Origin of the sequence: Marmoricola sp. RAF53 (genome assembly GCF_052114005.1) — a bacterium.
Taxonomy (GTDB): domain Bacteria; phylum Actinomycetota; class Actinomycetes; order Propionibacteriales; family Nocardioidaceae; genus Marmoricola.
Window position 1 is genome coordinate 228,410 of sequence record NZ_JBFRDX010000002.1, and the last position, 55,963, is coordinate 284,372.

The 55,963-nt window shown below is 72.4% G+C and carries 53 protein-coding genes and 1 riboswitch (2 of these 54 cut by a window edge); of the genes, 25 read left to right on the top strand and 28 right to left on the bottom strand.

Annotated features, from left to right (window positions below):
- The 5 genes in view from AB4Y76_RS02745 to AB4Y76_RS02765 are tightly spaced (at most 11 nt apart) and all read right to left on the bottom strand, a layout consistent with a single transcriptional unit that may run on beyond the window.
- Positions 1-1,012 carry the 5' portion of a hypothetical protein gene (locus AB4Y76_RS02745; protein WP_441921966.1) on the bottom strand. Its footprint begins 581 nt before the window's first position, so only the first 1,012 of its 1,593 coding nucleotides appear in the window; its start codon is at positions 1,010-1,012; its stop codon lies off the left edge, out of view.
- Between the two features lie 11 nt (positions 1,013-1,023).
- Positions 1,024-1,731: an ABC transporter ATP-binding protein gene (locus AB4Y76_RS02750; protein ID WP_441921967.1), complete on the bottom strand. Its 708-nt coding sequence runs from the start codon at positions 1,729-1,731 to the stop codon at positions 1,024-1,026.
- Positions 1,728-2,483, bottom strand: a complete 756-nt coding sequence (locus tag AB4Y76_RS02755) for an ABC transporter ATP-binding protein (protein WP_441921968.1) — start codon at positions 2,481-2,483, stop codon at positions 1,728-1,730. Before AB4Y76_RS02755 ends, AB4Y76_RS02750 begins: the two co-directional genes overlap by 4 nt.
- The gene (locus AB4Y76_RS02760) at positions 2,464-4,473 is read right to left on the bottom strand and encodes an ABC transporter permease (protein WP_441921969.1); all 2,010 of its coding nucleotides are present in this window, start codon (positions 4,471-4,473) and stop codon (positions 2,464-2,466) included. The genes AB4Y76_RS02755 and AB4Y76_RS02760 overlap by 20 nt, the downstream gene beginning before the upstream one ends.
- Before the next feature lie 6 nt (positions 4,474-4,479).
- Positions 4,480-5,955 carry an ABC transporter substrate-binding protein gene (locus AB4Y76_RS02765; protein ID WP_441921970.1) on the bottom strand — a complete coding sequence of 492 codons (1,476 nt, stop codon included), beginning with the start codon at positions 5,953-5,955 and terminating at the stop codon, positions 4,480-4,482.
- 272 nt (positions 5,956-6,227) lie between these two features.
- Here AB4Y76_RS02765 and AB4Y76_RS02770 point away from each other — a divergent pair, with 272 nt between their 5' ends.
- Complete coding sequence (locus tag AB4Y76_RS02770; RefSeq protein ID WP_441921971.1) at positions 6,228-6,947, top strand: hypothetical protein; 720 nt, start codon at positions 6,228-6,230, stop codon at positions 6,945-6,947.
- A gap of 106 nt (positions 6,948-7,053) precedes the next feature.
- Positions 7,054-8,517: a PepSY-associated TM helix domain-containing protein gene (locus tag AB4Y76_RS02775; RefSeq protein WP_441921972.1), complete on the top strand. Its 1,464-nt coding sequence runs from the start codon at positions 7,054-7,056 to the stop codon at positions 8,515-8,517.
- Between the two features lie 129 nt (positions 8,518-8,646).
- On the opposite strand, the gene AB4Y76_RS02780 is transcribed toward AB4Y76_RS02775, so the two are convergent.
- Both AB4Y76_RS02780 and AB4Y76_RS02785 read right to left on the bottom strand, forming a co-directional pair.
- Positions 8,647-9,462, bottom strand: a complete 816-nt coding sequence (locus AB4Y76_RS02780) for an SDR family oxidoreductase (protein WP_441921973.1) — start codon at positions 9,460-9,462, stop codon at positions 8,647-8,649.
- A complete protein-coding gene (locus tag AB4Y76_RS02785; RefSeq protein ID WP_441921974.1) occupies positions 9,459-10,193 on the bottom strand; it encodes an SDR family NAD(P)-dependent oxidoreductase in 735 nt (244 codons plus the stop codon). The genes AB4Y76_RS02780 and AB4Y76_RS02785 overlap by 4 nt, the downstream gene beginning before the upstream one ends.
- A gap of 91 nt (positions 10,194-10,284) precedes the next feature.
- Here AB4Y76_RS02785 and AB4Y76_RS02790 point away from each other — a divergent pair, with 91 nt between their 5' ends.
- The 6 genes from AB4Y76_RS02790 to AB4Y76_RS02815 are packed head-to-tail and all read left to right on the top strand — an operon-like array spanning position 10,285 to position 16,893.
- Positions 10,285-11,649: a flavin-containing monooxygenase gene (locus tag AB4Y76_RS02790; RefSeq protein WP_441921975.1), complete on the top strand. Its 1,365-nt coding sequence runs from the start codon at positions 10,285-10,287 to the stop codon at positions 11,647-11,649.
- Positions 11,646-12,281: a TetR/AcrR family transcriptional regulator gene (locus AB4Y76_RS02795; RefSeq protein WP_441921976.1), complete on the top strand. Its 636-nt coding sequence runs from the start codon at positions 11,646-11,648 to the stop codon at positions 12,279-12,281. The genes AB4Y76_RS02790 and AB4Y76_RS02795 overlap by 4 nt, the downstream gene beginning before the upstream one ends.
- Positions 12,278-13,270, top strand: coding sequence for an alpha/beta hydrolase (locus AB4Y76_RS02800; protein ID WP_441921977.1), 993 nt, complete (start codon positions 12,278-12,280; stop codon positions 13,268-13,270). The genes AB4Y76_RS02795 and AB4Y76_RS02800 overlap by 4 nt, the downstream gene beginning before the upstream one ends.
- Positions 13,263-14,867: a fatty-acid--CoA ligase FadD1 gene (gene fadD1, locus AB4Y76_RS02805; protein WP_441921978.1), complete on the top strand. Its 1,605-nt coding sequence runs from the start codon at positions 13,263-13,265 to the stop codon at positions 14,865-14,867. Before AB4Y76_RS02800 ends, fadD1 begins: the two co-directional genes overlap by 8 nt.
- The gene (locus AB4Y76_RS02810; RefSeq protein WP_441921979.1) at positions 14,864-15,868 is read left to right on the top strand and encodes an NAD-dependent epimerase/dehydratase family protein; all 1,005 of its coding nucleotides are present in this window, start codon (positions 14,864-14,866) and stop codon (positions 15,866-15,868) included. Before fadD1 ends, AB4Y76_RS02810 begins: the two co-directional genes overlap by 4 nt.
- Positions 15,868-16,893 carry a TIGR03617 family F420-dependent LLM class oxidoreductase gene (locus tag AB4Y76_RS02815; protein WP_441921980.1) on the top strand — a complete coding sequence of 342 codons (1,026 nt, stop codon included), beginning with the start codon at positions 15,868-15,870 and terminating at the stop codon, positions 16,891-16,893. Before AB4Y76_RS02810 ends, AB4Y76_RS02815 begins: the two co-directional genes overlap by 1 nt.
- Positions 16,894-16,911: 18 nt before the next feature.
- Here the strand turns inward: AB4Y76_RS02815 and AB4Y76_RS02820 are convergent, their stop codons facing one another.
- From AB4Y76_RS02820 to AB4Y76_RS02835, 4 genes are all read right to left on the bottom strand, one after another.
- On the bottom strand, positions 16,912-19,512 hold the full coding sequence (locus tag AB4Y76_RS02820) for a DUF4153 domain-containing protein (protein ID WP_441921981.1): 2,601 nt from the start codon (positions 19,510-19,512) through the stop codon (positions 16,912-16,914).
- Entirely contained in the window at positions 19,509-20,207 is a 699-nt protein-coding gene (locus AB4Y76_RS02825) for a response regulator (RefSeq protein ID WP_441921982.1), read from the bottom strand. Before AB4Y76_RS02825 ends, AB4Y76_RS02820 begins: the two co-directional genes overlap by 4 nt.
- A 77-nt stretch (positions 20,208-20,284) precedes the next feature.
- Entirely contained in the window at positions 20,285-20,854 is a 570-nt protein-coding gene (locus tag AB4Y76_RS02830; RefSeq protein WP_441921983.1) for a suppressor of fused domain protein, read from the bottom strand.
- Between the two features lie 98 nt (positions 20,855-20,952).
- Positions 20,953-22,191 carry a DUF222 domain-containing protein gene (locus AB4Y76_RS02835; RefSeq protein ID WP_441921984.1) on the bottom strand — a complete coding sequence of 413 codons (1,239 nt, stop codon included), beginning with the start codon at positions 22,189-22,191 and terminating at the stop codon, positions 20,953-20,955.
- 257 nt (positions 22,192-22,448) lie between these two features.
- On the opposite strand from AB4Y76_RS02835, the gene AB4Y76_RS02840 reads away from it, so the two are divergent.
- Positions 22,449-22,613, top strand: coding sequence for a hypothetical protein (locus AB4Y76_RS02840; protein ID WP_441921985.1), 165 nt, complete (start codon positions 22,449-22,451; stop codon positions 22,611-22,613).
- A gap of 9 nt (positions 22,614-22,622) precedes the next feature.
- On the opposite strand, the gene AB4Y76_RS02845 is transcribed toward AB4Y76_RS02840, so the two are convergent.
- The 3 genes from AB4Y76_RS02845 to AB4Y76_RS02855 are packed head-to-tail and all read right to left on the bottom strand — an operon-like array spanning position 22,623 to position 26,359.
- Positions 22,623-24,134, bottom strand: a complete 1,512-nt coding sequence (locus AB4Y76_RS02845) for an adenylate/guanylate cyclase domain-containing protein (protein ID WP_441921986.1) — start codon at positions 24,132-24,134, stop codon at positions 22,623-22,625.
- A 41-nt stretch (positions 24,135-24,175) separates the two neighbouring features.
- Positions 24,176-24,673: an NUDIX hydrolase gene (locus tag AB4Y76_RS02850; RefSeq protein ID WP_441921987.1), complete on the bottom strand. Its 498-nt coding sequence runs from the start codon at positions 24,671-24,673 to the stop codon at positions 24,176-24,178.
- A 3-nt stretch (positions 24,674-24,676) separates the two neighbouring features.
- Entirely contained in the window at positions 24,677-26,359 is a 1,683-nt protein-coding gene (locus AB4Y76_RS02855; RefSeq protein ID WP_441921988.1) for an acyl-CoA dehydrogenase family protein, read from the bottom strand.
- Positions 26,360-26,413: 54 nt separating this feature from the next.
- Here AB4Y76_RS02855 and AB4Y76_RS02860 point away from each other — a divergent pair, with 54 nt between their 5' ends.
- Positions 26,414-27,187 (top strand): PaaX domain-containing protein, C- domain protein, encoded by a 774-nt coding sequence (locus tag AB4Y76_RS02860; RefSeq protein ID WP_441921989.1) that lies wholly within the window; start codon positions 26,414-26,416, stop codon positions 27,185-27,187.
- Between the two features lie 65 nt (positions 27,188-27,252).
- Here AB4Y76_RS02860 and AB4Y76_RS02865 read toward each other — a convergent pair whose 3' ends face one another.
- Genes AB4Y76_RS02865 through AB4Y76_RS02880 form a run of 4 tightly spaced genes read right to left on the bottom strand, consistent with a single transcriptional unit; the run spans position 27,253 to position 30,719 of the window.
- The gene (locus tag AB4Y76_RS02865; protein WP_441921990.1) at positions 27,253-29,436 is read right to left on the bottom strand and encodes a heavy metal translocating P-type ATPase; all 2,184 of its coding nucleotides are present in this window, start codon (positions 29,434-29,436) and stop codon (positions 27,253-27,255) included.
- Positions 29,423-30,220 carry a hypothetical protein gene (locus tag AB4Y76_RS02870; protein ID WP_441921991.1) on the bottom strand — a complete coding sequence of 266 codons (798 nt, stop codon included), beginning with the start codon at positions 30,218-30,220 and terminating at the stop codon, positions 29,423-29,425. The genes AB4Y76_RS02865 and AB4Y76_RS02870 overlap by 14 nt, the downstream gene beginning before the upstream one ends.
- Positions 30,217-30,423 carry a heavy-metal-associated domain-containing protein gene (locus AB4Y76_RS02875; RefSeq protein WP_441921992.1) on the bottom strand — a complete coding sequence of 69 codons (207 nt, stop codon included), beginning with the start codon at positions 30,421-30,423 and terminating at the stop codon, positions 30,217-30,219. Before AB4Y76_RS02875 ends, AB4Y76_RS02870 begins: the two co-directional genes overlap by 4 nt.
- Positions 30,420-30,719, bottom strand: a complete 300-nt coding sequence (locus AB4Y76_RS02880; protein ID WP_441921993.1) for a metal-sensitive transcriptional regulator — start codon at positions 30,717-30,719, stop codon at positions 30,420-30,422. The genes AB4Y76_RS02875 and AB4Y76_RS02880 overlap by 4 nt, the downstream gene beginning before the upstream one ends.
- Before the next feature lie 118 nt (positions 30,720-30,837).
- Positions 30,838-30,950, top strand: a riboswitch (guanidine-I (ykkC/yxkD leader).
- A 52-nt stretch (positions 30,951-31,002) separates the two neighbouring features.
- Between AB4Y76_RS02880 and AB4Y76_RS02885 the strand changes: the two genes are divergently transcribed.
- From AB4Y76_RS02885 to atzF, 5 genes are read left to right on the top strand one after another with little or no spacing between them, the layout of a single operon-like run.
- Positions 31,003-32,580 (top strand): amino acid permease, encoded by a 1,578-nt coding sequence (locus AB4Y76_RS02885; RefSeq protein ID WP_441921994.1) that lies wholly within the window; start codon positions 31,003-31,005, stop codon positions 32,578-32,580.
- Positions 32,577-33,329, top strand: a complete 753-nt coding sequence (locus AB4Y76_RS02890) for a DUF1989 domain-containing protein (protein WP_441921995.1) — start codon at positions 32,577-32,579, stop codon at positions 33,327-33,329. Before AB4Y76_RS02885 ends, AB4Y76_RS02890 begins: the two co-directional genes overlap by 4 nt.
- Positions 33,326-33,952, top strand: coding sequence for an urea amidolyase associated protein UAAP2 (locus AB4Y76_RS02895; protein ID WP_441921996.1), 627 nt, complete (start codon positions 33,326-33,328; stop codon positions 33,950-33,952). The genes AB4Y76_RS02890 and AB4Y76_RS02895 overlap by 4 nt, the downstream gene beginning before the upstream one ends.
- Positions 33,949-36,006 carry a 5-oxoprolinase/urea amidolyase family protein gene (locus tag AB4Y76_RS02900; protein ID WP_441921997.1) on the top strand — a complete coding sequence of 686 codons (2,058 nt, stop codon included), beginning with the start codon at positions 33,949-33,951 and terminating at the stop codon, positions 36,004-36,006. Before AB4Y76_RS02895 ends, AB4Y76_RS02900 begins: the two co-directional genes overlap by 4 nt.
- Before the next feature lie 52 nt (positions 36,007-36,058).
- On the top strand, positions 36,059-37,678 hold the full coding sequence (gene atzF, locus AB4Y76_RS02905) for an allophanate hydrolase (protein ID WP_441921998.1): 1,620 nt from the start codon (positions 36,059-36,061) through the stop codon (positions 37,676-37,678).
- A 4-nt stretch (positions 37,679-37,682) separates the two neighbouring features.
- Here atzF and AB4Y76_RS02910 read toward each other — a convergent pair whose 3' ends face one another.
- Both AB4Y76_RS02910 and AB4Y76_RS02915 read right to left on the bottom strand, forming a co-directional pair.
- Positions 37,683-38,528: a phosphatase PAP2 family protein gene (locus AB4Y76_RS02910; RefSeq protein ID WP_441921999.1), complete on the bottom strand. Its 846-nt coding sequence runs from the start codon at positions 38,526-38,528 to the stop codon at positions 37,683-37,685.
- Between the two features lies 1 nt (position 38,529).
- Positions 38,530-40,158: an MDR family MFS transporter gene (locus tag AB4Y76_RS02915; RefSeq protein ID WP_441922000.1), complete on the bottom strand. Its 1,629-nt coding sequence runs from the start codon at positions 40,156-40,158 to the stop codon at positions 38,530-38,532.
- Positions 40,159-40,248: 90 nt separating this feature from the next.
- On the opposite strand from AB4Y76_RS02915, the gene AB4Y76_RS02920 reads away from it, so the two are divergent.
- Positions 40,249-40,848, top strand: coding sequence for a TetR/AcrR family transcriptional regulator (locus AB4Y76_RS02920; protein WP_441922001.1), 600 nt, complete (start codon positions 40,249-40,251; stop codon positions 40,846-40,848).
- Positions 40,849-41,053: 205 nt separating this feature from the next.
- Here AB4Y76_RS02920 and AB4Y76_RS02925 read toward each other — a convergent pair whose 3' ends face one another.
- Positions 41,054-41,827, bottom strand: a complete 774-nt coding sequence (locus AB4Y76_RS02925) for an enoyl-CoA hydratase/isomerase family protein (RefSeq protein WP_441922002.1) — start codon at positions 41,825-41,827, stop codon at positions 41,054-41,056.
- Between the two features lie 43 nt (positions 41,828-41,870).
- On the opposite strand from AB4Y76_RS02925, the gene AB4Y76_RS02930 reads away from it, so the two are divergent.
- Positions 41,871-42,656, top strand: a complete 786-nt coding sequence (locus AB4Y76_RS02930; protein WP_441922003.1) for an acyl-CoA thioesterase — start codon at positions 41,871-41,873, stop codon at positions 42,654-42,656.
- Positions 42,657-42,686: 30 nt separating this feature from the next.
- Here the strand turns inward: AB4Y76_RS02930 and AB4Y76_RS02935 are convergent, their stop codons facing one another.
- Positions 42,687-43,937: an acyl-CoA dehydrogenase family protein gene (locus tag AB4Y76_RS02935; protein ID WP_441922004.1), complete on the bottom strand. Its 1,251-nt coding sequence runs from the start codon at positions 43,935-43,937 to the stop codon at positions 42,687-42,689.
- A gap of 10 nt (positions 43,938-43,947) precedes the next feature.
- Positions 43,948-44,631: an NADPH-dependent F420 reductase gene (gene npdG / locus AB4Y76_RS02940; protein ID WP_441922005.1), complete on the bottom strand. Its 684-nt coding sequence runs from the start codon at positions 44,629-44,631 to the stop codon at positions 43,948-43,950.
- Between the two features lie 160 nt (positions 44,632-44,791).
- On the opposite strand from npdG, the gene AB4Y76_RS02945 reads away from it, so the two are divergent.
- Genes AB4Y76_RS02945 through AB4Y76_RS02965 form a run of 5 tightly spaced genes read left to right on the top strand, consistent with a single transcriptional unit; the run spans position 44,792 to position 51,037 of the window.
- Entirely contained in the window at positions 44,792-45,640 is an 849-nt protein-coding gene (locus tag AB4Y76_RS02945) for a nitrilase-related carbon-nitrogen hydrolase (RefSeq protein WP_441922006.1), read from the top strand.
- Between the two features lie 24 nt (positions 45,641-45,664).
- A complete protein-coding gene (gene hydA / locus AB4Y76_RS02950; protein ID WP_441922007.1) occupies positions 45,665-47,101 on the top strand; it encodes a dihydropyrimidinase in 1,437 nt (478 codons plus the stop codon).
- Between the two features lie 8 nt (positions 47,102-47,109).
- Entirely contained in the window at positions 47,110-48,141 is a 1,032-nt protein-coding gene (locus AB4Y76_RS02955; RefSeq protein ID WP_441922008.1) for a TIGR03842 family LLM class F420-dependent oxidoreductase, read from the top strand.
- The gene (locus AB4Y76_RS02960; RefSeq protein ID WP_441922009.1) at positions 48,138-49,496 is read left to right on the top strand and encodes an aspartate aminotransferase family protein; all 1,359 of its coding nucleotides are present in this window, start codon (positions 48,138-48,140) and stop codon (positions 49,494-49,496) included. Before AB4Y76_RS02955 ends, AB4Y76_RS02960 begins: the two co-directional genes overlap by 4 nt.
- A gap of 32 nt (positions 49,497-49,528) precedes the next feature.
- Complete coding sequence (locus AB4Y76_RS02965; protein ID WP_441922010.1) at positions 49,529-51,037, top strand: CoA-acylating methylmalonate-semialdehyde dehydrogenase; 1,509 nt, start codon at positions 49,529-49,531, stop codon at positions 51,035-51,037.
- A gap of 102 nt (positions 51,038-51,139) precedes the next feature.
- Here AB4Y76_RS02965 and AB4Y76_RS02970 read toward each other — a convergent pair whose 3' ends face one another.
- Positions 51,140-51,808, bottom strand: coding sequence for a PaaI family thioesterase (locus tag AB4Y76_RS02970; protein WP_441922011.1), 669 nt, complete (start codon positions 51,806-51,808; stop codon positions 51,140-51,142).
- A 71-nt stretch (positions 51,809-51,879) separates the two neighbouring features.
- On the opposite strand from AB4Y76_RS02970, the gene AB4Y76_RS02975 reads away from it, so the two are divergent.
- A complete protein-coding gene (locus AB4Y76_RS02975; protein ID WP_441922012.1) occupies positions 51,880-53,046 on the top strand; it encodes an acyl-CoA dehydrogenase family protein in 1,167 nt (388 codons plus the stop codon).
- On the opposite strand, the gene AB4Y76_RS02980 is transcribed toward AB4Y76_RS02975, so the two are convergent.
- Positions 53,036-53,944, bottom strand: a complete 909-nt coding sequence (locus tag AB4Y76_RS02980; protein WP_441922013.1) for a haloalkane dehalogenase — start codon at positions 53,942-53,944, stop codon at positions 53,036-53,038. The two genes, AB4Y76_RS02975 and AB4Y76_RS02980, sit on opposite strands and share 11 nt — an antisense overlap.
- Before the next feature lie 142 nt (positions 53,945-54,086).
- Between AB4Y76_RS02980 and AB4Y76_RS02985 the strand changes: the two genes are divergently transcribed.
- Entirely contained in the window at positions 54,087-54,377 is a 291-nt protein-coding gene (locus AB4Y76_RS02985) for a hypothetical protein (protein WP_441922014.1), read from the top strand.
- Positions 54,378-54,379: 2 nt separating this feature from the next.
- On the opposite strand, the gene AB4Y76_RS02990 is transcribed toward AB4Y76_RS02985, so the two are convergent.
- Positions 54,380-54,556: a hypothetical protein gene (locus tag AB4Y76_RS02990; RefSeq protein WP_441922015.1), complete on the bottom strand. Its 177-nt coding sequence runs from the start codon at positions 54,554-54,556 to the stop codon at positions 54,380-54,382.
- A gap of 132 nt (positions 54,557-54,688) precedes the next feature.
- Here AB4Y76_RS02990 and AB4Y76_RS02995 point away from each other — a divergent pair, with 132 nt between their 5' ends.
- Complete coding sequence (locus tag AB4Y76_RS02995; protein WP_441922016.1) at positions 54,689-55,093, top strand: cyclic nucleotide-binding domain-containing protein; 405 nt, start codon at positions 54,689-54,691, stop codon at positions 55,091-55,093.
- A 14-nt stretch (positions 55,094-55,107) separates the two neighbouring features.
- Here the strand turns inward: AB4Y76_RS02995 and pgeF are convergent, their stop codons facing one another.
- Positions 55,108-55,902 (bottom strand): peptidoglycan editing factor PgeF, encoded by a 795-nt coding sequence (gene pgeF, locus AB4Y76_RS03000; RefSeq protein ID WP_441922017.1) that lies wholly within the window; start codon positions 55,900-55,902, stop codon positions 55,108-55,110.
- Positions 55,903-55,905: 3 nt separating this feature from the next.
- Positions 55,906-55,963 carry the end of a UDP-N-acetylmuramoyl-L-alanine--D-glutamate ligase gene (murD, locus tag AB4Y76_RS03005; protein WP_441922018.1) on the bottom strand. The gene runs 1,223 nt beyond the window's last position, so 58 of the gene's 1,281 nt are visible here — the last part of the coding sequence; its start codon lies beyond the right edge, outside the window; its stop codon occupies positions 55,906-55,908.

The window sequence follows — 55,963 nt, forward strand, 5'->3', positions numbered from 1 at the left end:
TCGAGCCGGTGAGCCCGTCCTTCTTCACCACCGGGTCCGGCGTCTCGATGGTGATGCCGAGCTTGGTGAGCAGGCCACCGACGGTGCTGCCGAGGTTCGGGATCGGGGTCGTCGAGCCGGCCGCGGTGAACCCGGAAGGCCCGTAGGAGAACTTCTGGCCGGCGATCGTCATACCGCCGATGTCCACGGTCTGGGAGGTCTTCGCGCCGCCCTCGAGGGTCGCCGAGGTCTTCGTGACCACGTTGACGCCGGTGAGCTTGACCAGGCCGAGGAGCAGCCGCAGCTCGCCGATCCGGCTGGTCGAGGTCGCGACCACGTTCTGGCCGTCGTAGTCGGAGGAGGAGACGCTGGTCATGCCGTCGAAGTCGACCAGGGTCGCCAGCGGGCCGAGCATCGCGGTGCCGCCCAGCGGGGTGTCGGCGTTGCCGGACTTCGTACCGCCCAGCACCCCGGTCAGCGCGCCGAGGTCGCCGCTGAGCAGCCCGGTGAGCGGGTTGGTGGAGGTGGTCTTGGTGTCGCCGGCGTCGCCGTCGCCGATGTCCGAACCGGTGTAGCCGACCCGGGAGACGGTCCGCTTGGCGCCGGCGTCGGTGCGCCCGACCATGCCCGGGAAGAACTCCTGGGCCTGCTGGGTGGTGTCCCCGGGGTAGCCGGCGTTGGCCTGGACCGGGTAGCCGTTGCCGGTCAGGAAGGCGGGCAGGCCGAGCTGCTCGCCGAAGGTCTTCAGGCCCTCGCCCACGCCCGGTCCCGGCCACAGCGCCGAGGCACGGGCGGTGGTGGTCGGACCCGAGTCGGCCAGCACCCGGGTGTAGGAGAAGTCGAACTCGGCCTGCGGGTCCGTCGGGATCGGGATCGCCGGCTCGAAGATCTCCAGCTTCAGCGGCGAGGCCGTCGCCATCGTCGAGAAGCCGCCGTAGTCGGAGGCAGAGACCTCGGCGTGCGCGGGCGCCAGCGGCAGCGCCGCCACCGCCAGGCCCAGACCCAGCGCCGCGATCGGCAGTCGTCGGTTCATGCTCGTCCCCCTCATGCGGCACCACCCAGGATCACGTCGGCCATGATCGTGTTGATCTCCTCCGGCTCGCCGGTGGCCACGATCCGGCCGCCGGTCATCACCGCCGCGTAGTCGCTGATCTTCAGCGCCGTCCGCGCGAACTGCTCCACGACCAGGATCGAGACGCCGCTGGCCGCGATCCGGCCGACGGTCTCGTAGAGCTCCTCGACGATCAGCGGCGCCAGGCCCATCGAGAGCTCGTCGAGCAGCAGCAGCGCCGGGTCCGAGGTCAGCGCCCGGGCCATCGCCAGCATCTGCTGCTCGCCGCCCGACATCGTGCCGGCCAGCTGGTAGCGGCGCTCGTGCAGCCGCGGGAAGTAGGAGTAGGCGGTGTCGAAGACCTGGTTGGCCGCGACGCCGGCGTACGACATCAGCAGCAGGTTCTCCTCGACCGTGAGGTTCGGGAACACGCTGCGGCCCTCGGGCACGGTGATCAGGCCGACCCGGGCCAGGTCGTCCGGCTTCGCGCCGGTGACGTGCACCCCGCCGAGGTGGATGTCGCCGGAGGTCTGGGTCATCTGGCCCGAGATCACCTTGAGCAGCGTGGACTTGCCGGCGCCGTTCGGGCCGAGCAGCGCGACCACGGCGCCCTTGGGCACCGACAGGTTCACCCCGCGCAGCACCTCGATGCGCCCGTACGCCGCGCGCAGGTCGACGATCTCCAGGATCGGGACACTCATGCGACACCTTCTTCGTCGTCGGCGTAGCCGAGGTAGGCCTTCTGGACCACCGGGTCGACCCGGATCTCCGCCGGGGTGCCGCGGGCGATGATCGACCCGAAGTCGAGGACGTGGATGTCCTGGCAGACGTTCATCACCAGGTCCATGTCGTGCTCGACCATGAGGATCGTGCGGCCCTCGGCGGCCAGCTCCTGGAGCAGCTCGCCGAACGCCACGGTCTCGGACTCGTCCAGTCCCGAGGACGGCTCGTCGAGGAGCAGCAGCCGCGGGTCGCAGGCCAGCGCGCGGGCCAGCTCCAGCAGCCGCGCGGTGCCGGTCGGGATCGAGTCGGCGCGCTCCTTGGCGTGCTCGGCGATCCCCACCCGCTCCAGCAGCGCCGCGATCTCCAGGTCGGCCGACCCGTCGACCACGCGGAGGAACCCCTTCACGCCGTCGTGGATGTCCAGCGCGGTGCGGACGTTGTCCTCGACGGTCAGCGAGCCGAACGCCTCCAGCCGCTGGAAGGTGCGGCCGATCCCGGCCCGCGCCCGGCGGTGCACCGGCATCCGGCTGATGTCCTTGCCGTCGAGCAGCACCCGGCCCGAGGTCGGCGTCTGCAGGCCGGTGACGACGTTGAAGGTGGTGGTCTTGCCGGCTCCGTTCGGGCCGATCAGCCCGGTGATGGTGCCGGCCTCGACCTCGAAGTTGGCGTGGTTGACGGCGGTCACGCCGCCGAACTGGACGACGACGTCGTCAACGTGCAGCAAGGACATCGTCCGCCTCCTCGGTCAGCGCGGGCAGCTCGTCGGCGGTCGCGGCCCCGGACGGTCCAGCCGCCCCGACCGGCTCCTCTTCCTCGGGCTCCTCGCGGAGCAGCAGCGCCATGCCCGGGAAACGCTCGGCCAGCCACGGGTAGAGCCAGTTCATGATCCAGCCGGGGATCTGGAACAGCTTGTTGGCCAGGCCGTTCGGGTCCCGGGCCAGCAGCACCGCGCCGACGCCGAGGACGACGAAGAGCAGGCCGGCGACGTCCGGGTGGTCGGACTGGGCGACCGGGAGGTACATCATGAACACGCCGCCGAGCAGCGCGCCGGTCACCGAGGTGACGCCCCAGACGACCGCCATCAGCAGGACCAGCAGGCTCTGGAAGTAGAGGAAGTCGTTGGCCACGATGGTGCCGCGCAGGCCGGCGAAGAGCGCCCCGGCGAGCCCGGCGATGGCCGCGGACCCGGCGAAGACGCCGACCCGCACCCAGCGGTGGTCCAGGCCCAGCGTGCCGACGGCGGCCTGGCTGTCGCGCATCGCGACCAGGACCCGGCCGAGCCGACCGCGGCGGACCGCGAGCACGACGAACGCGACGATCACGAACATGACCGTCATCAGCACCGTGTAGGTGCCGGTCCCCTCGGCCTTCCAGCCCAGGATCGAGAGCCGGTCGGCGTTCAGGGCGTTGCCGATCTCGAAGGCCAGCGAGGACGAGAAGACCAGCTTGTCCATCAGCTGGGCGAACGCCAGCGTCGCCAGCGCGAGGTAGAGGCCGGTCAGCCGGAGCACCGGGATCGCCACGAGCGCGCCGACCGCGGCCGCGATCATCGTCGCGGCCAGCAGGCCGAACAGGTTCGGCTCGTCGAGCTTGGCGTAGGCGACCGCGCCGACACCGGCGAAGGTCACCTGGGCCAGCGAGACGAAACCGCCGAAGCCGGTGAGCACGACCAGGGAGAGCATCACGATCGCGTAGGTCATCGCGGTGCCTGCCAGCAGCAGGTTCTTCTCGCTCAGCGAGACCGAGAGCAGCACCATGAAGACGATCAGCGCGCCGCCCCAGCCGGCCGCCTTGCCCCAGCTCGGCACCGGCGCGGACACGATGCCCTTGACCTGGCCGATCCGCAGCGGGGCCTGCGGGAGCAGGACCAGGATGATGAAGAGGAAGACCGTCGGGATGACCGCCGGGAGGCCGGTGACCTTGTCCGCGAACGGGATGTTCGGCAGGTAGCCGACGACGTAGGCCTGGGCCAGCCCGAGCGACATCGCGCCCAGGTAGGTCATCGGCAGGCTGGTGAGCTTGCCGAGCATCGCGGCGGCGTACGCGGAGATGACCAGCAGGGTCAGGTCGTAGTACTGCAGCCCGATCTCCGCGGCCAGCAGGATGCCCGCGAGCGCGGCCAGCAGGCAGCCGATCGCCCAGGACAGACCGGCGACCAGGTCGGGGCGGCCGCCGTACAGGCGGAGCAGCAGCGGGTTGTCGACCGAGGCCCGCATCGCGGTGCCGATCCGGGTCCGGGTCAGCAGCGCCGCCAGCAGGAGCGCCACGATCGCGGAGACGATGATCGTGATCACCTGGTGCCACGGCATCTGGTTGTCGCCGAGGTGCAGGAAGTGGCCGTCGAAGAACTTCGGGATCACCCGGGCGTCGGTCGGCCAGACCTGCGTGGCGACACCGATCAGCGCCACCAGGAGACCGACGGTCACCACGAGGGACACGCCGATCGGGGCGTTGCCGAGGTCGCGGACGACGACGCGCTGGAGGAAGAACCCGAACGCCGGCGCGAGCAGCAGCAGCACCACGATCATCGCCAGCCAGGCCGGCATTCCCTGCTTCTGGGACAGGTCCCAGTAGACGAACGCGAACACCATCCCGATCGCACCGTGCGCGATGTTGAAGACCCGGGTGGTGCTGTAGGTCAGGACCAGTCCGCTGGCCATGATCGCGTACGCCGCGCCGGTGAACAGCCCGGTCAGCGTGTAGGAGAAGAAGGCACTCATCGTCCGCTACGGCTTCGTCTGGCCGGCGCAGAGGTAGGACGTGCCGCCGAACGGCACGAACTTGCCACCCTGGACCTGCATGTAGCGGATGCAGGAGGGCGCGTGCTTCGTGCCGACCTCCATCGGGCCGTGCGCCCCGCCGCCGGTCCAGTTGCTGATCGGCCGGATCGCCGCGATCAGCGAGGCCCGGTTGAGCTTGCCGCCGAGCGCGATCGACTTCTCCACGAAGAGCTTCATCGCGGACCAGGCGAACAGGCCGAAGAAGGTCGGCTGGGCGCCGGGCGAGACCTGCTGGAGCCACTTGCGGTACAGGTTCATCTCCGGCTGGTTGGAGTCCAGCGGCAGGAAGTTGATGAACATGTAGGCGCCCTCGACGGCCGAGCCGCCGGACTTCAGGAAGCCCGGGTCGTAGACCGACGGGTCGTACATCAGGACCTTGGGCTTGAAGCCGGCCGACTGCATCGCCTGGGCCATCCGGACCGACTGCTGGTACGCGCCGAGGAACTGGACGAACTCCACGCCCTTGCTCTTCATCTGCTGCACGTAGGGGCCGTAGTTGAACTCGGCCACGTCGATCGGGGAGGTGTAGATCCAGTTCATGCCGCGCTTCTTGCCGACCGCGATCTGGGACTTGCCGTTCTCGGCCGCCGCGCCGGCGTTCAGGTAGAGGAACGCGGCCTTCTGGGTCGCCGCCTTCTCGCGCTTGACCCAGAAGTCGTAGACACCGTTGCTGTACTCGCCGTCGCGGCCGGTGGCCTGGACGCCGAAGCAGGTGCTGCAGTCGTTGCGGGCGCCGGTGACGGCCGCGGCGCGGATGTCCGGCAGGCCGCAGGCCTGAGCGGTCCGGGCGCCGCCGGAGTCGAAGGCCGACATCGAGCCGACGGTGGCGAAGACCTTGTCGCACATCTTCGTGTACGCGGCCTGGTCGGCGCCGGCGTCGGTGCGCGAGTCGTCGGTGACCAGGGCCAGCTTGCGACCGCAGATGCTCGAGGTGCTGTTGAAGTAGTTCATGTACGCCCGGGTCGCCTGCTGGGCGCCGGTGAACAGACCGGGGACGGGACCGCTCAGGTCCGAGGAGTTGCCGATGGTGATCGTCGAGTCGGTGATGCCGGTGCCGTTCTTGAATCCGGTACACGAACCCGCCTTGACACCGGTGCCGGCCGGGGCGGTGCTGCCACCTCCGGTGCTGCCGCCGCCGGTGCTGCCGCCTCCGGTGCTGCCACCGCCGGTGCTGCCGCCTCCGGTGCTGCCACCGCCGGTGCTGCCGCCTCCGGTGCTGCCGCCGCCGGTGCTGGCGCCCGGGTCGTTCACGGTGCCGGCGCCCGGGTCGGTGACGGTGCTGCCGTCACCGGTCGGGGTGGTCGAGCCACCGCCGCCGGAGCTGTTCGCGATGCCGGCCGCCTGGTTGTTCGCGCTGACGACCTGGTCGGGCTTCAGCGTGGATCCGCCGCAGGCGGCAGGGACGACCAGCGCCACGGCCACGAGGACCGCTCCTGCCGTTCGTCGTGCCCGGACAGAGCTCCGAACGGAACTCGCAACGCTTCGCACAGCGGGTACTCCTGACGCCAGTTCTTCCGGTGAGGACGAACAGAAAGTAGATGTGCATCACATAACTGAGCAAGAGCCCGAAGGTTACTTTCTGAAACAAGTTCTACTTGAATTTCTGTGACGGCGCCCACAAAACCGGACATCTCGGATATGCCCGGCGTTCACCGCCCGGATGCCACCCCCGGGCGGCAGGCATACTTCCGCCCATGTCGGTGCGCGCCTCCCTGTCGCTGCGCTGGGCGCGCGCCGCGACGCTCGGCGTCGTCGCCCTCGGCACCGGCACCGTCGCCCACCTCGGCGCCGACGGGCTCCTGCCCGGACCCACCGGCCTGGTCGTGCTCGCCGCCCTCTGCACCGCACTCGCGGCCGCGTTCCTCGGCAGGGAAGCGTCGGCGGCCCGGCTGGTCGTCCTCGTCGTCGGCGGCCAGACCCTGGTGCACACCGGCCTGGCCGCGATGGCCGGCCACCGCGGCGACCCGGTCACCACCGCGGCGGCCACGCCACGAGTGGCGCCGGCCCCGCTGCCCGGCCCGCGCACCGGCTCCTACTACGAGCAGTGGGCCCAGTCCCGCCCCGGGGCAGGCGAGGTCGAGCCCGTCGTCCCGGCCTGGCTGCTGCACGCGTTCGCGGACCTCGCCGGGCACCCGGCGATGGCGCTCGCGCACGTCCTCGCCGCCGTCGCCGTCGGCCTCTGGCTCGCGGTCGGCGAGCGCGCGCTCTGGGCCGTGCTGGTGCTGACCGCGGCCCTCGCCGTCGCCCTGGTACGCCGGCTGCACGACGCCCTGACCGGCGAGCCGGTGGCCGTGCCCGTGCCCGGGGCGGCCGCGCGCCGGGCGGCGTACGCGCGCCTGCTGGTCCCCCGCCGTCCCGCCTGGTCGCACCCCCTCACCCGCCGCGGCCCGCCCGCACTCCTTACCGCAGCCTGAGCCGCTGACGCCACCGGCGTCGGCCCCTCGAGAGACCCCTGCTGCGAGCACCCACCGCGCCGGCACCTGCCCGCGCGGACCTTCCACGTGCACGAGGAGTACCCGCATGTCCGCACCCGTTCTCGACCCACCGCGCAAGCCGCGCCAGGCCCCGGCCGGCCTGTTCCGCGCCTTCTGGCGGTGGCACTTCTACGCCAGCTTCGTCGTCGTCCCCGTCTTCGCACTGCTGGCGGTGACCGGCCTGGTCTACCTGTTCCGCTTCCAGCTCGAACCGCTGCTCCACGCCGACCAGATGCGCGCCGACCGTCCCGCCGGCCAGACCTACCAGCAGCCGCTCTCGGCCCAGCTCGCCGCGGTCGAGCAGGCCCATCCCGACGCCGAGATCGCCCTGGCCCGCGAGGGGCGCGGCCTCGAGGACAGCACGGCGTTCTCGATCACCCGGCCCGACGGGAGCACCACCGACGTCTTCGTCGACCCGTGGCGGGCCGAGGTGACCGGCTCGGTGAATCCCGACACCACGCTCAGCGGCTACGCGGTCCGGCTGCACGGCGACCTGATGGCCGGGCGCTGGGGCGACGGCCTGATCGAGGTCGCCGCCTGCTGGGCGATCGTGATGGCGCTGACCGGCTACGTGCTGTTCTTCACCGGCCGCAGGGCCCGGCTGCGCCCCAGAATCCGGTCCGGTGCGAGCCGCGCGAAGGGCGCGGCCCGGGGAGCAGCCCGGGGAGCAGCCCGGGGAGCAGCACTGCGGCACCGGCACGGCCTGATCGGCTCGGTCGTCGGTGTCGGCCTGCTGCTCATGGTCGTCACCGGCCTGCCGTGGACCGGCTTCTGGGGCGCGAAGGTGCAGAGCCTCGCGACCGAGCAGGGCTCCTCGCTCTGGTCGACCGACCCGGGAGCGGTCTCGGAACCGGGCTCGAAGCTGGACGAGTCGCTGCCGCACAGCCACGCCGTCGAGGTGCCCTGGGCCCAGGGCGACAGCCCGGTGCCGACGTCGGAACCCGGCGACCAACCCGGCGGAGTCACCTCGCAGGTCACGGCCGACACCGCGGTCGTGGCCGCCGAGCGCGCCGGCCTGAAGCACCCGATGAGCATCGTCCTTCCGGCCGAGGACCGCGGCGTCTACTCGGTGATGGGCGACGCTTTCGGTGACCCGACCGCCGAGCGGACCGTGCATGTCGACCGGTACTCCGGGCGGGTGCGGGCGTCGTACGGGTTCGACGAATACCCGCTGCCCGCGAAGGTCGTCTCGCAGGGCATCGGCGTCCACGAGGGCCGCAGCTTCGGGACGCTGAACTTCTGGGCATCCGCGCTCTTCTGCGTGCTGGTGCTCGTCCTCTGCGTCACCGGCCCGCTGATGTGGTGGCGCCGCCGGCCCGGTGGCTCCGGCTCGGTCGGCGCCCCGCGCGGCCGGCTCCCGGTGCGCACCACGTGGTGGCTCGGCGTCGGCCTGGTCGTGCTCGGCGTCCTGCTCCCGCTCTTCGGGATCACCCTGGCGGCGGTGCTGCTGCTCGACCAGCTGGTGCTGCGCCGGTTCGCGTCGACCCGGAGGTGGTTCGACGTCACCTGACCAGACCCGCTGACCCGGCGCAAACTGGCACGTTGAGCACGCTGACCCGGCGCAAAGTCGCGCGTTCAGCCCCGCGATGGCGCTGGTTTGCGCCTGGTCAGCGCACGCATGGCGCGGTTCTGCGCCGGGTCAGCGCGCTTGCTGCTGGGCCATCGCGCGCTGCTTCGCGACGAACTTCGTCGACTGGCTGCGCACGAAGCCGGGGGCGAGCCGCTGGAGGCGCCAGGCGAAGCGGGCCTGCACCGGCTCCATGACGACGGCCTCGTTCCCGGCGACGGCGGCGAGCGCGCACAGCGCGAGCGCCTCGGGCGTCACCGGCCGGCGGATGCCCTGCCCCTTGAGGTAGAAGTCGCGGCCGCGGACCCGGCCGATCTCGCCCTGCTCCAGCATCGGCGTCTCGACGGCCGCCGGGCACACCACGGTCACCCCGATCCCGTGCGCCGCCGCCTCCGAGCGCAGCGCGGCGGAGAGGCCGACGACCGCGTGCTTCGTCATCACGTACGACGTCAGCAGGCCGGCGGCCATCAGCCCGCCCATCGAGGCGGTGTTGACGATGTGCCCGCCGCCCTGCCGGATCATCTGCGGGTAGGCCGCCTGGACGCCGTGCACGACGCCGCGGATGTTGACGTCGATGATCGCGTCCCACTGCGCCCGCGTCAGGTCCTCGGTCTCGCCGATGAAGCAGATCCCGGCGTTGTTGAAGAGCAGGTCGAGGCGACCGTGCTCGGCGACCGCCCGGTCGACCAGCGCCTGGACCGCGTCCGCGTCGGTGACGTCGAGGACGACGCCGTCCGGTCCCGGGTGGAGGTCCGCGGCGTACACGGTGGCGCCGTCGCCGCGGAGCGCGCTGACCAGCGCGGCGCCGATTCCGGAGCCGCCGCCGGTGACGACCGCGACCCGCCCCGCGAAGAAGCCCGGCGGCGGGGCCTTGCGCGCGGCCCTCACCCGAAGGCCTTCATCACGAGTCCGTGCAGGTCGGGGTAGCGCTGCAGGTGCGCCCCGCCGTTGACGTCGACGTTCTCGCCGGTGATCCAGCGGGCGTCGTCGGAGAGCAGGAACCGGAGCAGCGCGGCGATCTCCTCGGGCTCGCCGGAGCGGCCGAGCGGGGTGTTCTCCAGATAGCTGTCGCGGACGCCCGGGATGTCCATCGCCGGTGCGGTCAGCGGGGTCACGACGAGGCCGGGCGAGACCGCGTTGACGCGGACGCCGCGGTGGCCGAGCTCGAGCGCGGTCACCTGGGTGAGCATCACCAGGCCGGCCTTGGCCGAGCAGTAGGCGGCCATCCCGGTGCCGGGCTGACGGGCGTTGAGGGAGGACAGCGAGATCATCACGCCACCGTCGGCGATCCGGGATCCGGCGTGCTTGAGCACGAGGAAGGCCCCGGTCAGGCAGACGTCGATCACGCGGCGGAACTCGGCGGCGTCGTGGTCGACGACCAGGCCGAGCGTGCTCACCCCGGCGCAGTTGACGACGCCGGTGAACGCGCCGTGCCGGGCCAGCACCTCGTCGAAGAGCGCGGCCACCGAGGCCTCGTCGGCGACGTCGACGCGCACGCCGTGATCCGGCGGCGCGAGGTCGGCGACGACCACCGTGTGGCCGTGCTTCTCGAGGTCCTGCGCCGTCGCCAGCCCGATGCCCGAGGCACCACCGATGACGACCGTGACGGGTGAGCTCATCAGGTCTCCTGACACTTGTCGGTTGTTATTGACACGTGTCAACCTACTGCCTAGTGTGGCCCGCGTCACCCCCCATTTCTCCGGAGGACCCGTGCCCACCCACTCCCGCACCCGCCGCCCGACCACCGCGATCATCGGCGCCGGCATCAGCGGCCTGACGACCGGCAAGATGCTCTCGGACTACGGCGTCCCCTACACCTGCTTCGAGTCCTCGGACCGGATCGGCGGCAACTGGGCCTTCGGCAACCCGAACGGGCACAGCAGCGCCTACCGCTCGCTGCACATCGACACCTCCAAGGAGCGGCTCTCGTTCCGGGACTTCCCGATGCCGGACCACTACCCGGACTTCCCGCACCACACCCAGATCAAGGACTACCTGGAGTCCTACGCCGAGGCCTTCGACCTCAAGGCCAACATCGAGTTCCGCAACGGCGTCCAGCACGCCCGCCGGCTCGACGGCGAGGATCCCCGGGGCGGCTGGGAGATCCTCGACCAGGCCGGGGCGACCCGGCACTTCGACCACCTCGTCGTCGCCAACGGCCACCACTGGGACCCGCGGTTCGCCGAGTTCCCCGGAGAGTTCAGCGGCGTCTCGATCCACTCCCACCACTACATCGACCCGCGCACGCCGCTGGAGTTCTTCGGCCAGCGGATCCTGGTCGTCGGCCTCGGCAACAGCGCCGCCGACATCGCCGTCGAGCTCTCCTCGAAGTCGCTGCAGACCAAGGTCTCGCTGTCGACCCGGTCCGGCGCCTGGATCGTGCCGAAGTACGTCTACGGCAAGCCGGCCGACACGATGTACCGGACGACGCCGTACCTGCCGCTGTCCTGGCAGCGCAAGGTGATGCAGCTGGCCCAGCCGATGAACGGCTCCAACGGCGCGCTGTACGGGCTCAAGGAGCCGAACCACAAGTTCTTCGAGGCGCACCCGACGCAGTCCGTCGAGCTGCCGCTGCGGCTCGGCTCGGGCGACGTGATCCCGAAGCCGAACATCAGCCGCCTCGACGGCAGCACCGTCCACTTCGAGGACGGCACCAGCGACGACTTCGACGTGATCGTCTACGCCACCGGCTACAACATCACCTTCCCGTTCTTCGACCGCGACTTCCTCAGCGCACCGGACAACCACCTGCCGCTGTACAAGCGGATGTACAAGCCGGGCATCGAGGACCTGACCTTCGTCGGCTTCGCGCAGGCCACCCCGACGCTGTTCCCGTTCGTGGAGAGCCAGGCCCGGCTGGTGGCGGCCCACCTCGTCGGCGAGTACGCGCTGCCCGACGTCGCCGAGATGGAGCGGGTGATCCGCAGCGACGAGGAGAAGTACATCGGCCACGTGCTGAAGACCGCCCGGCACACCCAGCAGGTCGACTACTTCATCTACGAGCACGACATCCGCGCCCGCGAGATCCCGGCCGGACGCGCGCGGGCGCACGCCGGGGCGGGAGCCCCCCGGTGACCGACGACCCGAGCGCCTGGAACCGGCTGGTCGACCGCCGCGGCTCCAGCCGCGGCGACGCCCGCCGCGACGCGCTGCTCGAGGCGTTCGACCAGCTGCTCCGCGAGCAGACCCTGGAGGAGGTGAACGTCGCCGACATCTCCGGCCGCGCCGGGGTGACCCGCTCCGCGTTCTACTTCTACTTCGAGAACAAGGCCGTCGCCGTGCTCGCCCTGATGCAGGGCCTGTACGACGCCGCCGCGGACGCCAACGAGCTGCTGGTCAAGGCCGAGGGCGACGCCGAGGACCGGATCCGCGCCGCGATCACGATGCTCTTCGACTCCGTCGACACCAGCCCGCACACCTACCGGGCCCTGCTGGAGGCGCGCGCGTCCAGCCCGAGCGTCCGGGAGATGTGGGACGCCGGCCGCGCCGACTTCGCCCACGTCATCGCCGGGATGATCGAGACCGAGCGCGTCGCCGGACGGGCCAGCGACGGCCCGGACGCCGACGCGCTCGCCACCGTCCTGCTCGACCTCAACGACAACGCCCTCGAACGGCACTCGCTCGGCACCGGACCGGTCCGCGAGCTGCACATCGAGTCCCTCACCTTCATCTGGCTGCGCACGATCTACGGCAGGAGCACGACATGACCCGGCAGACCCTCACCTTCGACTCCGCGGGTACCGCCTGCGAGGCCTGGCACTACGAGGCCGAGCACGACCGGCTCGCCACGGCGGCCGGCCGGCCCGTCGTGGTGATGGCGCACGGCCTCGCCGGCACCAAGGACTCCGGCCTGGAGCCGTTCGCCCGCGCCTTCGCCGCGGCCGGCCTGGACGTGCTGCTCTTCGACTACCGCGGCTTCGGCGGCAGCGCCGGTGAGCCCCGCCAGGTCGTGTCGCTGGAAGGTCAGCTCGCCGACTTCCGCGCCGCGATGAGCGCCGCGGCCGGTCTGCCCGGCGTGGACCGCTCCCGGCTGGTGCTCTGGGGCGTCTCGCTCGCCGGCGGGCACGTGCTGCGCGCCGCGGCCGACCGGCGCGACGTCGCCGCCGTGGTGGCCCTGGTCCCGATGGTCGACGGTCTGGCCGCGGCCCGGCACGCGACGGCGTCGCACTCCCCCGGCGAGCTGCTCAAGGCGACCGCGCTCGGCATCCGCGGCAAGGTCGGGTCCAAGGCCGGCCGGGCGCCGCTGATGATGCCGGTGGTCGCCCGCCCGGGCGAGGTCGGGGCGCTCACCCTGCCCGGGGCGCTGGAGGACTACCTCGCCATCGCCGGGCCGACCTGGCGCAACGAGGTGGCCGCCGACGTGACCCTGGAGCTCGGCACCCGCAAGCCCGCCGCCGCGGCCCGGCGGGTCACCGCGCCGCTGCTGGTGCAGATCGCCGACTTCGACGCCAGCGCCCCGCCGCACGCCGCCGCGAAGGCCGCGTTCCAGGGCAAGGCCGAGGTCCGGCACTACCCCTGCGACCACTTCGACGTGTTCCCGGGCAAGCCGTTCCACGAGGCCGCCGTGAAGCACGCGGTGTCCTTCCTCACCCGCCACCTCGCCGTCCCGGTGGTCGAGGAGGTTGCGCAGCAACCGTCTCGAAACCCCGCGGGCAGCAGCACCACCGACCAGGAGAGCGAGACCGTCGATGCCTGAGACCGTCCAGCAGTGGGTGCACGCCCTGGCCGAGAACGACGGGCCGGGGCTGCTCTTCGAGGACCAGTCCTGGACCTGGCGCGAGACCGTCGGCGACGCCGCCGCGCGGGCGCGGGTGCTGGCGGACTGGGCCGAGCCTGGCCGGCCGCTGCACGTCGGCGTGCTGCTCGAGAACACCCCGGAGATGGTCCGCGCGCTGCTCGCCGGCGCGATCGGCGCGCACGTCACCGTGGGCGTCAACGCGACCCGGCGGGGCGAGGCCCTGGCGGCCGACGTACGGCGGGCCGACTGCCAGGTGCTGCTCACCGACGCCGAGCACCTGCCGCTGCTGGCGGGGCTGGACCTCGGCGGCGCCCGGGTGGTCGACACCGACGGGCCGGAGTGGGCCGAGCTCACCGCGGCCGCGGACCGGAGCATCGGGGCCCTGCCCGGGGACCTGCCGGAGGTCGGCACGATGGACACCTTCATGCTGATCTTCACCTCGGGCACCAGCGGCGAGCCGAAGGCCGTCCAGGTCGCCAACTTCATGGTGGTGATGTCGGGCTCGGTGCTCGCCGAGAAGTACGAGCTCGGTGGCGACGACGTCTGCTACTGCGCGATGCCGCTGTTCCACTCGAACGCGATCATGGCCTCGCTCGGGCCGGCGCTGCACGCGGGCGCCGCGATCGCGCTGGTCCGCAAGTTCAGCGCCTCGTCGTTCCTCGGCGACGTCCGGCGCTTCGGCGCGACGTACATGAACTACGTCGGCAAGCCGCTGGCCTACATCCTGGCCACCCCCGAGCAGCCCGACGACGCCGAGAACCCGCTGCGGGTGGCCTTCGGCAACGAGGCCTCCGACCGCGACATCGAGCAGTTCGGGCGCCGCTTCGGCTGCACGGTCTGGGACGGGTTCGGGTCGACGGAGACGGCGATCATCATCACCCGCACCGAGGACACCCCGCTCGGCTCGATCGGGGTGCCCTTCGACGGCGTCGCCGTGTACGACCGCGAGACCCGCACCGAGTGCCCGCGCGCCACCTTCGACGAGCACGGCCGGGTCACCAACCTCGACGCCTGCGTCGGGGAGCTGGTGAACACCCAGGGGGCCGGCTTCTTCGCCGGCTACTACAAGGACGAGAAGGCGACCGCCGACCGGCTCGACGGCGGGATGTACTGGTCCGGGGACCTCGGCTACCGCGACGAGGCCGGGTTCGTCTACCTCGCCGGGCGCACCGACGACTGGCTGCGCGTGGACGGCGAGAACCTGGCCGCCGCGCCGGTCGAGGCGCTGCTGCTGCGGCACCCGGCGATCAGCCAGGCGGCCGTGTACGCCGTCCCGGACGAGAACGTCGGCGACCAGCTGATGGTCACCCTCGTCCTGCGCGACGACGCCCGGCTCGACCCGGCCGGCTTCGAGGAGTTCCTGGCGGCCCAGCCCGACCTCTCCCCCAAGGCGTGGCCGCGGTTCGTCCGGATCGCCGACGAGGTCCCGACCACGGCGACCAACAAGATCCTCAAGCGCACGCTGCGCAGCGAGGGCACCGGCGTGGCCGACCCGGTCTGGGAACGCGCCGAGCGCGGCCGCTCGTACGCGCTGCGGGCGGGGGCCGACGCATGAAGATCGCCGTCACCGGCGCCGCCGGCTTCCTCGGCTTGAACCTGGTCAACACCCTGCTCGCCGAGGGCCACGACGTGCTCGCGATCGACCGGGTCCCCGGCACCCCGCCCGCGGGCGCGCACGGCGACGGCCTGCTCCGCTGGGAGTCGGTCGACGTCCTGGACGAGGAGGCGATGACCCGGGCCCTGGACGGGATCGGGGTCGTGCACCACCTGGTCGCGGTGATCAGCCTGCGCCAGGAGGACCCGCTGGCCTGGCGGGTCAACGTCGACGGCGTCGGCGCGGTCGCCCGGGCGGCGCTGAGGGCCGGGGTCCGGCGGATGGTGAGCTGCGGGTCGCTCGCCTCCTTCCACTACGAGCGCCGCGGCACCGTGCACGAGGGTTCGCCGCGGTCCACCGCGAAGAACCTGCCGGTCTACCACCGGTCGAAGTACTACGGCGAGGTCGAGCTGCTCAAGGTCGTCGACGCCGGCCTCGACGCGCTCATCTGCAACCCGACCGGCATCTACGGGCCGGTCGACCACCCCGACCGGCTCTCCCGGTTGAACCAGAGCCTCCTCGACTCCGCCCGCGGCAAGATGCCCGCGGGAGTCTCCGGCGAGTTCGACATGGTCGACGTCCGCGACGTCGCCCGCGGCTTCCTGCTCGCCGCCGAGAAGGGCCGGACCGGGCACAACTACCTGCTCGGCGGTCACCGCTACGGCCTGATGCGGTCGATGCAGGACGCCGCGGAGCTCGCCGGGGCCACCGGCCCGCGGATCACCATCCCGGTCGGTCTGCTGGAGCGGGTCGCACCGCTGATCGACCCGGTCGCCCGCCGGTTCGGCTCGGAGTCCTTCGCCCCGGCCGCGCTGGAGAACGTGGCGATGAGCCCGGTCGTGGACCGGACCAAGGCCGGCGCCGAGCTCGGCTACGAGCCGCGCCCGGTGGAGGAGACGATCCGCGACCTGGTCACGTTCTTCGCCGCCGAGGACCTGCTGGAGAGGACGCCGACCCGCTGATGCTCCTCGACGTCCAGCTCGACGCCCGGCCCGACCAGGCCGCGACCCGTGCCGCCGAGCTCCTCGCCGCCGGGGTCGACGGCCTGTTCACCTTCGAGGGCCCGCACGACGTGTTCCTGCCGCTGATCGTGGCGGCCGGGGCCAGCGAGGTGTCGGAGACGGACCTGATGACCAACGTCGCGATCGCGCTGCCGCGCAGCCCGATGCACCTCGCGAACCTGGCCTACGACCTGCAGCTGCTCAGCAAGGGCCGGTTCCGGCTCGGCCTCGGCTCGCAGATCCGCCCGCACATCGAGAAGCGGTACGGCGCCGAGTGGAGCCGGCCGGCCGCCCGGATGCGGGAGACGGTGCTGGCGGTGAAGGCGATCCTGAACACCTGGCAGGACGGAACCCGGCTCGACTTCCGCGGCGAGTTCACCCAGCACACGCTGATGCCGCCCACGTTCGTGCCCGGCCCGAACCCGTACGGCGTCCCGCCGGTGCTGCTCGGCGCGCTCGGGCCGGTGATGACCCGGACCGCGGCCGAGGTGGCCGACGGCCTGCTGGTGATGCCCTTCCACAGCCACCGGCACTTCCGCGAACGCACCCTGCCGGCCGTCGAGGAGGGTCTCGCCCTCGCCGGACGCGGTCCCCTGGGGTCGCCGGGCTTCGACCTCTTCCCGCAGACGATCGTGGCGACGGGCACGACGCCGGCGGAGATCGAGGCGGCGTCGGTCGGCGTCCGCGGACTGCTCGCGTTCTACGGCTCGACGCCCGCCTACAAGCCGGTCCTCGACGTGGAGGGCTGGGGCGACCTGCAGCCGGAGCTGAACGCGCTGTCCAAGACCGGCGACATCATGACGATGATCGACAGGATCGACGACGACGTGCTCCGCACGCTGGCGGTCGTGGGCACCCCCGAGGAGTGCGCGGCCGAGATCCGGCGCCGGTTCGGCGACGTCGCGGAGCGAGTCTGCGCCTACTTCCCGGGCAGCACCCATCCCCCGGCCACGATCCGGGCCCTGGGCGACGCGCTGCGCGGCTGACCGGTCAGCCGGTGCGGGTCAGCCGGCCGCCGCCTCGCACGCGGCGCCGTACGGGTCCGGGTGCAGCCCTTGGGTCTCCAGGACGTCCGCGGCGCGGTGCCGGCCGAGGTTCCACTCGAGCCAGTCGTCGCTGCCGTTCGGGACCCGCAGGGCGCACTCGGCGAGGTCGTCGGGCAGCTTCGCGAGCTCGGCGGCCGCGTCGGCGGAGAGCCCCTGCAGGTAGTACAGGTCGACCTTGCCGGTCTCGGCGTACCGGCTGACGTTGTGCCGGGCGATGTAGGCGTCCGGGTTGACCGCCGCGAGCAGCAGCAGCGCGGTGGCGCCGCTGAGCAGGGCCGTGCGGGGCAGCCAGGCCGTCCGCAGCACGACGCCCGACGCCAGCACGCAGAGGACGAGGAAACCGAGCCAGCCCTCGAAGACGTCGACCAGCAGCCGGAGCCGGGTGAACCCGTACGCCTCCTGGTAGACGTGCATCCGGTAGAGCGCGGAGCCGACCACGACCAGCGTCAGCGCGCAGAGCAGACCCAGCGACCCGCGCAGCCAGGCGACGTCCGCGGCGGTCTCCCGCGGCGCCTTCCGCGCGGCCGCCCACACCACCAGCAGGGTGAGCGCGGTCGCCACGGTGAGCTGCCCGAAGCCCTGGTGCACGTACTCCGCGTAGGTGAGCCCGGTGGTCCGGGCGAGGTAGTCGTGGCCGCCGAACATCACGGTGAGCTGGGCGCCGAGGAAGACCAGGAAGACGGCGTCGATCAGCAGGACGGGGGCGAGCCACTCGTAGCGGTGCGCGACCGGGCGGGTCGCCACGGTCGCGGGCTCGACGTTCGGCGGGTTGAGCGCGAGGTAGGTGGCCGCGAGCACGGCTGCCCCGACCGCGACGGTGATGAAGCCGCGGAGCACGAACGTGTCGAGGCTGAGGTCGGGCAGGAGCGCGCCCGCCCACTGGGCGAAGAGCGCGTCGGCGGAGGCGAACAGCAGGCCGAAGACGACCAGGCCGAGGAGCGACCACGCGACGGTGCGGATCACCGCGGCGCTGTTCTGGTGGCCGGTGATCCCGCGCAGCGAGCGCCCCAGCCAGGGCAGTCCGCGGACCGCGGCGAGCGGCCAGGCGAGCGCGGCCAGCACGAACGAGGGCAGCGCGCGTCCGTGCGCCAGGGCGACCACGCAGACCAGCCCGCCGGCGAGGAGGCAGAGCGCCACGATCCACACCGCGTCCCGGAACAGGACCGTCGAGGCCAGCAGCGCGCAGAGCCCGGCGCAGGTCAGCGTGAACGGCGACCGCCGGTGGACGCTGAACCGGAGGATCGTGCCGCCGGCCGCCAGCAGCACCACGAACGTGCCCAGACCGAGGTAGTGGAACGGCAGCACCAGGGCGGCCAGCACGCCGACGGCGAGGGCGGCGAGGAACGGGCGCACGCTGGCGGCGAGCCCGCGCTCGGGCCAGAAGTCGCCGAACATCGGGTCGATCACCGGGGCCGCGGGCGGGGGCGCCGCCTGCTGCGGGTAACGAGGGGCGGGACTTGCTACGTCGGCCAAGGTCGGCTCCTGGGTCCTGGTGGGCAGGGGTGTCGTGGGGAGGGGTGTCGTGGGCAGCGGTGTGGTGGGCAGGCGAGCGGGTCGCTCCGGTGCGAGCGGAAGGTCGACGCGGACCCGGGCGCCGGTGCTGCCGGCCTCGGGGTCGACGAAGTGGATGGTGCCGCCGTGCAGGTCGGTGACCCAACGCGCGATGGCGAGGCCCAGGCCGGTGCCGCCCCCGCCCTCGGAGTCGGTCAGGGTCCCGAACCGCTCGAAGACGCGGTCGCGGTCCGCGGCCGGGATCCCCGGGCCCTGGTCGGAGACCTCCAGCCGCCAGCCGTCGCCGGAGCGCTGCGCATCGAGCCGGACCACCCCGCCCGCCGGGCTGTGCCGGGAGGCGTTGTCGAGCAGGTTCGCGACCAGCTGGTGCAGCCGCGCCTCGTCGGCGGCCACCGTCAGCTCCGGCGGTGCCACCCGGACGTCGTAGGTCACCTCCCGGCCGACCACCCGCGCCTCCGCCGTGGCCTGCTCGAGGAGTTCGCCGACGGGCACCTGCGTGGTGGACAGCGGGGCCTCGCCCGCGTCGACCCGCGCCAGGTCGAGCAGGTCGGAGGCGAGGGCGGACAACCGCTCGGCCTGGGCGAGCGCCGTCCCCAGCGTGACCGGGTCCGGCTCGGCGACGCCGTCGACGAGGTTCTCCAGCACCGCGCACAACGCGGCGAGCGGCGTACGGATCTCGTGGCTGACGTTGGCCACCAGCTCGCGGCGCTGCCGGTCCACCGCCGCCAGGTCCTCGGCCATCCGGTTGAACGCGCGGGCCAGGTCGCCCACCTCGTCGCTGGAGGTCGCGGTCACCCGGCCCGAGTAGTCGCCGCGGGCCATCCGCCGGGCGGCCGCGGTCATCTCCCGCAACGGCGAGGTCATCCCGACCGCGAGCAGCTGGGTCACCCCGAGGGCGAGCGCCACCGTGACCGGGACGCTCAGCCAGAACGGCACGCCGCCGCCGGCGCCGATCGCGGCGACCACCGAGGCCACCGTCACGCTGATCGCGACGAGGAGGCCGAGCTTCACCTTGACCGACGTCACCTGGTCCAGGACGCGGTTCACGAGGCGCGCACCTCTTCCAGGGCGTACCCGACGCCGTGGACGGTTCGGACCCGGTCTGCGCCGATCTTCGCGCGCAGCGCCTTGACGTGGGAGTCGACCGTCCGGGTGCCCGAGGCGCCCGGCCAGCCCCAGACCTCCGCGTAGAGGGTCTCCCGGCTGAGCACCGCGCCCGGGCTGGCCGCCAGGCAGAGCAGCAGGTCGAACTCGGTCGGGGTCAGGTGGACCTCGTCGCCGTCGACCCAGACCCGGCGCGACGCGGCGTCGAGCCGCAGGTCGCCGTACGTCTCGGGCGACCGGACGGCGAGCACGGCCGCCCGGTCGACGCGGCGCAGCAGAGCCGCGATCCGGGCCACCAGCTCGCGCATCCGGAACGGCTTGGTGAGGTAGTCGTCGGCGCCGACCCCGAGGCCGACGAGGATGTCGGTCTCGTCGTCGCGCGCGGTGAGCATCAGCACCGGGACCGGGCGGTCGGCCTGGATTCGGCGGCACACCTCGTGGCCGTCGTACCCGGGGAGCATCACGTCCAGCACCACCAGGTCCGGCGCCGCCTCTGCGAACGCCGTGACCGCACCCGGCCCGTCCCACGCCTGGACGACGTCGTACCCGGAGCCGCGGAGCCGGTCGGTGACGGCCTGGTTGATCACCGCGTCGTCCTCGACGACGAGGATCCGGCGGACGTCTGCTGTCTCGGGCATGCAGCGAGCCTAGGAGTCCGGCCGGGCAGGAAGCGGGGGCGACTCGTGAAGGTTCTGTGCAGGTGTGCGCCGAGCCGCTAGACGACGGGATCGCGCAGGGGGTCGTACGGATCCCAGTCCAGCTTCCAGAACGCTTCCAGTCCCTCGGCGCGGATGAACTCGCGCTCGCTCTGGTGGATCGGGTACATGCCGGCGATGTTGACGACCTGGCTCGGCGCCGCGCCCTCGGGTTCGCCGAGGACGTTGAGGTAGCCCTCCCGGTCGACGACCGACGGAGCGAATACGAGGAACGCCGACATCCGCGTTCCCGCGGTGATCGGCTCCCCTACGTCGATGGTGTCGCCGTAGCGGAAGGGACAGTCGCCCGCCAGCGTGCTCGCCAGGTGGCCGACCGCGAGACCCCACGCGACCTCGTCCGACTGCATGCTGATGCACAGCTCGGGCCGGCCGGTCCTCCACTCCGGATGGTCCGCCAAGGAGAGTCCGTAGGTGAACGCCGTGAGAAGTCCGGTCTCCGGGAGGTCGCGGTAGACGATCGTGGTCACGCTGGGTCCCGCATCGTGCGAACCGATCCGGAAGAACTCAGGTTCCACGCCGCCGCTGAGGTGATCGAGGTGCGCGAGATAGCGCTCGACCGAAGTCGCCATGGTCGGAGGTTAGCCGCCATGGCTGGGCGCGGACGGCAGCGTGCCACCAGGTGATCCGGGTGTGGGCACCGAGGGATCACCGAGACGACGGTCCCGTGTCACGTCCGTCGGCTGAAGCTGACCTTGCCGTTCGGGCCGGTCTTCATCTGGTAGCGGGCGTCGTGGGCGACGGTGTGGTGGCGGGGGCAGAGGAGCCTGCCGTGCTCGATGTCGGTCGGTCCGCCCCGGCTCCACGGGATGCCGTGGTGGGCGTGGCACATCCCCGGTGGCCAGTCGCAGCCCTCGGCGGTGCAGCCGCCGTCCCGCCGGCCCAGGACGATGCGCTGGGCCTCGGTGTGGAAGCGGGTCTTGCGGCCCAGGTCGAGGACCTGGGACTTCGACCCGAGGACGGCCGGGATGATCCCGGCCTCGCAGGCCAGCCTCCGGGCCTCGCCTGCGGTGATCCGGTCCCCGGTGTCCAGGGTCGCAACCGTGTCGGCGCCCAGGAGGGCGTCCATCGTCATCGTGACCACGACCGTGGCGGCGATGCCGCCTGCTTTCGGGGCGTCGCGGCGGGTCTCGACGTACTCGATGAACGCCTGGCCCAGGCGGATCGGACGGGCGACCTTCTCCCCGGCGGTGCCCTCGACCGCAGCTCGGTGCTTGGGGGCGGCCAGGGCTTCGAGGTGGCGGGCCAGCATCTGCCCGACCAGGACCGGGATCTTGAACCTGCCCACCATGGAGCCGTGGCCGTCGGGGTTCATCGTGAAGAGCGCCGTCTCCCGTGCCCGGCGCTCCTCGTCCTCCAACAGCTTGCGTTCGTGCTCTTCGGCGACCTCGGGGGCGACGACCTCCAGGATCCGGCGCCCCAGGAACCGCAGCTCTTTGGGGTCGTGGTGCTCGGCCAGCGCGACCAGATGTGCCTCGGCCTCGGCCTTCGCGCTAGGGAGCGCGTCGACCGCATCCAGGATCACCGCGGCCTGCTCGACCGACACCGCCCCGGCGCTCATCGCTTCCGCGGTCGCGGCGTGGGCGTCGTCGTCCAGACGACCGGCCAACTTCACGGCCCGCTGCGCGGCCGGCTTCGTCGTACGGGTCGCGTTGGCCCACCAGCCGGCCGTGTTCGCCGCCCCCAGCGGGTCGCCGACCTGGTGGCGGTCCGCCTCGGCCAGCAGGCGTAGTTCCAGAGCGTCCAGACGGCGCTTGGCGACTGCGAGCGCGGGGAGGAGACCGGTGAGGTCACCCGGCGTCAGCGACCAGGTCGGCGCGGTGCCGTGCTCGTCGATCAAGTCCCCCAGGGCAGAGACCAGCTGCGCCACCGGATGCGGCGGCGCAGAGGTCAGGGAGCCCGAGGTCATGAGTACAGATTAGGAACGAGCGCCGACATTCTCGGACCGGAATTCGCCTCGTCCACAGGGATGGTCGAGGTCCTCTGATCGTGCTCGATGGCGCCATGGGAACGACCATGCGTGCCGCAGGCTCCGGCACTCACCTCGCACTTGCTGGTGGGTTCGTCCGCCGGAGGACGGCGTCGGCTCACCGCGACCCGACCGAACTAGGACTGCCATGGATTCTCCGAGATCGGGTACCCGGCAAGGACGACAGGAGGCACGAGATGACGTCGAAGCGACAGGACACCGAAGGCATCGTCAAGGGCGGAAAGCTGGAGCCCGTGGCGGAGGGCGACCAGCTCCCGCCCGCAGGCCCGGAAACCGATGAGGAGTACGCCACGGCCGAAGGCGCCGACGGCGCGGAGACCCCGCGGCGCCCGATCCCGTAGCCGGAGGGCTCAGAGCGGGACCGCGAGCGTCGTCGTCTCGAGCCGCCCGCGGAGCAGGACCGGGTCCAGCAGCCGCCAGCGGTCGCGCTCGGCGACGTGCGCGCGGCCGAGGATGCGTTCGCTCGCCACGACCCGCTCGGGGCGTTGTTTGGCCTGCTCGGTGAGCCGGGCGGCCTCGTTCACGGGGTCGCCGATGACGGTGTACTCCAGCCGCTCGGTCGAGCCGATGTTGCCGGCGATCACCAGGCCGTGGGAGACGCCGATGCCGGCGTCCAGGTCGGGGACCTCGGCCCGGAGCCGGTCGGCCATCGTCCGCGCCGCGGCCAGCGCGGACGCGGCCGGGTCCGGCAGCTCCAGGGGCGCCCCGAAGATGCAGAGCGCGGCGTCGCCCTCGAACTTGTTCACCAGGCCGCCGTGCTCGGAGACGACGGCGACGACCACCTCGAAGAACCGGTTCAGCGCCGCGACCACCTCCGCCGCCGGATGGGTCGCGGCGTACGACGTGCTGCCGATGACGTCGACGAACAGCGCGGCCGCCTCCCGCTCCTCCCCGCCGAGCGCCACCCCCTGCTGGAGCGCCAGCCGGGCGACGTCCTCGCCGACGTGGCGGCCGAAGAGGTCACGGAGCTGCTCGCGCTCGCGCAGCGCCACCACCATCGTGTTCAGGCCGTCCTGGAGCCGGCCGATCTCGCCCGGGTCGTCGACCGGGACGGCCACCGAGAGGTCACCGGCCTCGACCTCGCCCAGCGCCTCGGTGAGGAACCCGAGCGGCTCCCCCACCGACTTGGCGAAGAGCACGGTCGCGAACAGCCCGACGACCAGCGCTCCGAGGCCGACGACGAGGCCGCTCACCGCGAGCTGGTCGAGCGAGACCCCGGTCTCGCCGGCGAAGGCGACCATGAGGACCAGGCCGAGCACGGGGACGCCGCTGGTCAGCGTCCAGATGAAGACCGCCCGCTGCCCGACCCCGGCCGCTCCGCCGGCCCGCGGCGGCGACAGCGCCAGGACCCGGACGATCGCGGTCCGGAAGAGCCGCACGCACAGCAGGTACGACGTCGCGGCGGTCGCCAGGCCGCTGATGATCACGGCGGTCGCGAGCTGGACGGCGTAGGTCGTGCCGACGTCGAGGTTGGCCACGAAGAAGACCACGCAGGAGAGCGCCCACAGCGACACCTGCATCCAGAACAGCCACCACGGCAGCCCGAGGGTGAGCTCGCGCTCGGTCGCGTCCGGGGCGGTCCCGCGCACCGTCCAGTCCAGTGCCCGGTGCGCCCGCGGTGCGCCGACCACGCCGAGCACCACCCAGCTGAACACCACCAGGCCGAGCCCGAGCAGGACGTTGCCGCGGACGACGTCCGGGGTGGACACGTCCGCCGGGAACGGCAGCACCACCAGGTAGTCGACCATCAGGATGGCCGCCCCGATCAGGTTGGCCGCCCAGACGAGCAGGATCACCTGCCACGGGCGCACGCCTCGGACGTCGGGGCCGTGCATCCCGTGCAGGCCGTGCCGTGGGTGCATGCGCCGATGGTGGCGGGTGGGCCTGCGGGTTGGCAACGACCTCAGCTGCCGGTCTGGCGCGCCAGGTACTCGCTCAGGATCCGCGCGGTCGCACCCCAGACGAGGTGGCCGTCGACCGTGTAGGTGTCGGTGCGGACCGGGACCCCCTTGGCCCAGAGCCGCTCGTACCGGTGGCCGGCGACGAGGTCGGCGACCGGGAGCTCGAGCACCCGGGCGACCTCGCGCACGTGCGGCGTCCACACCTGACCGGCCGGGATCCGGCCGACGAACGGCGTGATCCGGAAGCCGCTGACGTAGGTGCCGAACGACGGCAGCTCGTCGACGACCTCGACCAGCTCACGGGAGAGCCCGATCTCCTCCTCGGCCTCGCGGAGCGCGGTCGTGACCAGGTCCTCGCCGGGGTCGCGGCGCCCGCCCGGGAACGAGATCTCGCCGGCGTGCTTGCGCAGGTCGGCGCTGCGCTCGGTGAGGACGAGGACCGGGCCGCGCTCGTCGACGTACACCGGCAGCAGCACGGCTGCCTCGACCTGCGCGGCCACGGGTCAGCAGCCCTCGGGGAGCGCCCGGTCCAGGATGGCGGTGACGTCGCTGCCGGCCGGGAGCGTCCCGAAGGCGAGGCCGCCACCGCCGTCGAGGCGGGTCGCGCAGAACGCGTCGGCGACCGCGGCCGGGGCGTGCCGGACCAGCAGCGAGCCCTGGAGCACCAGCGCCATCTGCTCGACCAGGGCGCGGGCCCGGAACTCGATCTCCTCGGGCTTCGCCAGCGCGGACCCGAGCCGGCCGACGGCGGCGTCGAGCCGGGCGTCGGCGCCGGCGGACAGCGCCAGCTCGCCCATCAGCGCGTCCAGCGAGCCCGGTTCCTTGCCGAGCGCGCGGAGCACGTCGAGGGCGTTGACGTTGCCGGAGCCCTCCCAGATCGAGTTCAGCGGCGCCTCCTTGTAGAGGCGCGGCATCCCGGACTCCTCGACGTAGCCGTTGCCGCCGAAGCACTCCATCGCCTCGGCGGTGAAGGCGGCGCCGCGCTTGGTCACCCAGTACTTGCCGACCGCGGTCGCGATCCGGCGGAAGGCCTGCTCGCCCTCGTCGCCGCGCAGCCCGCGGTCCGCGGCACCGGCCAGGCGCAGCGCCAGCGTGGTCGCGGCCTCGGACTCGACGGCGAGGTCGGCGACGACGTTGCGCATCAGCGGCTGGTCGATCAGGGTCTTGCCGAACGCGGCCCGGTGGCGCACGTGGTGGCCGGCCTCGACGAGCGCCTTGCGCATCATCCCGGCGGAGCCGGTCACGCAGTCGAGACGGGTGCAGCTGACCATCTCGATGATCGTCTTGACGCCGCGGCCCTCCTCGCCGACCAGCCAGGCGACGGTGCCGTCGAACTCCGGCTCGGAGGAGGCGTTGGAGCGGTTGCCGAGCTTGTCCTTGAGCCGGACGATCCGGAAGGTGTTCCGGGTGCCGTCGGGCAGGATCCGCGGGACCAGGAAGCAGGACAGGCCGCCGGGCGCCTGGGCCAGGACCAGGAACAGGTCGCACATCGGCGCCGAGGTGAACCACTTGTGCCCGGTCAGCCTGTAGACGCCTGGCTCGGCGGACGGGACGGCGACGGTCGAGTTGGTGCGGACGTCGGAGCCGCCCTGCTTCTCGGTCATCCCCATGCCGGCGAGCAGGCCGCGCTTCTCGGTCGGCACCCGCAGCCCCGGGTCGTAGACGCGGCTGGTCAGGCCGGGCTCGTAGAGCGCGGCGAGGTCGGGCTGGTGGCGCAGCGCGGGGACGACCGCGTAGGTCATCGTGATCGGGCAGCCGTGACCGGCCTCGGTGTGCTGCCAGGCGAGGCCGCCGGCCGTGCGGGCGACGTGCGCTCCCGGACGCGGGTCGACCCAGGCGGCACCGGCGCCGCCCTCGGCGACCGAGGTGCGCATCAGCTGGTGCCAGGAGTCGTGGAACTCGACCTCGTCGATCCGGTTGCCGTAGCGGTCGACCGTGTGCAGCTCCGGCTCGAACCGGTTGGCTTCCTCGGCCCAGCGCTGCGCCTCCTCCGATCCGGCCAGGCGACCGAGCCGGCGGACGTCCGCCTCGGCCCAGCCGGCCCCCTCGCGGTGCAGGCCCTCGAGCAGCGCGGCGTCCGCGGAGGCGTCGTACGGCGCGTGCGGGGGCGGCTGGTTGGTGACCTCGTGGGTCGTGTAGCCCGTGGGGTGGTCCGGCGTCGTACGCGGGGTGAGGCTGGCGGTCATGCGACCAGTATTACAACTATCGTACGACTGTCGCAAGAGTGTAAGGTCGCTTCCGTGAAGGTCCGTCCCCTCAGCGCGCGCTCCGTCGTGCTCAGCCTGCTGCTCGGCGCACACCCGCCCGAGCTGCCGGTGAGCGCGCTCGTGGGCGCCGGCGAGCTCTTCGGCATCGCCGAGCCGACGCTGCGGGTGGCGCTGACCCGGATGGTCGCGAACGGCGACCTGGAGCGCGCCGACGGCAGCTACCGGCTGAGCGCCCGGCTCCTGGAGCGCCAGCGCCGCCAGGACCTCGCCCTCGACCCGCCGGTCCGCGCCTGGGACGGCACCTGGGAGATGGTCGTGGTCACCTCGGCCGGTCGCAGCGCGGCCGACCGGGCCGAGCTGCGCGGCACCCTGGCCGACCTGCGGCTGGCCGAGCTGCGCGAGGGCACCTGGCTGCGGCCCGCCAACCTCGACCGGTCGCTCCCGTCGTGGCCGCAGGACCTGATCAGCAGCTTCACCTGTACGCCGACGGAGGACGCCGTCGCGCTGGCAGGACGGCTCTGGCGGCTCGAGGAATGGAACCGCGTCGCCCGGGCGCTCCTCGACAACGTCGCCGGGACTGGGGTTGAGGCTGGGGCTGGGGCTGGGGCTGGGGCCGGGGCTGGGGCTGGGGCCGAGCGGCTCGCGGTGGCTGCGGCCGTCGTACGGCACCTGCGCACCGATCCCGCCCTCCCCACCGACCTCCTCCCGCGTGACTGGATCGCGCCCGCGCTGCGCGTCGCCTACGCGGCGTACCAGGCGGACCTCGTCGCCTCGGGCCTCCAGATCCGGGTCGACGCACCGTCCTGAGCCGGGCACACCTCCAGCCCGATTCCGTCAGAACAGCCCGATGCATCGGGCTGGAAGCGTCGGATTCACCCCTCCCCTTGGGAATCCGCGCGCCCCCGGAACGACCGGAGCCGCAGACTGTTCGTCACCACGAACACCGAGGAGAACGCCATCGCGGCACCGGCGAGCATCGGGTTGAGCAGACCGGCCGCGGCGACGGGGATCGCGGCGACGTTGTAGGCGAACGCCCAGAACAGGTTGCCCTTGATGATCGCCAGGGTCCGGCGGGAGAGCCGGATCGCGTCACCCGCGACCCGGAGGTCACCGCGGACCAGGGTGAGGTCGGCGGCCTCGATGGCGGCGTCGGTGCCGGTGCCCATCGCCAGGCCGAGGTCGGCCTGGGCGAGCGCGGCGGCGTCGTTGACGCCGTCGCCGACCATCGCGACCACCCGGCCCTCGCCCTGCAGCCGGCGGATCTCGGCGACCTTGTCCTCGGGGAGCACCTCGGCGACGACCTCCTCGATGCCGACCGCGGCGGCGACCGCACGGGCCACGTCCTCCTGGTCCCCGGTGAGCAGCACCGGGCGCAGGCCCAGGGCACGGAGCTCGGCGACCGCCGCCGCGGAGGTCGGCTTCACCTCGTCGGCGACCACGATGCTGCCCAGCAGGGCGTCGTCGCGGAGCACGTCGACCGTCGTCCCCCCGTACGCCGCCCGGCCGCGCCGCACCTCCACCCGGGCGCCCTCGACGGCGCCGGCCACCCCGACGCCGGCCGTCGCGACGAAGTCGGTGACCGGCGGCAGCGGCCCGCGGCGGGCCGCCTCGTCGGCGATCGCCCGCGCGATCGGGTGCTCGGAGGCGTGCTCGACGGCTCCGGCCAGCCGGAGCAGCTCGTCGGCGTCGCCGGACCCGGCCGGGAGCACGTCGCGCACGGCCATCCGGCCGGTCGTGACGGTGCCGGTCTTGTCGAGGACGACGGTGTCGACCCGGCGGGTTGACTCGAGCACCTCGGGTCCCTTGATCAGGATGCCGAGCTGGGCCCCGCGGCCGGTGCCGACGAGCAGCGCCGTCGGCGTGGCCAGGCCGAGCGCGCAGGGGCAGGCGATGATCAGCACCGCGACGGCCGCGGTCACCGCGGCGCCACCGCCCTCGCCGGCGCCGAGCCAGAAGCCGAGGGTGGCCACCGCGATCGCGATCACGATCGGCACGAACACCCCGGAGATCCGGTCGGCGAGCCGCTGGACCTGGGCCTTGCCGTTCTGCGCCTCCTCGACCAGCTTCGCCATCTGGGCCAGCCGGGTGTCGGCGCCGACACCGGTCGCGCGCACGACCAGCCGGCCGCCGACGTTCACGCAGGCGCCGACGACGGCGTCACCGGGCGCCACCTCGACCGGGACGGACTCGCCGGTGAGCAGCGCCATGTCGATCGCCGAGGAGCCCTCGACGACCACGCCGTCGGTCGCGATCTTCTCCCCCGGGCGGACCACGAAGACGGTCCCGACCCGGAGGTCGGCGACGGGGACGCGCCGTTCCTGGCCGTCGAGGTCGCCGTCGGGCAGGACGGCGACGTCCTTGGCGCCGAGGTCGAGCAGCGCCCGCAGCGCCGCCCCGGCAGCGCGCTTGGACCGCGCCTCCAGGTAGCGGCCGAGCAGCAGGAAGGTGGTGACGCCCGCGGCCGCCTCCAGGTAGAGGTCGCCGCTGCCGTCGCCGCGCTCGATCGCGAACGAGAACGGGTGCGTCATCCCCGGGACGCCGGCCGTGCCCCAGAAGAGCGCGTAGACCGACCACCCGTACGCCGCGAGCACGCCCAGCGATACCAGCGTGTCCATCGTCGTGGTGCCGTGCCGCAGGTTCGTCCAGGCGGCCCGGTGGAACGGCCAGGCGCCCCAGACGACCACCGGCGAGGCCAGCGCGAAGCAGAGCCACTGCCAGTACTCGAACTGCCAGGCCGGCACCATCGAGAGCAGCACCACCGGGACCGACAGCGCGGCCGTGATGAGCAGCCGCTGCCGGAGCAGGTCGGCCTCGCTCGGAGCCGCGACGGCGGCCGCCTGCTCCGGCGGGACCGGCAGGCTGGCGCCGTACCCGGCCTGCTCGACGGTGGCGATCAGGTCGCCCGCGGTCAGCGTCTCGGGGAACTCCACCCGGGCCTTCTCGGTCGCGAAGTTCACGGTGGCCGTGACCCCGTCGAGCTTGTTCAGCTTGCGTTCGATCCGGTTCGCGCAGGAGGCGCAGGTCATCCCGGTGAGCTCGAGCTCAGTGGTCCCCATGGTCCATCCCCTCCCCGTGTCCGTCCGCCTTCGCGGCCTGGAGGGCGAAGTGCGCGGTCCGGACCTCGCCGCCGTGCCGGTAGTCCAGGTAGAGGTGGTAGCGACCGGCGGTCGGCGCGTCCACGTCGAACGCGACGACCGGTCCCGACGGGCCGTCGTGGGGGTGCGCGTGCTGGTACGCCCCGTCCTGCTCGCGGAGCACCACGAGGTGGCCGTAGGCGCCGAGGTAGGGCTGCAGGTCGGTGACGGGGACCCCGTCCTCCGAGATCCGGAAGCGCAGCTCGTTCTCGCCGCCGGCCTTCAGGTCGCCGAGCAGCGCGACCCGGTAGCCGTCCTCCTCGGACTCGGTGACCTCGCCGGTCGCCGGGAAGATCCCCCCGGCCGGCGGTGCGCCCGCGACGTCGATCCGTGTCGTCGCGACCGCCGGCTCCCGCCCCTTCTCCTGGAAGTCGGCGTAGAGGCGCCAGCGGCCGGGCTCGAGCGCGTCCTGGGTGAGCCAGTCGACGTCGCTGTCCTGGGGATACGGGTGCAGGTGGTGGTAGCGGCTGAAGTCCTCGCTGACGGCGATCAGGTGCAGCCGCTTCTCGTGCCGGACGACGAGGTCCTGCACCGGCTCGCCGCCGTCCTCCAGCGAGACGCGCAGCGTGCCCGTCCCGGGATCGGCATCCGCGCTCAGCACGTACGACGGCGGCTCCTCCGCCCAGATCCGGCCCACGTTGAACGCGGCCAGGAACAGCACGAACAGCCCTCCGACGAAGGCGGTGACCTTGACCTGGGTGCTCATGTCAGCCGGTAGCCGGCTTCCTCGACGGCGGCCCGGACGGCCTCGGCGCCGAGGGGCTCGGCGCTGGTCACGGTGACGGCGCCGGTCTCGAGGACCACATCGACCTGCTCGACACCGGCGATCTCGGAGATCTCCTCGGTGACCGAGGCGACGCAGTGGCCGCAGGTCATCCCGGAGACGACGAATTCCTGGACAGCGGTCATGACCTCACCAGCCTCGCGATCGCGTCGGACGCTTCCTTGATCTTCACCTCGGCCTCGGGACCGCCGGCCCGGGCGGCCTCGACCACGCAGTGGCCGAGGTGCTCGTCGAGCAGGCTCAGCGAGACCGCCTGGAGGGCCTTCGTCATCGCGGAGACCTGGGTCAGGATGTCGATGCAGTACTGCTCCTCCTCGACCATCCGCTGGAGCCCGCGCGCCTGGCCCTCGATGCGGCGCAGCCGCTTGAGGTAGTCGTCCTTGGACTTGTTGGCGATGTACGAATGCCGGTGCTCGCTCATGTCTCGATACTATACCCCCCTTGGGTATTTCTGTGAAGGGTCTTTAACAGAGCCGTTACAGAACGACCCCTCCCCCGCAACACCGCGACGGTCTAGTGGTCCTCGACCCGCTGCAGAGGCGGGGCGCCCCTAGGGTTCCGCTTCCCGCGAGGGAAGGACTGGTCCGAGAGGGGAGGCGGAGCCCACGAAGGCGTGGGCCCCGTTCCACGGCGGGACAAAAGCCCGGGAGGCCGACTGGCCCGGGCTGCCGTGCGCGATCCGGGCGAACCCTTCGGAGGTCCCCGTGTCCACCACCACCGTCGATCGGGCCAGCGCCGACGACCTGCACACCTTCGGCTACGCCCAGCAGCTGAACCGCCGCGTCGGCTCCTACGCGTCCTTCGCCGCAGGTTTCTCGTTCGTCTCGATCCTCACCACCGTCTTCCAGCTCTTCGGCCTCGGGTTCAGCTTCGGCGGGCCCGCCTTCTTCTGGACCTGGCCGGCCGTCCTCGCCGGCCAGCTCCTGGTCGCGCTCTGCTTCGCCGAGCTCGCCGCCCAGTACCCGCTCTCCGGCGCCATCTACCAGTGGGCCCGCCGGCTCGGCGGCGCGGTCGTCGGCTGGTGGGCCGGCTGGACGATGGTGATCGCGCAGACGATCACCATCGCCGCCGCCGCGATCGCCCTCCAGGTCGTGCTGCCCGCGGTGTGGTCCGGCTTCCAGATCGTCGGCGACGACCCGGCGCTGACGAGCCCGTCCGGCGCCGCCAACGCGGTCCTGCTCGGCTGCCTCCTGCTCGTCGCCACCACCACCCTGAACGCGGTCAGCGTCCGGATCACCGCGATCGTGAACTCGGTCGGAGTCACCTGCGAGCTGATCGGCATCGCGCTCCTGATCGCGCTCTTCTTCTGGCACGCCGAGCGCGGCCCGTCGGTCGTCCTGCACACCACGAACCTGGACGCGAGCACCGGCTACCTCGCTCCCCTGTTCATCTCCTCGCTGATGGCCGCCTACGTCCTGGTCGGCTTCGACAGCGCCGGCGAGCTCGCCGAGGAGACCCACAAGCCGCGGGCGACCACCCCGCGCACGATCGTCCGGGCGGTCCTCGTCTCCGGACTCGGTGGGGCCTTCCTCATCGTCGCCGCGCTGATGGCGGCGCCCTCGCTGACCGACGGCGACCTCGGTCTCGGCGGCCTGCCCTACGTGATCACCAGCCAGCTCAGCACCCCGATCGGCAAGCTCCTGCTCCTCGACGTCGCGCTCGCCGTCTGCGTCTGCACGCTGGCGATCCAGACCGCCGCCGCGCGGATGATCTTCTCGATGTCGCGCGACGACGTGCTGCCGTTCTCCCGCAGCCTGCGCAAGGTCTCGGCGCGCACCGGCACCCCGGTGATCGCCACCGTGGTCCCCGGCCTCGGCGCCGCCGCCTGCCTGCTGGTCAACGTCGGGAACGCCGGGCTCTTCCTCGGCCTCACCAGCGTCTGCATCATGCTGCTCTACATCGCCTACCTGATGGTCACGGTGCCGTTCCTTGTCCGCCGGTTCCGCGGCACCGCGCCCTCCGGCGGTCTCGACGAGGACGGCCGGCCGCGGTTCTCGCTCGGCCGCTGGGGCCTGCCGGTGAACCTGCTCGCGGTCGGCTACGGCATCGCGATGACGATCAACCTGGGCTGGCCGCGGGCCGCCGTCTACGACCCGGCCGGCGAGGGCTGGCACCTCCACTTCCTGCCGCTGATCACCCTCGCGGTGACGGCCGGCGCGGGCGTCGTCGCCTACCTGGTGCAGCGCACCGCGTACCACCGCGCCATCGGCGAGCCGATCGCCCCGCTCCCCGTCCCGATGCCCGTCGCCCTCCCGCGCCTCACCGTGGAGGAGGAGGCGTGAGCGCCCTGGAGAACGCCGCCGGATACACCCACGAGGTCCCCGGCGGCGCGGCCTGGAGCACCCCGGTCCCCCGCGGCCGGCTGGTCACCCTGACCGCGCTGGGCGCGGGCGCGAACGCCGCGGTGCTGCTGTACGCCGCCGACCGGCTCGACCGGCTCAACGTCCCGGACACGCTCAAGGCGCAGATGTCGGCGTGCGTCCGGCCGCCGATGGTGCTGATGTCCGACCGCGGGCTGGCCCTGGCTTCGGTGGTCGGCTCCACCCTCGACTGGCACGACTGCCTGACCGGCTTCGGGCACGACCGGCACCTGGAGCGGTTCGGCGCGTCGTCGTACGCGACGCACCGCAACGACTGGCGCCGGTCCGCCCGGACCGGCCTGGTCGCCGAGCTCACCAGGCACGGGCTCGGCGAGGCCGACCTGCACGGCTGCGTAAACTTCTTCAGCGCCGTCGTCCCGGCCGACGACGCGCGGGCGACGCTGGCCTACCGGGACGGGCACGCCACCGGCGGCGACACCGTCACGCTGCGCTCCGAGCAGGACCTGCTGCTGGTGCTCAGCACGGCGCCGCACCCGCTCGCCCCGGGCGGGTACGCCCCGGCCGGCGTGCGCGTCGAGGTGACCGAGGCGCCCGCGGTCGTCGCCGGCGACGCCAGCCTGCTGTTCCGGGCCGAGTCGGCCCGGGCGCTGGAGATGACGGCGCGGGTCCACGGCGGGTCGCTCGGGCAGTCCCTGGGGGTGGTCGCATGAGCACCCTCGTCCAGCCCACCGTGGACCTCGACCTGGTGGTCCCGCCGGGCGACGGCGCCCTGATCACCGTCCCCGCCGGCGGCGTGCTGCGGATCGTCGACCTCGAGGGCAACCAGGCCGTCGACACGCTCTTGTACGACGCCCACGACACGGCGAACCGGTACTCCGCGTTCGACACCGTCCGGGAGCAGGCGGCGGTCTACCTGACCACCGGGTCCCGGCTCCTCTCCGGACGGCTCGACGAGCTCGCGGTGATCACCGACGACACCTGCGGACGCCACGACACCGTCGGCGGCGCCTGCGCCCAGGAGTCCAACGTGATCCGGTACGGCGAGCACACCCGGCACCAGCACGCCTGCCGCGAGACCTTCCTCGCCTACGGCGCCCCCGCCGGGATCGGCCAGCGCGACCTCGGACACAACATCAACTTCTTCATGAACGTGCCGGTCGACTCCGACGGCGGGCTGAAGTTCGACGACGGGGTCTCCGCGCCCGGCCGGTACGTCGAGCTGACGGCGTCGCGCGACCTGCTGGTGCTGATCAGCAACTGCCCGCAGCTCAACAACCCCTGCAACGGCTGGAACCCCACCCCGGTGCGGCTGCTCGGGCGGTGGTCGGCATGACCGCGATCCTCGACCGCTCCCCCGAGCCCGGGATCGAACCCGGGATCGAACCCGGGATCGACCCGGTGATCGAAGGCGCGCCGGCACGCGCTGTCCTCACCGTCGAGGCCGCCGGCGTGCAGACCACCGTCCAGGACGAGCGCGGGCGACCGGGACTGTGGGACGTCGGCGTCCCGCCCTCGGGTGCCTTCGACGAGCTCACCTACGCGCTCGTCAACGCCGGCGTCGGCAACCCCGAGCACGCGGCCGGGCTGGAGTGCGTCCTGGTCGGCCCCCGGCTGCGCTTCGGCGCGGACCGGCTGGTCTGCCTCGGCGGCGGCGTGCACGCGGCGACCGTCGACGGCCGGCCGGTGCCGGCCGGCCGGGTCCTCCGGATCCGGGCCGGCTCCGTGCTCGACGTCGGCCCGATCGACGGGCCCGGCATGCGCGGCTACGTCGCGGTCGAGGGCGGCATCGACGTGCCGCGGGTGCTCGGCAGCCGGGCGACCTTCGTCCTCGGCGGGTTCGGCGGCGTGGACGGTCGCGCCCTCGCCGACGGCGACCTCCTCCCCCTGGGCGACCGGGTGAACCTCCGCGCTCCGGTCACCCCGGAGCTGCCGGCGCTGACCGACGCCTGGCAGCTCCGGGTGCTCACCGGCCCGCACGGCGCACCCGAGCACCTCACCGAAGCCGGGATCGCCGCCTTGTTCGGCACCACCTGGACCGTCGACCACCGCGCCGACCGGACCGGGATCCGGCTGCTCGGCCCGGTCCCGGGCTGGGCGCGCGCCGACGGCGGCGAGGCCGGGCTGCACCCGTCCAACGTGCACGACAGCGCCTACCCGGTGGGCGGCATCATGCTCTCCGGCGACACCCCCGTGATCGTCGGCAAGGACGGCCCGTCGTTGGGCGGGTTCGTCGTCCCGGCCGTGGTGATCGAGGCGGACCGCTGGATGCTCGGGCAGCTGCGGCCCGGCGACACCGTGGACCTGGTGCCGGTCACGCCGGAGTCCGCCGAGGCCGCGATGTCCGCGCGCCGTACCTGGCTGGCCGACCTGCGCCAGCCCGCACCGTCGCCGCTCGTCGAGCGCGCGGCCCCGGACCGGTCGGCCGTCCTGCACGCGGCGGACCGGTCCGGGAGCGGGCCGGCGTTCACGATCCGTCGCTCCGGCGACCGCCACGTCCTGGTCGAGGCGGGCGAGTCCGAGCTCGACCTGGCGGTCCGGGTGTGGATCCACCTGCTCGCCGACGCCCTCCGCGCCGACCGCCCGCGCGGCGTCGCCGAGATCGTCGAGGGGGTCCGCTCGCTGCTGGTCGCGGTCGACACCGAGCACCTCGGGGTCACCCGGCTCGGCGACCACCTGGCCGCGCTGGCCTCCGGGCTGGCCGACCCGGAGACGGCGGTGCTGCCGGCCCGCGAGGTCATCCTGCCGATCGCCTTCGACCACCCCGAGGCGCACGAGGCGATGCGCCGGTACGCCGCCGGTGTCCGCCCGGACGCCCCGTGGTGCCCGGACAACGTCGAGTTCATCCGCCGGGTGAACGACCTCGACGAGCGCGCCGAGGTCTTCGACGTCGTCGCGGCCGCGACCTACCTGGTCGTCGGGCTCGGCGACGTCTACCTCGGCGCCCCGGTCGCGGTCCCGATCGACCCCCGGCACCGGCTGGTCACGACCAAGTACAACCCGGCCCGGACCTGGACGCCGCAGAACGCCGTCGGGATCGGCGGCATCTACCTCTGCGTCTACGGGATGGAGGGTCCCGGCGGCTACCAGCTCGTCGGGCGCACCGTCCCCGTCTGGCGGCTGCCGGTGGACGGCCGCACCCGCGACGCGCAGCCGTGGCTGCTGCGCCAGTTCGACCGGCTCCGCTTCACCCCGGTGAGCGCCGAGGAGCTGGCCGACCACCGCGCCGACATCAAGGCGGGCCGCGCCGACCTGGTGACCCGGCCGGCGACCTTCTCGATGCGCGAGGTGCGCACCCTGGAGGACGCGGCCGCGACCGAGATCCGTGAGGTCCGGGCCCGGCGCCGCGCCGCGTTCGACGCCGAGCGGGAGCGGTGGACCCATGAGTGACCCCCAGAGTGAGACCCAGAGTGACCCCCGGAGTGACCCCCGGAGCGACCGCGTGAGCGCGGCCGAGCAGCCGGTCTGGATCAGCCGGCTCGACGACGACCAGCAGGCCCGGTACGCCGGCCGCGGCGGTCCGCTCGACGGGCTCCGCTTCGCGGTCAAGGACAACATCGACCTGGCCGGCCTGCCGACCACGGCCGCGGACCCGCGCCGGACCACTCCGGCGGACACCTCGGCGGAGGCGGTCCAGCGGCTCGTCGACGCAGGAGCCGTCCCGGTCGGGAAGACCAACCTCGACCAGTACGCCACCGGCCTGGTCGGCACCCGGTCGCCGTACGGCGCCTGCCACGCGGTCGACTCGCCGGAGCACGTGAGCGGCGGGTCGAGCTCGGGCAGCGCGGTCGCCGTCGCCGCCGGCCTGGTCGACTTCGCGCTCGGGACCGACACGGCCGGCAGCGGCCGGGTCCCGGCGGCGTTCAACGGGATCGTCGGGATCAAGCCGACCCGGGGCCTCGTCTCGACCCGGGGCGTCGTCCCGGCGTGCCGGTCCCTGGACTGCGTCACCGTGTTCGCCCGCGACGTGGCGACCGCGCGGGCGGCGTACGAGGTGATGGCGGGGTTCGACGCAGAGGATCCGTACGCGCGCCGGGTCACCCCCGCGCCGCTGCCCACCGGTGTCCCGGTCATCGGTGTGCCGGACGCGCCGCTCGGGCTGGACCCGCTGCACGAGGACGCCTGGCGGCGCGCCCGGGCCGACGCCGAACGGATCGGCACGGTGGTGGAGGTCGACGTCAGCGCGCTGCTGGCCGCGGCCGAGCTCCTCTACGGCGGTCCGTGGCTGGCCGAGCGGCTGCTCGCCTTCGGTGACGCGCTCGACGACGATCAGGCGGTCGACCCGGTCGTCCGGTCGATCGTGCTCGGCGGGCGCGGGATCAGCGCGGTCGAGGCGTTCGCCGGGTTCGAGCGGCTCACCGCCCTGGCCCGGGAGGCCGAGGCCGTGTGGACCGGGATCGACGCGCTGCTGCTGCCGGTCACGCCCACGCACCCGACCTTGGCGGAGGTCGCGGCCGAGCCGATCGCGGTCAACACCCGGCTCGGCAGGTTCACCAACATGGCGAACCTGCTGGACCTGTGCGCGGTCGCGTTCCCCGGCCCGCGGCGCGGCGACGGACTGCCCTTCGGCGTCCAGCTGCTCGCCCCGGCCGGGCACGACGACACGGTGGCGGCGCTGGCCGCGACCTGGTGCGGCGAGACCCTGCGGCCGTCCGCGGGCGACCCGACCGAGACCGTCCTGGTGGCGGTCGCCGGCGCGCACCTGACCGGGCAGCCGCTCAACGCCGACCTGGTCGGCCGCGGGGCGACCCTGGTCCGGACCGCACGGATGGCGCCCGGCTACCGGATGTACCTGGTCGACGGCCCGCTCCCCCGTCCCGGCCTCACCCGGCTCCCCGGCGGCGGCGCGGTCCGCGGTCCGGGCCCGGAGGTCGAGGTGTGGCGGCTGCCCGCCCCGGAGCTCGCCGGGTTCGCCGCGACCGTGGCACCGCCGCTGGCGATCGGCCCCGTCGACCTGGCCGACGGCGAGCGCCTGCTCGGCTTCGTCTGCACCGGCGACGGGGTCGACCCGGACCGCGACATCACCGGGTACGGCGGCTGGCGCGCCTACCTGTCCCGCTGAGACGTCAGGAGGCCGGGGACGCGGTCGCGTCCTCGGCCTGCCTGCTGGAAGCGCGCGCGGCGGAGCGCGGCCCGGTCTTTCCGAGGATCCGCCCGATCACCGTGACGATCCCGTACGCCGTCAGGACGCAGAACGCGCCGCCGAGCACGTCGAGCCCGAAGTGGTTCGCCGTCGCGATCACGACCAGCGCCTGCAGGGTCGGGTAGGCCACTGCGGCGATCCGCCACTTCCGGCCGCCGAACCCCCACATCTGGATGCCGCACCACAGCGACCAGCCGAAGTGCAGCGACGGCATCGCGGCGTACTGGTTGGTGGCGTCGCCGAGCCCGCGCGGCGCCGAGGCGGCGTCGCCCCACCAGCCCCAGGCCGAGAACTGCCGCATCACGTCGATCGCGTCGACGTCGGTCACCAGCCGCGGCGGTGCGACCGGGAAATTCGCGTAGCTGACCAGCGCGATCGCGCACGCGATCACCAGCGCCCAGTAGCCGCGCCAGTAGAGCCAGCCGCCGCGCTTGCGGGACAGGATCAGGACGATCGGCGTCATCACGTAGTGCATCAGCGCGTAGAAGTAGCAGGCGCCGACCGCCAGGAAGGTGACCCCGACGATCCAGTGGTTCAGGCCGAGCTCGAACCTGTCGAAGACCCAGCCCTCGATCCGGACGATGTCGTGGGCGTGCGCCATCGCCGCGCCCTTGCTGGCCGGACCGCCGCCGGCGCGGACGATGTTGTAGATGACCGCCAGGCCGACCAGCGCGCCGAGCTCGATGAAGGCGTTGCCGGAGAGCCAACGACGGAACCCGGTATCGGTCCCGGAGGACCGCACCTGGGCGTCGACGTCGGCCACGGCCATCTCAGACTGCCATCCCCTCGACCGCCTCGGCGGCCTCGACCGGGTCGTTCCCGGTGCCCTTCCCCGGGTCGACCGGCGCGTTGCTGGTGCGCAGCGGGACCTGCCGGACGAACCAGGACGCGACGAACCCGAAGACCGTGACGAGCGCGGCCCAGAAGAAGATCGCCTGGGTGCCGTCGGCCACCGCCGACCGGAAGACGTCCTGGACCGCGGGCGGCAGCGACTGGAGCGCGGCCGGCGTGAGGCTGGTCGTGCTCTCGACCGAGATCTTCCCGACTCCCGAGCCGGAGAGCGAGGTGGTCACGTGATGAGCGTAGATCGCTCCGAGCGCCGCCACACCGAGAGAGCCGCCCAGATTTCGGACGAAGGTGGACGTCCCGGTCGCCGAGCCGAGGTCGCGCAGCTCCACGCTGTTCTGCGCGATCAGGTTGGTGGTCTGCATCAGGCAGCCCATCCCGGCGCCGAGCACGACCATGTAGAGGGCGGTGACGCCGGTCGGGGTGTCGAGCCCCATCGTCGAGAAGAGCGCCAGCCCGGTGCCGAGCAGCGCGGTGCCGAGGATCGGGAACGCCTTGTAGTGACCGGTGCGGCTGATCAGCTGACCGCCGCCGATCGAGAAGACCACCGCCGAGAGCATCATCGGCATCAGCAGCAGACCGCTGCTCGTCGCGGACTGGCCCTGGACGAACTGCTGGAACTGCGGCAGGAAGGTGATCGCGCCGAACATCGCGAAGCCGGCGACGAAGCCCATCGCGGTGGCCAGCGAGAAGTTCCGGATCCCGAACAGGTGCAGCCCGATGATCGGGTGGGTGGCCCGGCGCTCGACGAGCAGGAAGGCCACCAGGCCGACCACCGTGATCACCTCGAGGCCGAGGATCTGCACCGAGCCCCAGGCGTACTGGTTGCCGCCCCAGGTGATGGCCAGGATCAGCGCGGTCACCCAGACGGTCAGCACGGCGGCGCCGGCCCAGTCGACGGCGACCTTGTCGTCGCCCTTCTGCTCGTGGGTCAGGTGCAGCGTCGACCAGATCACGAACAGCGAGATGATCCCGAGCGGGATGTTGACGTAGAACGCCCAGCGCCAGGAGGCGTGGTCGGTGATGAAGCCGCCGATCAGCGGGCCGGCGATCATCGCGGCCGGCATGACGGCCATCATCACGCCGATGTACTTGCCGCGCTCGCGGGGCGAGAGCAGCATCCCGATGACCGACATGATCCCGACGATCAGGCCGCCGGCGCCGATGCCCTGGAAGGCCCGGAACAGGATCAGCTGGGTCATGTCCTGGGAGACGCCGCAGAGGGCGGAGCCGATCAGGAACAGCACGATCGAGGTCATGAAGGTGAGCTTGTGGCCGAAGAGGTCGCCGAGCTTGCCCCAGATCGGGGTGGCGATCGTCGAGGCCAGGATGTACGCCGTGACCACCCAGGAGAGGTGGTTGAGCCCACCGAGGTCGCCGACGATGGTCGGCAGGGCCGGCGCGACGATCATGTTGTCGAGCTGGGCGAGCAGCATCGCGATCATCAGACCGCTCATCGCGGTCAGGATCTGACGCGGCGTCAGCTGCGAACCCGCCCCGGACTCGGACGGAGCGGACGCAGCCTCGGAGACCGCCTGCTCGGCGTGGGCCATCGTGTGCTTCCCCAGACATTTCGTGACGTGCTTACCGATCGGTAAAATATCTACTTACCGTTCGGTCAGCAAGCGAATATGCTCATCCGCGTGAATCAGCAGAGCGCCGTCGTCACCGACGGTCCGGCCCCGGGACCGGTCCAGAGCACCCGTGACCGGATCCTCGACGCGGCCCTGCTGCTCTTCGCCGAGAAGGGGTACGAGGCGACCTCGATGCGCGAGATCGCCGAGCAGCTCGGGATGACCAAGCCGGCGCTCTACTACCACTTCGCCGGCAAGGAGGACATCGTCCGGGCCCTGCTGGTGGACATCGAGACCCAGGTCGGCGACCTCGTCGCCTGGGCCCGGACCCAGTCGCTGGACCCCAGCCTGCGCCGGACCGTGCTGGACCGCTGGACCGACATCATGCAGGCGCACGGGATCACCGCGTTCCGGTTCGTGGTCGCCAACCGGCACATCGTCCACGAGGTCAGCCCCGACCGGAGCAGCATGGTCAGCGCCATGCACGAGCTCTACGAGCTGCTGGCCCCCGCGCACGCGAGCGTCGAGGAGCAGCTCCGCGTCCGGATGGCGCTGATGGCGGTCAACATGGCCGGCCTGGTCGGCGCCGACATCGCCGCGCCGGACGAGGAGATCCTCGCGACCGCGCGCCGGCTCGCCCTCGAGCTGATGCCCGGCTCCGCGGACTGAGGACCCGGTCCGCACCGCAATTGCGGTCTCGTTGCGCACGCTGGTTGCCGCCGCCGCGTGGCCCCACCAGACTCCTCCTGTACGGCGACGTGGGGCCCGCGCCCCTCGGGGGAGGGGCGGGAACGGCCGCCGTTCTGAGGTCGTTCGGGCCCGGGCCGTGCGAGTGGGGGAAGATCGGGTCTCGCGTCCCCGGCCCGGACGGCCGTCAGCCGTTGAACCGCGGCGCCCGCTTCTCCAGGAACGCCTGCACGCCCTCGCGACCGTCCGGCTCGGCCGCCCGCTCCCGGATCGACAGCGTCTCGGCCCGCAGCGCGCTCTCCGGCGCGTCCTCGGCGGCGTCGCGGAGCAGCCGCTTCGTGGCGGCGAACGCACCGGCCGGCCCGGCCGCGAGCGTCGCGGCCAGGGCGTCGGYCGCCTCGGCGAGCTCGTCGTCCTCGTAGAGCCGGGAGACCAGACCGGTGCCGAGCGCCTCCTCGGCGTCCATCACGTCGTTGAGCAGCGCCAGCCGCAGCGTCCGGTGCAGGCCGAGCGAGTTCACCAGCAGGCTGGTGCCGCCGTCGACGCTCAGCCCGATCTTGGTGTAGCCCAGGGTGAACTTCGCCTTCCGCCCGGCGAGCACCACGTCGGCCGCGGCGGCGAGCGGGAAGCCCGCGCCGGCCGCCGGGCCCTGGACCACCGACACCACGACCGCGGGGCTGCGGACGAGCTCGCTGACCGTGCGGTGCAGCTGCTCGGCGAGGTCGTCGATGAACGCGCTCACGTCGTCCTGCGCACCGAAGGCGGAGACGTCACCGCCGACGCTGAAGAAGCGCCCGGTCGAGGACAGCAGGATCACCCGGGCGCTGTCGGCGCCGGCCCGGCGTACGGCGGCGTGCAGCTCGGCGACCTGGTCCAGGTGGATCGGGTTCCCGCGGTCGGCGTCGACCAGCGTGATCCGGGCGATCCCGTCGGCGAAGGCGTAGGAGACGTAGGTGCTCATGCGGTGAAGGCTAGGGCGCGACGGCTCGGTAGCGTGCGGCCGCATGAGCCCTGAGACGCGTCCTGAGACGCTGCTGGACCTGCTCGACCTGGAACGGCTCGGCGACGACCGCTTCCGGGCGAACGCGGTCTTCGCCGAGGAGCACGCGCTCTACGGCGGCCAGGTCGCGGCGCAGGCGCTGCTGGTGGCCGGCCGCACCGTCGAGGACGACCGGCTGCCGCACTCGCTGCACGGCTACTTCCTCCGTGCCGGCGACCCGTCGCAGCCGACCGAGTTCCGCGTCGACCGGGACCGCGACGGCCGGTCCTTCTCGGCCCGCCGGGTCGTGGCCGTCCAGCGCGACGAGGTGATCTTCTCGATGTCCTCCTCGTTCGCCGTCCCGGGTCCGGGGATGGACGAGCAGGCCGAGTCGCTGCCGGAGGTCACCGGCCCCGAGGAGTCGCTGCACTGGGAGGCGCCGCGGCTGTTCTCACTGGCGGCGCGGATCCCGCCGGAGGACGGGATCAAGGAGTGGCCGAGCCGGTTCTGGTCCCGGTTCACCGCCGGCATCGGCGACGACCCGTTGCTGAACGCGGTGGCGATGACCTACCTGACCGACTTCTCCGCCGCCCTGCACACCTTCGAGACCGACGGCTTCCTGCCCGCGGCCAGCCTCGACCACGCGGTCTGGTTCCACCGGCCGGTACGGATGGACGACTGGGTCTTCACGACGTACGACGGCACCACCATCGCCGGCAACCGCGGCCTGTACACGGGGTCCTACTTCGACCGGGACGGCCGCCTGGTCGCCTCGATGGCGCAGGAGGCGCTGTACCGGAAGGTGCGCTAGGGGTTTCGAGACAGGCGCTGCGCGCCTTCCTCAACCAGCGTCGGGGAACAACGGGGTCCGGCCGAGCTCGGCCCGGGCCAGCGTGGTCAGGTGGACGTCGTCCGGACCGTCGAAGAGCCGCATCGCCCGGTGCCAGCCCCACATCCGGGCGAGCGGGGTGTCGTCGGAGACACCGGCCCCGCCGTGGACCTGGATGGCACGGTCGATCACCTGGAGCACGGTCCGCGGCACCGACACCTTCGCCTCGGCGATGACGTGCCGCGCCGCCTTGTTGCCCTCGGTGTCGATGATGTGCGCGGCGGCGTGGCAGAGCGCCCGGGCCTGGTCGAGCGCGATCCGGGACTCCGCGATCGCCTCCCGCACGGTCCCCTGCTCGGCCAGCGGCTTGCCGAAGGCGACCCGGTCCTTCGTCCGGGCGACCATCAGCGCGAGTGCCCGCTCCCCCGCGCCGAGCGCGCGCATCACGTGGTGGATCCGGCCCGGGCCGAGCCGGGCCTGCGCGGCCGCGAAGCCGCCGCCCTCCTCGCCGATGATGTTGCTCACCGGCACCCGGACGTCGGTGAAGGTGAGCTCGACGTGGCCGTGCTGGTCGTGGTGGCCGAAGACCGGGAGGTCCCGGACGATCTCGACGCCGGGGGTGTCCATCGGCACGATCACCATCGACTGCTGCCGGTGTGTCGCGGCCTCCGGGTCGGTCTTGCCCATCACGATCAGGACCGCGCAGCGCGGGTCGGCCGCGCCGCTGATCCACCACTTGCGGCCGTTGATCACGTACTCGTCGCCGTCGCGCTCGATCCGGGTCTCGATGTTCGTCGCGTCGCTGCTCGCCACCGCCGGCTCGGTCATCGCGAACGCCGAGCGGATCGACCCGTCCAGCAGCGGCTCCAGCCACTGCTTCTTCTGCTCCTCGGTGCCGAGCAGGTGCAGCAGCTCCATGTTGCCGGTGTCCGGCGCCTGGCAGTTCAGCGCTTCCGGCGCCAGGTCGAGCGACCACCCGGTGAGCTCGGCGATCGGCGCGTACTCCAGCTGGGTCAGGCCCGACTCGTGCGGCAGGAAGAGGTTCCAGAGCCCGCGCCGCTTCGCGAGGACCTTGAGCTCCTCGACCTGCGGCGGGACGTCGTGGTCGTCGGCTCCGGCGCCGTGCCGGAACGCCTCGTAGGCCGCCTCGCGCGGGAAGACCTCGTCGCGCAGGAACGCGAGCAGGTCCTCGTGCAGCGCGAGCGCCTTCGCCGAGGGAGCGGCGTACGCCGGGTACATCCGGCCGTCCAGAGCGCCCGTCATGTCGCGCTGCTCAGACGTCCGTGACCCGGACGCCGGCGTGCGCCTTGTAGCGCCGGTTCATGCTGATCAGGTTCGCGGTCAGCGCCTCGACCTGGTGCGCGTTCCGGCGGCGACCGCCGTACACGCCGCGGACGCCGGGGATGGTGTCGGCCAGCGCCTGCACCAGGTCGGTCGCTTCGCGCTCGTCACCGAGGACCAGCACGTCGGTCTCGATGGTGGCGACCTCGGGGTCCTCCAGCAGCACCGCGGAGACGTTGTGGAACGCACCGACGACGGTCGAGTCGGTGAGGATCGCGGCGGCCTGCTCGGTCGCCGACCCCTCCTCCACCTCGAGGGCGTAGGCACCCTGCTTGTCGAAGCCGAGCGGGTTCACGCAGTCGACGACGACCTTGCCGGCGAGCGCGCCCTTCAGGCTGGTGAGCAGCTCGCCGTGGCCCTCCCAGGGCACCACGACCAGGACGACGTCGCCCTGCTCGGCGGCGGCCAGGTTGTCGGCGCCGGTGACGGTGACGCCGATCGCCGCGGAGAGCTCGGCGGCGACGCCGGCGCTCTTCTCGGCGCTCCGGCCACCGATGACGACGGTGAGCCCGGCCCGGGCGAACCGCCGGGCCAGGCCGCGGCCCTGCGGGCCGGTACCGCCGAGCACGGCGAAGGTCAGGGCGGACAGGTCGGGAGCGGTCACGTCGGAAGTCACGCCTCAGAGAGTACGACCCGCATCACCGCGGCCGGCAGGGCGTCCGAAACCGGAGAAAATCAACCCGCGACTCGGGGTGCCCCCGCGTGATAGACCGGGAACCCGGACTTTCGTCGGGAGACGAAGTCCCAGGGGAGCGAAGCGACCGACTGGAGGCGGAATGACCCTGGTGCGCGCAGCGATCTCGCAGACGACCTGGACCGGCGACAAGGCGTCCATGCTGGACCGTCACGAGCAGTTCGCCCGGGACGCGGCCGAGCAGGGCGCCCAGGTGATGTGCTTCCAGGAGCTCTTCTACGGGCCCTACTTCGGCATCACCCAGGACAAGAAGTACTACGAGTACGCCGAGCCCGCCGACGGGCCGATCGTGCAGCGGTTCGCGGCGCTGGCCAAGGAGCTCGGCCTGGTCACGATCCTGCCGATCTACGAGGAGGAGCAGACGGGGGTCTACTACAACACCGCGGTCGTGGTCGACGCCGACGGCACCGTCCTCGGCAAGTACCGCAAGCACCACATCCCGCACGTCGAGAAGTTCTGGGAGAAGTTCTACTTCCGCCCCGGCAACCTCGGCTACCCGGTCTTCGACACCGCGGTCGGCAAGGTCGGCACCTACATCTGCTACGACCGGCACTTCCCCGAGGGCTGGCGCGAGCTGGGCCTGAACGGCGCGCACCTGGTCTTCAACCCGAACGCCACCAAGCCCGGCCTCTCCAACCGGCTCTGGGAGGTCGAGGGGCCGTGCGCCGCGGTCGCCAACGGCTACTTCGTGCTGCAGCCCAACCGGGTCGGCCTGGAGGACAACGAGTACGGCGACGAGGCGGTCAACTTCTACGGCACCAGCCAGGTGATCGACCCGCGCGGCAATTTCGTCGGCGCGCTGGGCAGCAGCGAGAAGGAGGAGCTGCTGGTCCGCGACCTCGACCTGGACATGGTCCGGCAGATGCGCGACGACTGGCAGTTCTACCGCGACCGCCGGCCGGACTCCTACACCCGGATCGCCCAGCCGTGAAGACCCGGCCGTGAGGAGAGCCGCATGACCACGCTGATCAAGAACGGCACGGTGGTCAACGCCACCGGCGCGCACGCCGCGGACGTCCTGGTCGACGGCGAGAAGATCGTCGCGCTGCTCTCCCCCGGCTCGAACGCGCCGGGCTCGATCCTGGGGACGATCGACGCGGACACCGTGATCGACGCGGCCGGGAAGTACGTCATCCCCGGTGGGGTCGACGCGCACACCCACATGGAGCTCCCGTTCGGCGGCACCAACGCCTCGGACACCTTCGAGACCGGCACCCGGGCCGCGGCCTGGGGCGGCACCACCACGATCATCGACTTCGCGGTCCAGCGCACCGGCGAGCGGGTCGAGGACGGCCTCGCCGCCTGGCACGCGAAGGCCGACGGGAACTGCGCGGTCGACTACGGCTTCCACCAGATCATCGGCGGCGTCGACGAGTTCTCGCTGAAGTCGATGGAGACCCTCGTCGCCGAGGGCATCACCAGCTACAAGCTGTTCATGGCCTACCCGGGCGTCTTCTACAGCGACGACGCCCAGATCCTGCAGGCGATGCAGAAGGCCGCCGACCTCGGCCTGCTCACGATGATGCACGCCGAGAACGGCCCGGCGATCGACGTCCTCGCCGAACAGCTCGTCAACCAGGGAAAAACCGATCCGTACTACCACGGCATCGCCCGCGCCTGGCAGATGGAGGAGGAGGCCACCCACCGGGCGATCATGCTGGCCGACCTCACCGGCGCTCCCCTCTACGTCGTGCACGTCTCGGCGAAGCAGGCCGTCGAGCAGCTCGCCTGGGCCCGGGACCGCGGCAAGAACGTCTTCGGCGAGACCTGCCCGCAGTACCTCTACCTCTCCCTGGAGGAACAGCTCGGCGCCCGCAGCGACGAGTTCGGCGCCTTCGAGGGCGCGAAGTGGGTCTGCTCGACACCGCTGCGCTCCCGCGCCGAGGGCCACCAGGACGCGATGTGGCAGGCGCTGCGGACCAACGACCTGCAGATGGTCTCGACCGATCACTGCCCGTTCTGCATGAAGGAGCAGAAGGAGCTCGGGCTCGGCGACTTCCGGGCCATCCCCAACGGGATCGGCTCGATCGAGCACCGGATGGACCTGATGTACCAGGGCGTCGTGACCGGCGAGATCACCCTGGAGCGCTGGGTCGAGCTGACCTCGACGACGCCGGCGCGGATGTTCGGCCTCTACGGCCAGAAGGGCGTGATCGCCCCGGGCGCCGACGCCGACATCGTGGTCTACGACCCGCACGGGCACACCTCGATCGGGATCGACGGCAAGCACCACATGAACATGGACCACTCCGCGTGGGAGGGCTTCGAGATCGACGGCAGCGTCGACGTCGTGCTGTCCCGCGGGTCGGTCCTGGTCCAGGACGGCGCCTACTCGGGGCGGCCCGGCCACGGGAAGTACCTCAAGCGGGGCTTGAGCCAGTACCTGATCTAGGAGATCCCATGGACTTCGGCGTCGTCCTGCAGACCAACCCGCCCGCCTGGCGGACCGTGGCGCTGGCCAAGCTCGCCGAGGAGCACGGCTTCGACTACGTCTGGACCTTCGACTCGCACCTGCTCTGGCAGGAGCCCTACGTCATCTACAGCCAGATCCTGGCCGAGACCAACCGGGTCGTCGTCGGGCCGATGGTGACCAACCCGGCCACCCGGGACTGGACCGTGACGGCGTCGGTGTTCGCCACCCTCAACGAGATGTACGGCAACCGCACCGTGGTCGGGATAGGGCGCGGCGACTCGGCCGTCCGGGTGCTCAACGGCCGGCCGACCACGCTCAAGGAGGTCGCCGAGGCCACCCACGTGATCCGCGAGCTCGGCAACTGCCGGTCGGTCGAGCTGAACGGCTCGACGCTGCAGTTCCCGTGGGCGCGGACCTCCGCGCTCGAGGTCTGGGTGGCGGCGTACGGGCCGATGGCGCTGCGGACCGCCGGCGAGATCGGCGACGGCTACATCCTCCAGCTCGCCGACGTCGACATCGCGAAGTGGATGATCACGCAGGTGCGGACGGCCGCCGAGAACGCCGGCCGGGACCCGGACGCGATCACCTTCTGCGTCGCGGCGCCGGCGTACGTCGGGACGACCGGGTCCGACGAGGAGCGCGTGCACATGCGCGACCAATGCAGATGGTTTGGTGGCATGGTGGGCAACCACGTTGCGGATATCGTCGCCAAATACGGGGAGGGCAACGATTTCCCCAAAGTGTTGACCGACTACATTGCTGGCCGGGAGGACTACGACTACAACGAGCACGGCCGGGCGGGGAACACCCACACCCAGTTCGTGCCCGACGAGATCGTCGACCGGTTCTGCCTCCTCGGCACCGCCGAGGAGCACATCGCCCAGCTCGAGGAGCTCAAGGCGATCGGCGTGGACCAGTTCGCGGTCTACCTGCAGCACGACAACAAGGAGGAGACCTTGCGCCAGTACGGCGAGACGATCATCCCGGCCCTGCGCGACCACGTGACGGCCAAGGCATGAGCGCCCCCGAAACTGCCCCGGAAACAGCCCCGGAAACAGCCCCGGGGCAGAACGAGCTCGACGAGCGGGCCGCGGAGCTCGACCGCGAGCACGTCTTCCACTCCTGGTCCGCCCAGGGCGCGCTGCAGCCGTTCGTGCTGGCCGGCGGCTCCGGCTGCCGCGCCTGGGACCATGCCGGGCGCAGCTACCTGGACTTCTCCAGCCAGCTGGTGAACCTCAACATCGGCCACCAGCACCCGAAGGTCGTGGCCGCGATCCGCGAGCAGGCCGAGCAGCTCGCCACCGTCGCCCCCGCGACCGCGCACCTGGTCCGCGGCGAGGCGGCGAAGCGGATCGCCGCGCGGGCGCCGGACGGGTTGCGGAAGGTCTTCTTCACCAACGGCGGCGCCGACGCCAACGAGAACGCGATCCGGATGGCCCGGCTGCACACCGGGCGCGACAAGGTGCTGTCGACGTACCGGAGCTACCACGGCAACACCGGGGCCGCGGTCGTCGCGACCGGCGACTGGCGCCGGGTGCCCAACGAGTTCGCCCGCGGGCACGTGCACTTCTTCGGGCCCTACCTGTACCGCAGCGAGTTCTGGGCGAAGACGCCCGAGCAGGAGGGCGAGCGCGCCCTGCAGCACCTGCGCCGCGTCGTCGAGGCCGAGGGACCGTCCGGCATCGCGGCGATCCTGCTGGAGACCATCCCGGGGACCGCCGGGATCATGATGCCTCCGCCGGGCTACCTCGCCGGCGTCCGCGAGCTCGCCTCGAAGCACGGCATCGTGCTGATCCTGGACGAGGTGATGGCCGGCTTCGGCCGCACCGGCGAGTGGTTCGCCTTCGACCCGTACGACGTCGTCCCCGACCTGATCACCTTCGCCAAGGGCGTGAACTCGGGCTACGTCCCGGTCGGCGGCGTGATCATCGGCGACCACATCGCCGCCGACTTCGACGACACCGTCTTCCCCGGCGGGCTGACCTACTCCGGGCACCCGCTGGCGGCGGCCTCGATCGTGGCCGCGCTGGACGCGATGGAGGACGAGGGCATCGTCGCGAACGCGAAGGCCGTCGGCCGCGACCACATCGGCCCGGCGCTGGAGGCCCTCGCCGAGAAGCACGAGATCGTCGGGGAGGTCCGCGGCACGGGCGTCTTCTGGGCGATGGAGCTCGTCGCCGACCGGGACACCCGCGAGCCCGTGCCCGCCGCCGTGATGGGCCGGATCAAGGCCGAGTTGCTGCAGCGCGGCGTGCTGCCGTTCCTCGCCGACAACCGGATCCACGTGGTCCCGCCCTGCATCGTCACCCCCGACGAGGTCGCCGAGGCCGTCCAGGCCTACGACGAGGTCCTCGGGCTCGACCTCCTCAGCTGACCTCACCGAAACGACCCCTGGGAGGGGATTCCATGACCGCCACACCGAACGACACGATCCTCGACCACTGGATCAACGGCACCACCAGCCCGGGGTCCTCGACGCGCACCGGCGACGTGTTCGACCCCGCCCGCGGCGTGGTGCAGAAGCAGGTCCGGCTCGGTTCCGCCGCCGACGTCGACGCCGCCGTCGACGCCGCGTCGAAGGCGTTCACCGACTGGAGCCAGGCCTCGATCGCCCGGCGCCAGCAGGTGATGTTCAAGTTCCGCGAGCTGCTCAACGCGCGCACCGGCGAGCTGGCCGAGATCCTCACCTCCGAGCACGGCAAGGTGCTCTCCGACGCGGCCGGCGAGATCGCCCGCGGCCTGGAGGTCGTCGAGTTCGCCTGTGCGCTGCCGCACCTGCTCAAGGGCGCCTACAGCGAGCAGGTCTCCACCGACGTGGACGTCTACTCGCTGCGGCAGCCGCTCGGCGTGGTCGGCGTGATCAGCCCGTTCAACTTCCCGGCGATGGTCCCGATGTGGTTCTTCCCGATCGCGATCGCCACCGGCAACACGGTCGTGCTCAAGCCGAGCGAGAAGGACCCGTCGGCGGCGAACTGGATGGCGGAGCTGATGACCGAGGCCGGGCTGCCGCCGGGCGTCTTCAACGTCGTGCACGGCGACAAGGAGGCCGTCGACCGGCTGCTGGAGCACCCCGACGTCGCCTCGATCTCGTTCGTCGGCTCGACGCCCGTCGCGCGCTACATCTACGAGACCGGGACCGCGCACGGCAAGCGGGTCCAGGCGCTCGGCGGCGCGAAGAACCACATGCTGGTGCTCCCCGACGCCGACCTCGACCTGGTCGCCGACTCCGCGGTGAACGCGGGCTTCGGCTCCGCGGGCGAGCGCTGCATGGCGATCAGCGTCGTGCTCGCCGTCGACTCGGTCGCCGACCCGCTGATCGAGAAGATCAGCACGCGGATGGCGACGCTGAAGACCGGGGACGGCCGGCGCTCCTGCGACATGGGGCCGCTGATCACCCGCGAGCACCGCGACAAGGTGGCCGGGTACGTCGACATCGCCGCCGCCGACGGCGCCACCGTGGTCGTGGACGGAAGAGGCATCGAGGTCGACGGCGAGGCCGACGGCTTCTGGCTCGGACCGACCCTGATCGACAACATGCCGACCACCTCGCAGGCCTACACCGACGAGATCTTCGGGCCGGTCCTCGCGGTCGTCCGGGTCTCCGGGTACGCCGAGGGCCTGGAGGTCATCAACGCCGGCCCGTACGGCAACGGCAGCGCGATCTTCACCAACGACGGCGGGGCGGCCCGCCGGTTCCAGCGCGAGGTCGAGGCCGGCATGGTCGGCGTGAACGTGCCGATCCCGGTCCCGGTCGCCTACCACTCCTTCGGCGGCTGGAAGGCCTCGCTCTTCGGTGATGCGAAGGCCTACGGCCCGCACGGCGTCGACTTCTTCACCCGCGAGAAGGCCGTCACCGCCCGCTGGCTCGACCCCAGCCACGGCGGCTTGAACCTGGGCTTCCCGCAGCACGACTGAGCGGGCGCGGAATCCCCTCTTCCCTTGGGAAACCGGCGTTCCAGCCGAATGCTTCGGGCTGGAACGCCGGAAACGTACTGGAAGCGCTCGACGAAAGTGCGGTCACGGCTGGCCGGGGCGCAGCTCGACGAAGAGCGCCTCGGCCTCGGCCGTGACGGTCTCGCCGTGCTTGAGCACACCGCGGACGTAGCGCTTGCGGCCGTCGATCCGCTCGACCCAGACGTCGACGTCGAGCACCTGCCCGACCGGGGTGACGGCGCGGTAGTCCGCCCTCAGGTACGCCGTCCGCGACGGCGTGCGGTGGCCGTTGACCAGCCGCCCGAAGACCTCGTCGAAGAGCAGCGGGATCGCGCCGCCGTGCACCGCGCCGTTGCCGCCGAGGAAGTACCGGCCGTAGCGGACCGTGCCGGTCACCCGCTCGGGCCCGGCGTCGCGGACCACGAACGCCGGCGACATCGTCTGGCCGCGACCCGGCAGGTCGAACCGGTGCGCGAACAGCTGCTCGCGCTCGGAGACCGCGTCCGCGGCCAGCCGGTCGCGCCAGCCGGCCAGGTCGAAGGCCAGCCTGGTCAGGACGAGGTCGTCGGGCTTCGCCGCGGCCACGTAGTCGAGGAACGAGCGCAGGTTCGTCACCATCTCGGCGTACGGGTCCAGCCCGGCCGGATCGGTCAGGTCCGCGACCTCGTCGTCGAAGCCTTGGTCGGGGAAGCCGCCGGGCCGGTCGGCGCCGAGCCCGAGGGTCGGGTCGTCGGACTGCTGGAACTGGGTCACCCGGGCATGTAACCACGCCCGGCCGCGCCGCTAACGTGGGGACCGCCACTGCGACCCTGGAGGGACCCCCGATGACCGCGCGACGTGTACTGCCCACCGACGAGGCCACCGACCTGCTCAAGCTGGTCCGCGACCTGGCCACCCGCGAGCTGCTGCCCGCGGCGGCCGCGGCCGAGCGGGACGCCGCGTTCCCGCGGGAGACCTTCCGGCTGCTCGGCCGCGCCGGGGTGCTCGGCCTCCCCTACCCCGAGGAGTACGGCGGCGGCGGGCAGCCCTACGAGGTCTACCTGCAGGTGCTGGAGGAGATCGGCGCCGTCTGGTCCAGTGTCGGCGTCGGCGTCTCGGTGCACGCGCTCTCCTGTTTCGGGCTGGCGAACTTCGGCACCGAGGAGCAGCGGCGGGCGTGGCTGCCGGACATGCTCGGCGGCGAGCTGCTCGGCGCCTACTGCCTCTCGGAGCCGCAGGCCGGCTCGGACCCGGCGGCGATGCGCACCTCGGCCCGCCGCGACGGCGACGAGTACGTGCTCAACGGCGCGAAGGCGTGGACGACCCACGGTGGCGAGGCGGACTTCTACAAGGTGATGGCCCGGACCTCGGAGGACAGGACGGGGATCTCCTGCTTCCTGGTGCCGGCCGACACCCCCGGCCTGTCCGCGGACACCCCGGAGCAGAAGATGGGCCTGACCGGCTCGACGACCGCGACGATGCTCTTCGACAACGTCCGGGTGCCGGTGGAGCGCCGGCTCGGCGCCGAGGGACAGGGGCTGTCGATCGCGCTGGCCGGCCTGGACTCCGGCCGCCTCGGCATCGCCGCCGTCGCGACCGGCCTGGCCCAGGGCGCGCTCGACCACGCGGTCGCCTACGCCAAGGAGCGGGAGACCTTCGAGCGCCGGATCATCGACCACCAGGGCCTGGCGTTCGTGCTCGCCGACATGGAGGCCGCGGTGCAGACCGCGCGGGCCGCGACCCTGCACGCGGCCCGGCTCAAGGACCGCGGGCTGCCGTTCAGCCGGGAGGCGTCGATCGCCAAGCTGGTCGCCACCGACAACGCCATGAAGGTCACCACCGACGCCGTCCAGGTGCTCGGCGGGTACGGCTACACCAAGGACTTCCCGGTCGAGCGGTACATGCGCGAGGCCAAGGTGATGCAGATCTTCGAGGGCACCAACCAGATCCAGCGGATGGTGATCAGCCGTCAGCTCGACAAGGACAACCACGGCGCGATCGTCACCGGCTGAGACCGGCCTGCCACTCCAGCGTGCGCCGGGCGATCTCCTCGCCGGCGTCCTCCTGCACGAAGTGCCCGCCCGCGACCCGGGCGTGCGGCTGGCCCTGGGCACCGGGGACGTGCTGCTGGAGCGGCTTGTCGGCCCGGCCGAGGATCGGGTCGTGCTGCCCGAAGAGGGTGAGGAACGGCTTCTCCCACGCCCCCAGCGCCTCCCAGGCACGGACGTTCGTGGGCACCGCCGGATCGTCCGGCGAGGTCGGCACCAGGGTCGGGAAGACCCGCGCCCCGACCTTGTACGACGCGTCCGGGAACGGCGCGTCGTACGCCGCCCGCTCGGCCCGGCTGAGCTTCCGCCGGGTGCCGGTGGCGACGATCCGGCCGACCGGGAGCACCGGTGACCAGCGGACGAACGACCGCCAGATCTTGAACGCGGGACCCGGGTCCCGGTCACCGGTCGGGAGGAACCCGTTGGCGACCACGACCGCGTCGAAGCGCCCGGGGTTCTCGGCGGCGAGCCTGAGCCCGAGCAGCGAGCCCCAGTCCTGGCAGACCAGCGTGACCCGGCGCAGGTCGAGCGCCTCGATCCACTCGGTCAGCCAGTCGACGTGCTGCTGGTAGCTGTAGGCCTCCGGACGGGTCGGCTTGTCGGAGCGTCCGAAGCCGACCAGGTCCGGCGCGATCGCACGGCGGCCGGCGGCGGCGAAGACGGGCACCATCCGCCGGTACAGGTAGCTCCACGAGGGCTCGCCGTGCAGCATCAGCACCGGGTCGGCGTTCGGCGGACCTTCGTCGAGGTGGTGCATCCGCAGTCCGCCGGCCAGCTCGGTGTAGTGCGGCGCGAACGGGTAGTCGGGCAGGTGCGCGAAACGGGCGTCCGGGGTGCGGCGTACGTCGGGCGGAGGGGTCACGGGCGCAGCCTGCCACGTCGTCGTCGATCCGGGGAGGGCCGGATCACACCACCCGAACGGGCCTTGCCGCGTAACAGCCGGCAGGAGTAGTCGTTGTACGAGGCACAGAAACCTCCACGGGGGACACAGGAAGGTGGTCGTGATGCGTCAAAGCTCCGAGCTCTCCGGAGAGCTCACCGAACTGCTGCAGCACACCGTCGCGGACCACCTCGGTCCGGCCACGCTCGACCAGGAGCTGGTGGCCGTGATGTGCGTCGACGCGGTCGCGTTCGCACGCACGTACTCGCCGCACCACGTCGGCCAGCGGGCCCGTTCGGCGGCGTCGCTGCTGCTCGAGCTCGCCTGCCCGACGATGAGCGCACCGCTGCGCCAGGAGCTCAGCATCGCCTGCGAGCTGGCCGCCATCGGTGCCGAGGTCCGCGCGCTGCACTGACGTCAGCGTCCGGCGGACGCGACCTGCTCGACGGCGGGTCGCGGGGGCTCGGACGCCCCGACGGCGTCTCCGATCCGGATCCCCATCACGAGCGCTGCCGCGGCGGTGACGCAGCAGAAGGCCAGCAGTGCCCGGAGTCGGTGGGTCAGGTGCGTGCGGTCGGTTGCGTGTCTGCTCACACTCTGGAGACTGCGAGCGCGACCGCATGATTACGCATTCGACTGCAAAACATGACGAACCGACCCCGAGCGCACCGATCGCCGGGCGACAGGTACAGACAGGTTCCCGGGCGCAGGTCTAGTTTTCCTGGCATGAGGTTGCACAAGGACGCCAAGGCGGAGCTGATCCGGTCGATCCCGCTGTTCGCCGGTTGCACTCCCGACGAGATCCACGAGGTCGCCGCGATCGCGGACGAGGTCGACCTCCGCCAGGGGAAGCGACTCACCACCGAGAACACCGAGGGCCGCGAGTTCGTGGTGATCATCGACGGCACCGCCGAGGTCCACAAGGGCGACGAGGTCATCAACCGGATCGGACCCGGCGAGTGGGTCGGCGAGATCGCGCTGCTCACCGGGACGCCGCGGACGGCGACCGTGGTGGCGACCGCGCCGGTGCACGCACTGGTGATCGAGGGCCACCGGTTCACCCAGCTGATGGAGCACGCGCCCCAGATCCGGGCGAAGATCGAGAAGGTGCTGGCCGAGCGCACCGGCTGACCTCCCGGCTGACCTCAGGCCAGCACCACGACCGCCATGAACCGGCCGCACGGGCGGGCCGCGCGGTCGGAGAAGAACGTGTCGGTGCTGGTCCGGGTGTCGGTGTCCATCACCTCGACCGTGCCGACGCCGAGGTCGGCCAGCTGCTGCCGTACGGCGCCCCGGAGGTCGGCGTACGCGTGTCCCGGCCGGCTGGGCCGGGTGTGCACGCCGGGCCCGAAGAGGGCGTCGAAGGCGTCCGCCTCGGCCCGCCCCACCTCGTAGGAGTCCGCCCCGACGCACGGCCCGACCCCGGCGACCAGGTCGGCCGGGTCGGTCCCGTAGAGCCGTGTCATCGTCGCCGTGGTGGCGGCGAGCACGCCCGCGACCACCCCGGGACGGCCGCAGTGCGCGGCGCCGACGGCGCGGTGGACCGGGTCCCACAGCAGCACCGGCGCGCAGTCCGCGACCAGGGTGCCGAGCGCGACCCCGGGCACGTCGGTGACCAGCGCGTCGGTGCCCTCGAAGGCGGCGACGGCGTCGGCCACGCCGCTCATCCCGCGGCCGGCGAGCTCGGCGGTGACCTGCGCGACCCGGGCCCCGTGCTGCTGGTCGGCGACGGTCAGGGCCGGGACGCCGAGCAGCCGGGCGACCCGGGTGCGGTTCTCCAGGACGGCGGCGGGGTCGTCGCCGACGTGGTCCCCGAGGTTGAGCGAGTCGTAGACGCCGGTGCTGACGCCCCCGTGCCGGGTGGTGACCACCGCCCGGACACCCGTCCCGTCGAAGCCGAACGGCCGCAGGGACGGGGGCACCGACGTCGCCGCCGTCACCGCTCAGTCCTCCAGGTCGCGCATCGCGGCCTCGAAGACGTCGGCGCGCTCCGCGTAGTCC

Coding starts and splice junctions, on each gene's coding strand:
- AB4Y76_RS02930 (WP_441922003.1), top strand. CDS start 41,871: ATGAGCCCTGAGACGCGTCCTGAGACGCTGCTGGACCTGCTCGACCTG.
- hydA (WP_441922007.1), top strand. CDS start 45,665: ATGACCACGCTGATCAAGAACGGCACGGTGGTCAACGCCACCGGCGCG.
- AB4Y76_RS02755 (WP_441921968.1), bottom strand. CDS start 2,483: ATGTCCTTGCTGCACGTTGACGACGTCGTCGTCCAGTTCGGCGGCGTG.
- AB4Y76_RS02945 (WP_441922006.1), top strand. CDS start 44,792: ATGACCCTGGTGCGCGCAGCGATCTCGCAGACGACCTGGACCGGCGAC.
- AB4Y76_RS02960 (WP_441922009.1), top strand. CDS start 48,138: ATGAGCGCCCCCGAAACTGCCCCGGAAACAGCCCCGGAAACAGCCCCG.
- AB4Y76_RS02840 (WP_441921985.1), top strand. CDS start 22,449: ATGACGTCGAAGCGACAGGACACCGAAGGCATCGTCAAGGGCGGAAAG.
- AB4Y76_RS02915 (WP_441922000.1), bottom strand. CDS start 40,158: ATGGCCCACGCCGAGCAGGCGGTCTCCGAGGCTGCGTCCGCTCCGTCC.
- AB4Y76_RS02935 (WP_441922004.1), bottom strand. CDS start 43,937: ATGACGGGCGCTCTGGACGGCCGGATGTACCCGGCGTACGCCGCTCCC.
- AB4Y76_RS02830 (WP_441921983.1), bottom strand. CDS start 20,854: ATGGCGACTTCGGTCGAGCGCTATCTCGCGCACCTCGATCACCTCAGC.
- AB4Y76_RS02800 (WP_441921977.1), top strand. CDS start 12,278: ATGACCCGGCAGACCCTCACCTTCGACTCCGCGGGTACCGCCTGCGAG.
- AB4Y76_RS02865 (WP_441921990.1), bottom strand. CDS start 29,436: ATGGGGACCACTGAGCTCGAGCTCACCGGGATGACCTGCGCCTCCTGC.
- AB4Y76_RS02825 (WP_441921982.1), bottom strand. CDS start 20,207: ATGCCCGAGACAGCAGACGTCCGCCGGATCCTCGTCGTCGAGGACGAC.
- AB4Y76_RS02910 (WP_441921999.1), bottom strand. CDS start 38,528: ATGGCCGTGGCCGACGTCGACGCCCAGGTGCGGTCCTCCGGGACCGAT.
- fadD1 (WP_441921978.1), top strand. CDS start 13,263: ATGCCTGAGACCGTCCAGCAGTGGGTGCACGCCCTGGCCGAGAACGAC.
- AB4Y76_RS02770 (WP_441921971.1), top strand. CDS start 6,228: ATGTCGGTGCGCGCCTCCCTGTCGCTGCGCTGGGCGCGCGCCGCGACG.
- AB4Y76_RS02880 (WP_441921993.1), bottom strand. CDS start 30,719: ATGAGCGAGCACCGGCATTCGTACATCGCCAACAAGTCCAAGGACGAC.
- AB4Y76_RS02965 (WP_441922010.1), top strand. CDS start 49,529: ATGACCGCCACACCGAACGACACGATCCTCGACCACTGGATCAACGGC.
- AB4Y76_RS02785 (WP_441921974.1), bottom strand. CDS start 10,193: ATGAGCTCACCCGTCACGGTCGTCATCGGTGGTGCCTCGGGCATCGGG.
- AB4Y76_RS02835 (WP_441921984.1), bottom strand. CDS start 22,191: ATGACCTCGGGCTCCCTGACCTCTGCGCCGCCGCATCCGGTGGCGCAG.
- AB4Y76_RS02870 (WP_441921991.1), bottom strand. CDS start 30,220: ATGAGCACCCAGGTCAAGGTCACCGCCTTCGTCGGAGGGCTGTTCGTG.
- AB4Y76_RS02815 (WP_441921980.1), top strand. CDS start 15,868: ATGCTCCTCGACGTCCAGCTCGACGCCCGGCCCGACCAGGCCGCGACC.
- AB4Y76_RS02855 (WP_441921988.1), bottom strand. CDS start 26,359: ATGACCGCCAGCCTCACCCCGCGTACGACGCCGGACCACCCCACGGGC.
- AB4Y76_RS02760 (WP_441921969.1), bottom strand. CDS start 4,473: ATGAGTGCCTTCTTCTCCTACACGCTGACCGGGCTGTTCACCGGCGCG.
- AB4Y76_RS02985 (WP_441922014.1), top strand. CDS start 54,087: ATGCGTCAAAGCTCCGAGCTCTCCGGAGAGCTCACCGAACTGCTGCAG.
- AB4Y76_RS02955 (WP_441922008.1), top strand. CDS start 47,110: ATGGACTTCGGCGTCGTCCTGCAGACCAACCCGCCCGCCTGGCGGACC.
- AB4Y76_RS02845 (WP_441921986.1), bottom strand. CDS start 24,134: ATGCACCCACGGCACGGCCTGCACGGGATGCACGGCCCCGACGTCCGA.
- AB4Y76_RS02775 (WP_441921972.1), top strand. CDS start 7,054: ATGTCCGCACCCGTTCTCGACCCACCGCGCAAGCCGCGCCAGGCCCCG.
- AB4Y76_RS02895 (WP_441921996.1), top strand. CDS start 33,326: ATGAGCACCCTCGTCCAGCCCACCGTGGACCTCGACCTGGTGGTCCCG.
- AB4Y76_RS02810 (WP_441921979.1), top strand. CDS start 14,864: ATGAAGATCGCCGTCACCGGCGCCGCCGGCTTCCTCGGCTTGAACCTG.
- AB4Y76_RS02750 (WP_441921967.1), bottom strand. CDS start 1,731: ATGAGTGTCCCGATCCTGGAGATCGTCGACCTGCGCGCGGCGTACGGG.
- AB4Y76_RS02875 (WP_441921992.1), bottom strand. CDS start 30,423: ATGACCGCTGTCCAGGAATTCGTCGTCTCCGGGATGACCTGCGGCCAC.
- AB4Y76_RS02995 (WP_441922016.1), top strand. CDS start 54,689: ATGAGGTTGCACAAGGACGCCAAGGCGGAGCTGATCCGGTCGATCCCG.
- AB4Y76_RS02975 (WP_441922012.1), top strand. CDS start 51,880: ATGACCGCGCGACGTGTACTGCCCACCGACGAGGCCACCGACCTGCTC.
- AB4Y76_RS02900 (WP_441921997.1), top strand. CDS start 33,949: ATGACCGCGATCCTCGACCGCTCCCCCGAGCCCGGGATCGAACCCGGG.